Annotated in this window: 52 protein-coding genes (2 of these 52 only partly in view); 36 read left to right on the forward strand and 16 right to left on the reverse strand. The window is 63.0% G+C overall.

The features are described 5' to 3' along the window. The 4 genes in view from V1479_RS14565 to V1479_RS14580 are tightly spaced (at most 4 nt apart) and all read left to right on the forward strand, a layout consistent with a single transcriptional unit that may run on beyond the window. Positions 1-228, forward strand: partial view of a DUF2161 domain-containing phosphodiesterase gene (locus V1479_RS14565; RefSeq protein ID WP_368803544.1) — the end only. It extends 507 nt beyond the left edge of the window; only the last 228 of its 735 coding nucleotides appear in the window; the start codon falls outside the window, past its left edge; its stop codon occupies positions 226-228. Further along, the gene (locus V1479_RS14570) at positions 225-2,399 is read left to right on the forward strand and encodes an acetate--CoA ligase family protein (RefSeq protein WP_368803545.1); all 2,175 of its coding nucleotides are present in this window, start codon (positions 225-227) and stop codon (positions 2,397-2,399) included. Before V1479_RS14565 ends, V1479_RS14570 begins: the two co-directional genes overlap by 4 nt. Positions 2,400-2,403: 4 nt before the next feature. Continuing rightward, a complete protein-coding gene (locus tag V1479_RS14575) occupies positions 2,404-3,186 on the forward strand; it encodes a carnitinyl-CoA dehydratase (protein ID WP_368803546.1) in 783 nt (260 codons plus the stop codon). Continuing rightward, positions 3,187-4,128: an alpha/beta hydrolase gene (locus V1479_RS14580; RefSeq protein WP_368803547.1), complete on the forward strand. Its 942-nt coding sequence runs from the start codon at positions 3,187-3,189 to the stop codon at positions 4,126-4,128. It abuts the gene before it with no gap. Between the two features lie 3 nt (positions 4,129-4,131). Here the strand turns inward: V1479_RS14580 and V1479_RS14585 are convergent, their stop codons facing one another. The 4 genes from V1479_RS14585 to puuE all read right to left on the reverse strand — a co-directional run bounded on the left by V1479_RS14585 (position 4,132) and on the right by puuE (position 8,961). Then, positions 4,132-6,126, reverse strand: a complete 1,995-nt coding sequence (locus tag V1479_RS14585; protein ID WP_368803548.1) for a CocE/NonD family hydrolase — start codon at positions 6,124-6,126, stop codon at positions 4,132-4,134. Between the two features lie 67 nt (positions 6,127-6,193). After that, positions 6,194-6,691: an ureidoglycolate lyase gene (locus V1479_RS14590; RefSeq protein ID WP_368803550.1), complete on the reverse strand. Its 498-nt coding sequence runs from the start codon at positions 6,689-6,691 to the stop codon at positions 6,194-6,196. Further along, positions 6,688-7,515, reverse strand: a complete 828-nt coding sequence (locus V1479_RS14595) for a bifunctional allantoicase/(S)-ureidoglycine aminohydrolase (RefSeq protein ID WP_368803551.1) — start codon at positions 7,513-7,515, stop codon at positions 6,688-6,690. The genes V1479_RS14590 and V1479_RS14595 overlap by 4 nt, the downstream gene beginning before the upstream one ends. Before the next feature lie 12 nt (positions 7,516-7,527). Next, positions 7,528-8,961 (reverse strand): allantoinase PuuE, encoded by a 1,434-nt coding sequence (gene puuE, locus V1479_RS14600; RefSeq protein ID WP_368803552.1) that lies wholly within the window; start codon positions 8,959-8,961, stop codon positions 7,528-7,530. Positions 8,962-9,135: 174 nt separating this feature from the next. Between puuE and uraH the strand changes: the two genes are divergently transcribed. From uraH to xdhC, 4 genes are all read left to right on the forward strand, one after another. After that, the gene (uraH, locus tag V1479_RS14605; protein WP_368803553.1) at positions 9,136-9,501 is read left to right on the forward strand and encodes a hydroxyisourate hydrolase; all 366 of its coding nucleotides are present in this window, start codon (positions 9,136-9,138) and stop codon (positions 9,499-9,501) included. After that, complete coding sequence (xdhA, locus tag V1479_RS14610) at positions 9,501-10,973, forward strand: xanthine dehydrogenase small subunit (protein WP_368803554.1); 1,473 nt, start codon at positions 9,501-9,503, stop codon at positions 10,971-10,973. The genes uraH and xdhA overlap by 1 nt, the downstream gene beginning before the upstream one ends. Position 10,974: 1 nt before the next feature. Further along, on the forward strand, positions 10,975-13,320 hold the full coding sequence (xdhB, locus tag V1479_RS14615) for a xanthine dehydrogenase molybdopterin binding subunit (RefSeq protein ID WP_368803555.1): 2,346 nt from the start codon (positions 10,975-10,977) through the stop codon (positions 13,318-13,320). A 258-nt stretch (positions 13,321-13,578) separates the two neighbouring features. Then, a complete protein-coding gene (gene xdhC / locus V1479_RS14620; protein ID WP_368803556.1) occupies positions 13,579-14,385 on the forward strand; it encodes a xanthine dehydrogenase accessory protein XdhC in 807 nt (268 codons plus the stop codon). On the opposite strand, the gene dps is transcribed toward xdhC, so the two are convergent. Beyond that, positions 14,386-14,874: a DNA starvation/stationary phase protection protein Dps gene (dps, locus tag V1479_RS14625; RefSeq protein ID WP_368803557.1), complete on the reverse strand. Its 489-nt coding sequence runs from the start codon at positions 14,872-14,874 to the stop codon at positions 14,386-14,388. Positions 14,875-15,125: 251 nt separating this feature from the next. After that, positions 15,126-16,046 (reverse strand): LysR family transcriptional regulator, encoded by a 921-nt coding sequence (locus V1479_RS14630; protein ID WP_368803558.1) that lies wholly within the window; start codon positions 16,044-16,046, stop codon positions 15,126-15,128. 127 nt (positions 16,047-16,173) lie between these two features. Between V1479_RS14630 and V1479_RS14635 the strand changes: the two genes are divergently transcribed. From V1479_RS14635 to V1479_RS14645, 3 genes are read left to right on the forward strand one after another with little or no spacing between them, the layout of a single operon-like run. Further along, positions 16,174-17,391: a urate hydroxylase PuuD gene (locus tag V1479_RS14635; RefSeq protein ID WP_368803559.1), complete on the forward strand. Its 1,218-nt coding sequence runs from the start codon at positions 16,174-16,176 to the stop codon at positions 17,389-17,391. Then, positions 17,388-18,701, forward strand: a complete 1,314-nt coding sequence (gene guaD / locus V1479_RS14640) for a guanine deaminase (protein ID WP_368803560.1) — start codon at positions 17,388-17,390, stop codon at positions 18,699-18,701. Before V1479_RS14635 ends, guaD begins: the two co-directional genes overlap by 4 nt. Positions 18,702-18,715: 14 nt before the next feature. Beyond that, a complete protein-coding gene (locus tag V1479_RS14645; protein WP_368803561.1) occupies positions 18,716-19,987 on the forward strand; it encodes a glycerate kinase type-2 family protein in 1,272 nt (423 codons plus the stop codon). 27 nt (positions 19,988-20,014) lie between these two features. Here V1479_RS14645 and V1479_RS14650 read toward each other — a convergent pair whose 3' ends face one another. The 5 genes from V1479_RS14650 to V1479_RS14670 form a co-directional block, all read right to left on the reverse strand. Beyond that, the gene (locus V1479_RS14650; RefSeq protein ID WP_368803562.1) at positions 20,015-21,454 is read right to left on the reverse strand and encodes a UdgX family uracil-DNA binding protein; all 1,440 of its coding nucleotides are present in this window, start codon (positions 21,452-21,454) and stop codon (positions 20,015-20,017) included. A 2-nt stretch (positions 21,455-21,456) separates the two neighbouring features. After that, positions 21,457-22,692 (reverse strand): putative DNA modification/repair radical SAM protein, encoded by a 1,236-nt coding sequence (locus V1479_RS14655; protein ID WP_368803563.1) that lies wholly within the window; start codon positions 22,690-22,692, stop codon positions 21,457-21,459. Positions 22,693-22,795: 103 nt separating this feature from the next. Further along, entirely contained in the window at positions 22,796-23,770 is a 975-nt protein-coding gene (locus V1479_RS14660) for a WD40 repeat domain-containing protein (protein WP_368803564.1), read from the reverse strand. After that, a complete protein-coding gene (locus V1479_RS14665) occupies positions 23,770-24,807 on the reverse strand; it encodes a CobW family GTP-binding protein (RefSeq protein ID WP_368803565.1) in 1,038 nt (345 codons plus the stop codon). Before V1479_RS14665 ends, V1479_RS14660 begins: the two co-directional genes overlap by 1 nt. Before the next feature lie 73 nt (positions 24,808-24,880). Then, entirely contained in the window at positions 24,881-25,654 is a 774-nt protein-coding gene (locus tag V1479_RS14670) for a creatininase family protein (RefSeq protein ID WP_368803567.1), read from the reverse strand. Positions 25,655-25,752: 98 nt separating this feature from the next. On the opposite strand from V1479_RS14670, the gene V1479_RS14675 reads away from it, so the two are divergent. From V1479_RS14675 to V1479_RS14695, 5 genes are all read left to right on the forward strand, one after another. After that, on the forward strand, positions 25,753-26,229 hold the full coding sequence (locus V1479_RS14675) for a MarR family winged helix-turn-helix transcriptional regulator (RefSeq protein ID WP_173193366.1): 477 nt from the start codon (positions 25,753-25,755) through the stop codon (positions 26,227-26,229). Positions 26,230-26,331: 102 nt separating this feature from the next. Next, positions 26,332-27,273: a DMT family transporter gene (locus V1479_RS14680; RefSeq protein ID WP_368803568.1), complete on the forward strand. Its 942-nt coding sequence runs from the start codon at positions 26,332-26,334 to the stop codon at positions 27,271-27,273. A gap of 78 nt (positions 27,274-27,351) precedes the next feature. After that, positions 27,352-28,371 (forward strand): LacI family DNA-binding transcriptional regulator, encoded by a 1,020-nt coding sequence (locus tag V1479_RS14685; RefSeq protein ID WP_173193750.1) that lies wholly within the window; start codon positions 27,352-27,354, stop codon positions 28,369-28,371. 109 nt (positions 28,372-28,480) lie between these two features. Next, positions 28,481-29,458 (forward strand): 2-hydroxyacid dehydrogenase, encoded by a 978-nt coding sequence (locus V1479_RS14690; protein ID WP_368803569.1) that lies wholly within the window; start codon positions 28,481-28,483, stop codon positions 29,456-29,458. Between the two features lie 62 nt (positions 29,459-29,520). Further along, positions 29,521-29,931, forward strand: a complete 411-nt coding sequence (locus V1479_RS14695; RefSeq protein WP_368803570.1) for a hypothetical protein — start codon at positions 29,521-29,523, stop codon at positions 29,929-29,931. Positions 29,932-29,952: 21 nt separating this feature from the next. Here the strand turns inward: V1479_RS14695 and V1479_RS14700 are convergent, their stop codons facing one another. Next, on the reverse strand, positions 29,953-30,723 hold the full coding sequence (locus V1479_RS14700; RefSeq protein WP_368803571.1) for a gamma-glutamyl-gamma-aminobutyrate hydrolase family protein: 771 nt from the start codon (positions 30,721-30,723) through the stop codon (positions 29,953-29,955). Positions 30,724-31,020: 297 nt separating this feature from the next. Here V1479_RS14700 and V1479_RS14705 point away from each other — a divergent pair, with 297 nt between their 5' ends. Continuing rightward, positions 31,021-32,118 (forward strand): TRAP transporter substrate-binding protein, encoded by a 1,098-nt coding sequence (locus V1479_RS14705; RefSeq protein WP_368803572.1) that lies wholly within the window; start codon positions 31,021-31,023, stop codon positions 32,116-32,118. Positions 32,119-32,192: 74 nt separating this feature from the next. Here V1479_RS14705 and V1479_RS14710 read toward each other — a convergent pair whose 3' ends face one another. Both V1479_RS14710 and V1479_RS14715 read right to left on the reverse strand, forming a co-directional pair. Next, entirely contained in the window at positions 32,193-33,584 is a 1,392-nt protein-coding gene (locus V1479_RS14710) for a TRAP transporter large permease (RefSeq protein WP_368803573.1), read from the reverse strand. After that, positions 33,584-34,141 carry a TRAP transporter small permease subunit gene (locus tag V1479_RS14715; protein ID WP_368803574.1) on the reverse strand — a complete coding sequence of 186 codons (558 nt, stop codon included), beginning with the start codon at positions 34,139-34,141 and terminating at the stop codon, positions 33,584-33,586. The genes V1479_RS14710 and V1479_RS14715 overlap by 1 nt, the downstream gene beginning before the upstream one ends. Positions 34,142-34,525: 384 nt before the next feature. Here V1479_RS14715 and V1479_RS14720 point away from each other — a divergent pair, with 384 nt between their 5' ends. From V1479_RS14720 to V1479_RS14770, 11 genes are all read left to right on the forward strand, one after another. Further along, positions 34,526-38,005, forward strand: a complete 3,480-nt coding sequence (locus tag V1479_RS14720; protein ID WP_368803575.1) for an indolepyruvate ferredoxin oxidoreductase family protein — start codon at positions 34,526-34,528, stop codon at positions 38,003-38,005. A 106-nt stretch (positions 38,006-38,111) separates the two neighbouring features. Then, positions 38,112-40,433, forward strand: a complete 2,322-nt coding sequence (locus V1479_RS14725) for a putative bifunctional diguanylate cyclase/phosphodiesterase (protein ID WP_368803576.1) — start codon at positions 38,112-38,114, stop codon at positions 40,431-40,433. Between the two features lie 156 nt (positions 40,434-40,589). Next, a complete protein-coding gene (locus tag V1479_RS14730; protein WP_368803649.1) occupies positions 40,590-41,366 on the forward strand; it encodes an N-acyl amino acid synthase FeeM domain-containing protein in 777 nt (258 codons plus the stop codon). Positions 41,367-41,462: 96 nt separating this feature from the next. After that, complete coding sequence (locus V1479_RS14735) at positions 41,463-42,137, forward strand: Crp/Fnr family transcriptional regulator (RefSeq protein WP_368803577.1); 675 nt, start codon at positions 41,463-41,465, stop codon at positions 42,135-42,137. Between the two features lie 228 nt (positions 42,138-42,365). Further along, complete coding sequence (locus V1479_RS14740; protein WP_368803578.1) at positions 42,366-44,345, forward strand: AMP-binding protein; 1,980 nt, start codon at positions 42,366-42,368, stop codon at positions 44,343-44,345. Beyond that, positions 44,342-45,169 (forward strand): ABC transporter ATP-binding protein, encoded by an 828-nt coding sequence (locus tag V1479_RS14745; RefSeq protein ID WP_368803579.1) that lies wholly within the window; start codon positions 44,342-44,344, stop codon positions 45,167-45,169. The genes V1479_RS14740 and V1479_RS14745 overlap by 4 nt, the downstream gene beginning before the upstream one ends. Before the next feature lie 15 nt (positions 45,170-45,184). Next, on the forward strand, positions 45,185-45,328 hold the full coding sequence (locus V1479_RS14750) for a DUF3096 domain-containing protein (RefSeq protein WP_368803580.1): 144 nt from the start codon (positions 45,185-45,187) through the stop codon (positions 45,326-45,328). A 28-nt stretch (positions 45,329-45,356) separates the two neighbouring features. Continuing rightward, the gene (locus tag V1479_RS14755) at positions 45,357-46,316 is read left to right on the forward strand and encodes a branched-chain amino acid ABC transporter permease (RefSeq protein WP_173193348.1); all 960 of its coding nucleotides are present in this window, start codon (positions 45,357-45,359) and stop codon (positions 46,314-46,316) included. A 12-nt stretch (positions 46,317-46,328) separates the two neighbouring features. Beyond that, positions 46,329-47,405, forward strand: coding sequence for a branched-chain amino acid ABC transporter permease (locus tag V1479_RS14760; protein WP_173193346.1), 1,077 nt, complete (start codon positions 46,329-46,331; stop codon positions 47,403-47,405). Between the two features lie 51 nt (positions 47,406-47,456). Next, positions 47,457-48,770 (forward strand): ABC transporter substrate-binding protein, encoded by a 1,314-nt coding sequence (locus V1479_RS14765; protein WP_368803581.1) that lies wholly within the window; start codon positions 47,457-47,459, stop codon positions 48,768-48,770. 161 nt (positions 48,771-48,931) lie between these two features. Continuing rightward, on the forward strand, positions 48,932-49,768 hold the full coding sequence (locus V1479_RS14770) for an ABC transporter ATP-binding protein (protein ID WP_368803582.1): 837 nt from the start codon (positions 48,932-48,934) through the stop codon (positions 49,766-49,768). A gap of 12 nt (positions 49,769-49,780) precedes the next feature. Here V1479_RS14770 and V1479_RS14775 read toward each other — a convergent pair whose 3' ends face one another. Both V1479_RS14775 and soxR read right to left on the reverse strand, forming a co-directional pair. Next, entirely contained in the window at positions 49,781-50,239 is a 459-nt protein-coding gene (locus V1479_RS14775) for a hypothetical protein (RefSeq protein ID WP_368803583.1), read from the reverse strand. Between the two features lie 333 nt (positions 50,240-50,572). Then, positions 50,573-51,043 carry a redox-sensitive transcriptional activator SoxR gene (gene soxR, locus V1479_RS14780; RefSeq protein WP_368803584.1) on the reverse strand — a complete coding sequence of 157 codons (471 nt, stop codon included), beginning with the start codon at positions 51,041-51,043 and terminating at the stop codon, positions 50,573-50,575. A gap of 74 nt (positions 51,044-51,117) precedes the next feature. On the opposite strand from soxR, the gene V1479_RS14785 reads away from it, so the two are divergent. From V1479_RS14785 to V1479_RS14820, 8 genes are all read left to right on the forward strand, one after another. Then, complete coding sequence (locus V1479_RS14785) at positions 51,118-51,552, forward strand: YybH family protein (protein ID WP_368803585.1); 435 nt, start codon at positions 51,118-51,120, stop codon at positions 51,550-51,552. A 3-nt stretch (positions 51,553-51,555) separates the two neighbouring features. Then, entirely contained in the window at positions 51,556-52,098 is a 543-nt protein-coding gene (locus V1479_RS14790; protein WP_368803586.1) for an NADPH-dependent FMN reductase, read from the forward strand. Continuing rightward, a complete protein-coding gene (locus V1479_RS14795) occupies positions 52,095-53,312 on the forward strand; it encodes an MFS transporter (RefSeq protein WP_368803587.1) in 1,218 nt (405 codons plus the stop codon). The genes V1479_RS14790 and V1479_RS14795 overlap by 4 nt, the downstream gene beginning before the upstream one ends. Positions 53,313-53,394: 82 nt before the next feature. Continuing rightward, a complete protein-coding gene (locus V1479_RS14800) occupies positions 53,395-53,622 on the forward strand; it encodes an aa3-type cytochrome c oxidase subunit IV (RefSeq protein WP_173193331.1) in 228 nt (75 codons plus the stop codon). Between the two features lie 90 nt (positions 53,623-53,712). Continuing rightward, positions 53,713-54,981, forward strand: coding sequence for a Re/Si-specific NAD(P)(+) transhydrogenase subunit alpha (locus V1479_RS14805; RefSeq protein WP_368803588.1), 1,269 nt, complete (start codon positions 53,713-53,715; stop codon positions 54,979-54,981). Beyond that, positions 54,981-55,403 carry an NAD(P) transhydrogenase subunit alpha part 2 gene (locus V1479_RS14810; RefSeq protein ID WP_368803589.1) on the forward strand — a complete coding sequence of 141 codons (423 nt, stop codon included), beginning with the start codon at positions 54,981-54,983 and terminating at the stop codon, positions 55,401-55,403. The genes V1479_RS14805 and V1479_RS14810 overlap by 1 nt, the downstream gene beginning before the upstream one ends. Before the next feature lie 10 nt (positions 55,404-55,413). Next, on the forward strand, positions 55,414-56,811 hold the full coding sequence (locus V1479_RS14815; RefSeq protein WP_368803590.1) for an NAD(P)(+) transhydrogenase (Re/Si-specific) subunit beta: 1,398 nt from the start codon (positions 55,414-55,416) through the stop codon (positions 56,809-56,811). Positions 56,812-57,057: 246 nt separating this feature from the next. Continuing rightward, a protein-coding gene (locus V1479_RS14820) for an extracellular solute-binding protein (RefSeq protein ID WP_173193323.1) crosses the window boundary here: on the forward strand, positions 57,058-57,671 show its 5' portion. 514 nt of this gene lie beyond the right edge of the window; the window shows 614 of its 1,128 coding nt (coding positions 1-614); the start codon lies at positions 57,058-57,060; its stop codon lies off the right edge, out of view.

Consider the following 57,671-nt stretch of genomic DNA (forward strand, 5'->3'; position numbering starts at 1 on the left):
CGCCTGGGGCCGACGAAGGCGGCGTTAGTCGCGCAGGTGACGGGCATCGTCCATGCGCGACGGCTGATGGCGGATAATCACTACGGATGGTTCGAGCGCGTCCAGACCGGGATCTATGCACTGAGCCCGAACGGAACCACCGCGCTGGACGCCTATGCGGTGGAGATCGAGCGCCTTTCCTCGAAATTGCCGGAAGCCGGACAATCGGAGGCGAAAGGGGCGGCATGACAGGGACTGGAAGACGAGACCTGTCGCGTCTTCTGCGGCCGCGTTCGATCGCAGTGGTCGGCGGCGGCTTCTTTGGCACCAATGTCGTGCGCGAGTGCCGAAAGATGGACTTTGCCGGCGCGATATGGCCGGTCCATCCTTTCAAGGACGAGGTTGGCGGCATCGCAGCCTATCGATCGATTGCCGATCTGCCGGACGCCCCCGATGCGGCCTTCATCGGCGTCAATCGCTTTCTGACGGTGGAGGTGGTGGGGGAACTCGCCAGCCGCGGCGCTGGCGGTGCGGTCTGCTTCGCGTCGGGCTTCAAGGAATCGGCGAACGACGCCGATGGCGCGCGGCTACATGTCGAGCTTCTGGATGCAGCCGGCGCCATGCCGGTGATCGGGCCCAATTGCTACGGGCTCATCAACTACGTCGACGGTGCGCCCTTGTGGCCGGACCAGCATGGCGGGTACCGGCTCGAAGAAGGCGAGCGTGGCGTCGCGATCATCACCCAGTCTTCCAACATCGCCATCAACATGACGATGCAGCGGCGCGGGCTGCCCATCGCCTATCTGATGACGGCGGGAAACCAGGCGCAGACCGGCCTGTCCGAAATTGCACTGGGCCTCATCGAGGACGACAGGGTTTCGGCGCTCGGCCTTCACATCGAAGGCTTCGATTCAGTTGCCGGTTTCGAGGAACTCGCGGCCCGAGCGCGCGAACTCAGCAAGCCCATCGTGGCGATGAAGGTGGGCCGGTCGGAACAGGCAAGGGCGGCGACGGTGTCACACACGGCATCTCTTGCGGGGTCGGATGCCGCGTCCGAGGCCTTTCTGAAACGGCTCGGGGTCGCGCGGGTCGACACGATCCCGTCCTTCCTGGAAACACTGAAACTTCTGCATGCGGCAGGTCCGCTTGCCGGTCCCCGCCTCTCGTCCATGAGTTGCTCGGGCGGCGAAGCCTCGGTCATGGCAGATGCCGCACATGGCCGTGCCATCTCGTTTCCGCCGTTGTCGGCTGCGCATAAAGATGCAGTCGGCTCCACGCTGGGGCCGCTGGTGGCGATCGCCAATCCGCTCGACTATCACACCTTCATCTGGAACGACGAACCCGCGATGTCGGCGGCATTCACCGCTTTCGTGGCCGGTGGATTCGATCTCAACATGCTGGTTCTCGACTTTCCGCGCGGCGACCGCTGCTCGGACACGGACTGGTGGCCGACGGTCAACGCATTCGAGGCGGCGCTGAAGGCCAACGGCGCAACGGGCGCCATCGTTGCCTCGTTGCCGGAAAACCTGCCGGAAGACTACTGCGCAGGGCTGCTCGCGCGCGGCATCGTTCCGCTTTGTGGCATCGCCGAAGCGCTGGACGCGGCGGAGGCTGCCGCGTTCATCGGGGAGGCATGGCGGCGGCCTGCGCCTTCGCCTGTTGGGGGTGGGCGATTGCACATCGACATACCTGCGCCCGCGACCACGCAGGCCATTTGTCATACTCACCGGGCGAGGGTTGGCAGTGTTGAACCGAAGGTTGCGTCGTCTCAGTTGGTAACGCCTGCCGGATCACAGCCAGACGAAGCCGCTGCCAAGGCGATGCTTGCCGCGCGAGGACTGCCGGTGCCGGCAGGGCGGGTGGCCACGATGGTGCAGGATGCCGCCGCGGCCGCCGAAGAAATAGGCTATCCGGTTGCGGTGAAGGCTCTAGGGCTTGCGCACAAGAGCGAACATGGCGCGGTGCGGCTCAACCTGAACGACTCCGGCTCGGTGCAGACGGTTGCAGCCGATCTGCTCCGTCATTCAGGCCAGGTCTATGTCGAGCGTATGATTGCCGGCGGTGTCGGCGAGCTGATCGTCGGCGTAACGCGTGACCCGCTTTTCGGTCCGGTGATGACCGTGGGTACTGGCGGATTGTTGGTGGAGTTGCTGAAGGATTCGGTGACGCTGCTGCTGCCGGCCTCGCGCTTGGAGATCGAGCAGGCGCTGCGCGGCCTGAAACTTTTCCCGTTGCTCGACGGCTATCGCGGGCGGCCGAAGGCGGATTTGGGCGCGGCCGTGGATGCGATCGTCGGGATCGCTGCATTCGTGATCGACAATGCTGCGAATATCGAGGAACTGGAAATCAACCCGCTGATCGTATGCGTCGAGGGTGAAGGCGCGTGGATCGCCGACGCTTTGCTGGTGACAAGGGAGTAGATCAATGAGCGATGTGGTGAAGACCCGCCGGGACGGCGCGATCCTTGAGGTTACGCTGGATCGGCCCAAGGCGAACGCGATCGATCTGGCCACCAGCCGGTTGATGGGCGAGACCTTCAAGGCTTTTCGCGATGATCCCGCGCTGCGTGTCGCGATCGTCAAGACCGCTGGCGACAAGTTCTTCTCGGCGGGATGGGACCTCAAGGCCGCGGCATCAGGCGATGCGGTGGACGGCGACTACGGCGTGGGTGGGTTCGGCGGCCTGCAGGAACTGCGCGACCTCAACAAGCCGGTGATCGCCTGCGTGCACGGTATGGCTGTCGGCGGCGGCTTCGAATTGGCCCTGGGGTGCGACCTGATCTACGCGTCGGAAACGTCGTCCTTTGCCCTTCCCGAAATCCGCGCCGGCACGCTTGCGGACGCGGCTACCGTGAAGCTGCCAAAGCGCATTCCCTATCACGTGGCCATGGACCTGTTGCTGACCGGGCGGTGGATGGATGTGCTCGAAGCGCATCGATGGGGGCTGGTCAACGAGGTCCATCCGGCCGACCAGCTTGAGGAACGCGTTTGGGATGTGGCGCGGCTGCTTGCTTCCGGTCCGCCGCTGGTGTTTGCCTCGATCAAGGAGGTGGCGAGGGCCGCCGAGGCGCTGACGTTCCAGGATGCCATGAACCGCATCACCAAGCGCCAGTTCCGCACTGTCGACGAACTCTACGATTCGGAGGACGGAATGGAAGGTTTCCGCGCCTTCGCGGAAAAGCGCGAACCCGTCTGGAAGGGAAGGTAAGTGGCTGCCTACGACAAGCTGATAGATGCGGAAACGCGCGCGTTCATCGAACGAACGAACAGCTTCTATCCGCCGGATACGATCGACTACGGCATTGCAGAACAGCGCGCCATCTACGACCGGATGTGCAGGGCGTTCTTCACCGGCTATCCCGACGGCGTCAGCGCCGAGACCACGGGCATCGAGGCTGAAGGGCGCACGATTCCGGTGCGGATCTACAATCGGAGCGAGCCGGACGATGCGGCGGTCGTGCTCTACTTCCACGGCGGCGGCTTCATCCTCGGTGGACTGGAGAGCCATGACGACGTTTGCGCCGAGTTGTGCGAACGAACAGGCTATTCCGTGGTGTCGGTCGACTATCGTCTATCGCCGGAATATGTGCATCCGGCAGCATTCGAGGACGCGGTGGCGGCGTTCGGGTGGGTGTCGGCAAGGTTCGACCGGCCCGTCGTGCTGGCTGGTGATTCCGCCGGCGGCAATCTTGCAGCCGCCGTGGCCCATGCAAGCAGGCGAGGCCCGAGCCGGCCTGTCGGTCAGGTGCTGATCTATCCGGGGCTTGGCGGCGACCCGACGCAAGGGTCCTATGTCGGCCATGCCGACGCGCCGATGCTGAGTGCGCGCGACGTCGCCTTCTATTCCAGGAAAAGGGCGGCGGGACGGGACGTCTCGGCCGATCCCAGTTTCGCGCCTTTGGCCGATAGCGATTTTTCCGATCTGCCACCGACGGTCTCCATCACCGCGCAATGCGATCCGCTGTCTTCCGATGGCGAGAGCTATCGCGATCGTATCCTTGCGGCGGGTGGCAAGGCGGCCTGGTCGGAAGAGGCCGGCCTGGTTCATGGCTACCTGCGGGCGCGCCACAGCGTCACGCGCGCGAAGGAGAGCTTTGGCCGCATCGTCGAGGCAGTGAGGGCGCTCGGCAAAGGCGAGTGGCCTTACTGAGTTTCAGACGAGATTTCGCGGAATGGTTTCGTCGAAATCACGTTCGAAAACCAGCTTGTCCACCTCATAAGCCTCGATGCGTGCTGTCAGCCGGAAGGTCTCGGCTGTCGACGTCATGGTGGTGAAGGTTTCGGTTCGGACCGACCAGTCGTCGCGCGCATAGGTCTGCGTCCAGTGCGTCTTGCCATGTGCCGAAAGTGGATCGTCCGGTCGAATGGTCCAACGTTCGCGAGCGACCTCGCCGTGCATCAAGCCGTGGTCGAGGTCGCGGGCTTCGCCGAAATCGTCGTGGATGACGAGGCTGACGGCGCTGGTGTCCGGATCGCGCTCGATGGTTCGGCTGTTTGACGATTTTCGCAGTGTCTCGATGCGCCAGGGGGAGGCGCCTTCGGGTTTCTCGAAAGTCCATTCCGGCTCGCTGCCCGACTGACGGGTCGGGAGCTCGAGCGTTGCATCGTGCAGCGTCAATGTGACGGGTTCCGGCGCTGGCCAGACGAGCGGCCAGTAGGCCGACGACACGGCCACCCGAAGCGTGTGCCCGGCCGGTACGCGGTAGGCGATGTCGTCGAGCTTCAGGGCGACAGTCATCTCCTCGCCGGGCACGACGGGCTCGGGAAACTCGTGCCCATTGCGGTGGGTGAGGTTGAGCACGCCATAGGTCATGCGCGTCGAGGCTCCGTCGGGATGCACGTCGCAAAGCCTGACCGCGACCATCGCCGCTCGCCGGTCTGCGGAAAGCCTCAGCGTGACGACGGGTGTTCCGACGATCTCCGTATCTTCGGTGATCTTTGCGTCCAGGCAGAAGGATTTCGCGTCGTCCTCGCGCTGGTCGCCCGGCAGTTCCGGACCAAGCCAGATGGCGCAATATTCGCCGCCTGAAAGGCCGGTATCCTGTGGCGAGGCGATGGCGGTGGGGAGCGGGGCTTGTGGGTGCAGTTCGACACCGGCACGGAACGACCGTTTGTCCAATGACGCGGACGGCCAGGTCTGTTCCGCAATCCAGCGGCCAGGCCTTTCCTCGTACCAATCGCGCGGCGGCACGGAGTCCATCATGTAAAGCCGCATGGCAGGATCGTTCTCGACGCCCGTGTGGATGTTCTTCAGCCAGCGATCCCACCAGCGCAGCGCTTCCTGCAGGAAGCCGATCGCGGGCGCCGGGACCGCGAAATGCGGATATTTGTGGATCCACGGACCGACGATGCCTTTCGCGGGCGCATTGCGAATGCCGGAAACCAGTCGCGAGACGGCATTCTTGTAGGCGTCACCCCAGCCGCCGACCGCCAGTGTCGCGGCGCGGATCGCGGAGAAATCCTCGCAGACCGATCCGCGTTTCCAGTAGGCGTCGCGGGTCTGATGTCTGAGCCAGATCGCAGACAGGAAGGGTTCGTTCTCCAGCCGGTCGAGCCACATCGCGCGCCAGCGGTCGCCGACAAGCGCGGGGTCCGGCGGGCGTGACGAGTAGGAGAGCATGGTCGCGCCCCAGCCCATGTTCTCGTTGAGGAGCAGGCCCCCCTTGTAGTGGATATCGTCGGCGTAGCGGTCGTCGGTCGAGCACAGTGTGATGATCGCCTTCAGCGCGGGCGGCTGTTTTGCCGCCACCTGCAGTGCGTTGAAGCCGCCCCATGAGATGCCCATCATGCCGACATTGCCATTGCACCAGGGCTGTGCGGCGGCCCATGCGATCACGTCGCAGGCGTCCTGAAGCTCCTGCTCGGTATATTCGTCCGCCATCAGGCCTTCGGAATCGCCGTTGCCGCGCATGTCGACGCGGATACAAGCATAGCCGTGGCCGGCCAAATAGGGATGCGTGAGGCTGTCGCGCGCGGTCGTGCCGTCGCGCTTGCGATAGGGCAGGTGCTCGAGGATGACCGGCACGGGATCGTCCTCGGCATCCTCCGGCATCCAGACGCGCGCCGACAGGCGGCAGCCATCCGGCATGACGATGCCGAGATCGGGTTGCTCGACGACGTTGCGTGGGAAGGTGGTGACGGTTTTCATGCAGGCATGACGCACGGAAACGAACAGAAGTTCAATGCTTCAGCACGCCAGGACAAAGTCGTCCACGTCATTCCGCGAGACGGATCTCCCACGGCTCGTCGAAAAAGTGCTCATCGAGATTGGTGCCATCACCGCCTCGGTCGACCACCAGGAAATCCTGGCTTTCGCCGATCGGTGTCAGAATGCCGTGCCACAGGTTGCGGGGATAGTTCACGCCCTGTCCTGGCCGGGTGACGAAGGCCTGCGGCTCGGCCGGTCCTTCGGGACCGTCGTGGCAGACGACGACCAGAAACGGGGCAGGCGACAAAGGCATGAAGGCTTGGCTGCCGAAGGGGTGGCGTTCGACCATCGTCAGTTTCAGCGGAAACTCGTAGGGCTGGCCGCGAAAGATCGAGAGCTGGACGCTGGCGTTGGGGCCTTCTGCCTGGGCTCGGGCAAGCCCGTGATAGCGTTCGCACTTGCCGTTGTTGATGGGGAAGTGGTTGTCCCAGTCGGTGTCGAGCACGTCGCCGAATTCGGCGAAGGCGTCGCGCGTGAGGGGGCGGGCGGTGACGATGCGGCTCATCGGAATGCCAGTTTCGCGTGTCGGTTGACGTCCTTGTAGAGCAGGTAGCGGAACTTGCCCGGACCGCCAGCATAACACGCCTGCGGGCAGAAGGCGCGCAGCCACATATAGTCGCCCGCCTCGACCTCGACCCAGTCCTGATTGAGCTTGTAGACGGCCTTGCCCTCCAGCACGTACAGGCCATGCTCCATCACATGCGTTTCCTCGAACGGGATGAGCCCGCCGGGTTCGAAGGTGACGATGGTGACGTGCATGTCGTGACGCAGGTCCGACGGGTCGACGAAACGGGTCGTCGCCCAGGTTCCGTTTGTGTCCGGCATCGGCGCTGGCGCGATGTCGCTCTCGTTGAGAAACAGCGGATCGGGCACGTCGAGACCGTCGACGAAGTCGTAGGCCTTCCTTATCCAGTGGAAGCGGGCGGTCTCGCTGCCTTCATTCCTCAGGGTCCAGCCGCTGGCGGGCGGCAGATAGGCATAGCCACCGGGCGTGAGGACGTGCGTCTGCCCGTCCAGCATCACCGTGATTTCTCCCTCAGCGACAAACAGAACGCCTTCGGCGTCAGCCTCCGGTTCGGGGCGATCGCTGCCGCCGCCGGGCGCGACCTCCATGATGTATTGCGAGAACGTCTCGGCGAAGCCAGACAGCGGGCGAGACAATATCCAGACGCGCGTTTCGTCCCAGAAAGGCAGGCAGCTTGTGACGATGTCGCTCATCACGCCTTTTGGGATGACGGCATAGGCATCGGTGAAGACCGCGCGGCCGGTGTGCAGTTGCGTTTGCGGGGGCAAGCCCCCATGCGGCGCGTAATAGGTGCGGCCTGTCATCTGGCGTTGTCCTCAGGCGGGCAGGAGATCGTCGAGCCGCAGGCGAGCGATGCGCTCGACCTGACGGCACGCTGTCGCGAATTCTGTCTCGCGGTCGTTTTCGATGCGGGTGCGGAAGGCGTCCAGGATTGTCGCCTTGGTGTTGTCCTTAACGGCGATGATGAAGGGAAAGCCGAATTTCTGCGTATAGGCCGTGTTGAGATGCGTGAAGGTCTCGCGCTCCGCATCGGTCAGCGCATCGAGCCCGGCAGAGGCCTGCTCGGCTGAGGATTCCGCCGTCAGGCGTCGGGCCTGGGCGAGCTTTCCGGCAAGGTCCGGGTGAGCGGTCAGCACGGCCAGCCGCTCGTTCTCGCTTGCGGAGCGGAACACGCGCGCCAGCGCGTTATGCAGGCCGCCGGCCGAATCGTGCGCCGGCCCGAGCTCCAGCTCGTAGGCTCGTTCGGCGATCCAGGGCGAGTGCTCGAAGATGCCGCCGAAGCGCTGCACGAACTCGTCTCGGCCCATGCGGCTGGGCCGAAATGCCTGCGGCGCGTATGGATGATGCGCGCGCCAGTGGGCGGCGATCTCGCCGCGTGTCGGCAGCCAGACCTTGTCGTGGTTTTTGACGTAGTCGATGAAGCGCTTGAGGGCTGCTGCGCGGCCGGGGCGTCCGACGAGCCGGCAATGCAGGCCTATACTCATCATGCCGCCGCCCCCGCTGCCGCCTTCCTCATAGAGCGTATCGAAGGCGTCTTTCAAATACGCATAGAACTGGTCGCCCGAGTTGAACCCTTGTGCGGTGGCGAAGCGCATGTCGTTGGCGTCGAGCGTGTACGGGATGACGAGCTGCGGGGGGATGGCATTGCCGTGGCCGTCATGGTCGAGCCAGTAGGGCAGGTCATCGTCATAGGTGTCGGAAATCCAGTCGAAGCCGCCTTCGGCAGCGGCCAGCCGCACCGAATTGACCGACGTGCGGCCGAGATACAGGCCGCGTGGACGCTCGCCGACCACTTCCGTGTGCAGCCGGATCGCTTCCTCCAGATCGGCCCGCTCGGCGGCCTCGTCATGGTCGCGGTAGTCGATCCAGCGCAGGCCATGGCTGGCGATTTCCCAGCCGGCTTCCTGCATGGCGGCGACCTGATCGGGCGAGCGCGCCAGCGCTGTCGCTACCCCGTATACTGTGACCGGCACCTCTGCCTGCGTGAACATGCGATGGAGCCGCCAGAAGCCGGCGCGCGCGCCGTATTCGTAGATCGATTCCATATTCCAATGGCGTTTGCCCGGCCATGGCGCGGCACCGACGACCTCGGACAGGAACGCCTCGGATGCGGCGTCGCCATGGAGGATGCAGTTTTCGCCGCCTTCCTCGTAGTTGACGACGAACTGAACCGCGACATGCGCGCCGCCGGGCCATCGGGGGTCGGGTGCGTTGCGCCCGTATCCGCGCATGTCTCTGGGATAACGCATTCGGTCTCTGCCTTCCGTTTCTGCCGAGGATAATTGAAAAAGGGGATGCTATTCCCCTTCGAAAATTTGAAAGAGTTTTTTGTAGCGCTCCGGCTCGGACTATCCCCTATGATGCAATAGGCTGTCGAGGTTTGGACGAAAACGACGGCCGGTCAACGGCAAAGAGGAGGCACGATGGCTGACAATGCCGGCGGGAAACTGACCACGCATGTGCTGGATACCGCCTCTGGCCGGCCGGCAGCGGGATTGAAGATCGCGCTCTACCGCGTGAACGGGAATTCACACCGCAAGGTGAAAGAGGTCCTGACCAACGCCGACGGACGCTGCGATGCGCCGCTGCTGCAGGGTGCGGACTTCAAGACCGGTCAGTACGAGTTGATCTTCTTCGCGGGCGACTATCTGCGTGCTGCCGGCGTGGAGCTGCCCGATCCCGCTTTCCTCGACCAGGTGCCGATCCGCTTCGGCATGGCCGAGGAGGTGCATTACCACGTGCCGCTGCTCGTCTCGCCCTACGGCTACTCGACCTACAGGGGGAGCTGATGACGAATATTCGCCGCGAGATCCGCTTACTGCTCAATGGCGACGAGGTTGCGCTGGCTGATGTGCGGCCGGACGAAACACTGCTGGACTTACTGCGGCTGCGGCGTTCGCTGCGCGGCAGCAAGGAGGGTTGCGCGGAAGGTGATTGCGGCGCCTGCACCGTGCTGGTCGGCAGGGTTTCTAATGGTGAACTGATCTACGAAGGCGTGAATGCCTGCATCCGTTTTGTCGGCTCGCTAGACGGTTGTCATGTCGTGACCATCGAACATCTGAAGCGGCCGGACGGCTCGCTGCATCCCGTGCAGCAGGCAATGGTGGACTTCCACGGCTCGCAATGCGGGTTCTGCACGCCTGGCTTCGTCATGTCGCTCTACGCACTGTGGATGCGCTCGCCGGAACCGTCTGACCGGGAGATAGAGACGGCCCTGCAAGGCAATCTCTGCCGTTGTACGGGCTATGAGGCGATCACCCGCGCCGCGCGCGCCGTTTCCTCATACGGCCGGGTGACCGAGGACGCTCTTGCCCGCGAGCGCGACAACATCCGCGCGCGGCTGGCGGCGATGCACGATAGAAAGCGGGTCGAGATCGGCGAAGGCGAGGACAGGTTGGTGGTGCCGGCCTCGGTCGACGATCTGGCGGAGGTGCTTGCTGCCGAGCCGACGGCAACCATCGTTGCCGGCTCGACGGATGTCGGGCTTTGGGTCACGAAATTCATGCGCGACATCGCGCCCGTCGTCTTCACCGGCGGGCTTGAGGGATTGCAGCAGATTGGCGAGATGAATGGCACGATCACGATCGGTGCCGGGGTCAGCTATACGGCTGCGCGCGACTTCCTCGCCTGGCGCATCCCCGCGCTTGGGCCGCTGATCGATCGCATCGGCGGCGATCAGGTGCGCAACATGGGCACGATCGGCGGCAACATTGCCAACGGTTCGCCGATCGGCGATACGCCGCCGCCACTGATTGCGCTGGGTGCGACGCTGACGCTGCGCAGGGGTGCGGAGCGGCGGACGCTGCCGCTCGAGGACTTCTTCATCGATTACGGAAAACAGGACCGGCAGCCGGGCGAGTTCGTCGAGGCGGTCCATGTGCCCATTCCCGCCCCGAAGGCGCATTTCGCAGCCTACAAGATCACCAAGCGGCGCGACGAGGACATTACCGCCGTGCTTGGCGCATTCCATCTGCATGTGACGGACGGAAAGGTCTCGTCGGTGCGCATCGCCTATGGCGGCATGGCCGCGACGCCGAAACGCGCGCGCGCGGTCGAGGCGGCGCTGCTCGGCAGGCCGTGGAACGCTGAAACCGTCGAAGCGGCGCTGCCGGCCTTCGATGAGGATTTCCAGCCGATCAGCGACATGCGCGCGTCGGCGACCTATCGCATGCTTGCGGCCAAAAACCTGCTTCGGCGGTTCCTTGTCGAGACCAGCGGCACCGGCAAGCCTTTCACCGTTAAGCGGTACGAGGAGGCGTGATATGAATCGCCATGCACTCCCTGATCTCACGGCGAAAGCGATCTCCGGCGGCGTCGCCACCGATCGGCGCCACGATTCCGCGCACAAGCATGTCACCGGCGAAGCGGTCTACATAGACGATATGCCGGAACCCGCCGGGACGCTTCATGGCTGCCTTGGCCTGTCGACGGTGGCCCATGGGGCTATCGTCGCCATGGACCTTGCAGCGGTGCGAGCCGCACCCGGGGTGGTCGACGTGCTGACCGCGGGCGACATACCTGGCGTGAACGACATCTCTCCCAGCGGCAGGCACGACGAGCCGGTGCTTGCGGAGGGCAAGGTCCAGTTTCTGGGCCAGCCGGTCTTCGCGGTGATCGCCGAGACGCGCGAACAGGCCCGGCGCGCCTGCAAGCTTGCGAAGATCGACTATGACGAGCTGCCCGCCGTTTTAGACGTTGAAGGGCTCGACCCGCTCTCCGACCGCCTTGTGGCGCCGGGGCTCACGCTCAAGCGCGGCAATGCGGCCGAAGCCATTTCGAAAGCGCCGCGCAGCATCAGCGGCAAGATGCGCGTCGGCGGGCAGGACCATTTCTATCTCGAAGGGCATATCGCGCTTGCGGTGCCGGGAGAGGACCGGGACGTGACCGTCCATTCCTCGACCCAGCATCCAAGCGAGGTGCAGCACATGGTCGCTCACGCTCTGGGCGTGCCAAGTCATGCAGTAACCGTCGAGGTGCGGCGTATGGGCGGCGGCTTCGGCGGCAAGGAAACGCAGTCGAACCAGTTCGCGGCGATCGCCGCGGTGGCGGCCAAGAAACTCGTCCGGGCAGTCAAGATCCGGCCCGACCGCGACGACGACATGACCGCGACGGGCAAGCGTCATGACTTTCTGATCGATTACGAGGTCGGCTTCGACGACGAGGGCAACATCCTTGGCGTCGACTATGTTTACGCCGCGCGCTGCGGTTTCTCGTCCGACCTGTCAGGCCCGGTGACCGACCGCGCTCTGTTTCACTGCGACAACGCCTATTTCTACCCGGCGGTAAAAGCCGTTTCAGCGCCGCTCTACACCAACACCGTTTCCAATACCGCGTTTCGCGGGTTCGGTGGGCCGCAGGGCATGGTTGGCGCAGAGCGCGTCATCGACGAGGTTGCCTTTGCGCTGGGCAAGGACCCGCTGGAGATCCGCAAGCGCAACTTCTACGGCGTGTCGGAGCGCAACGTCACGCCCTATCACCAGACGGTCGAGGACAATGTTGTCCAAAGGATCGTCGAGGAGCTGGAAACAGCATGTGACTATGCCGGCCGCCGGCGGGAGATCGCCGCGTTCAACGCAAACAGCGGCATCGTCAAGCGCGGCATTGCGCTGACGCCGGTCAAGTTCGGCATTTCGTTCACCGCCACCCATTTCAACCAGGCAGGCGCGCTGGTGCATGTCTATACCGACGGTTCGGTGCACCTGAACCATGGCGGCACCGAGATGGGGCAGGGGCTCTACGTCAAGGTCGCGCAGGTGGTGGCCGAGACATTCCAGATCGACATCGAGCAGGTAAAGATCACCGCGACGACGACCGGCAAGGTACCCAACACGTCGGCGACGGCTGCGTCGTCGGGCTCCGATCTCAACGGCATGGCGGCGCAGAACGCCGCGCAGCAGATCAAGGACCGGCTTGTCGCCTTTGCCGCGGAGAAATACGAGGTACCTGTCGAGCAGGTGGTGTTCCTGCCTAATAGGGTGCGCGTGGGCAACCAGGAAATCCCGTTCGGGGATCTCGTCAAGCAGGCCTATATGGCGCGGGTGCAGCTTTCGGCCGCCGGCTTCTACAAGACGCCGAAAATCCATTGGGACCGTGAAAAGGGCGAGGGACATCCGTTCTATTACTTCGCCTATGGCGCGGCCTGTTCGGAAGTCTCCGTCGATACGCTGACCGGCGAATATGTCGTGGAGCGTACCGACATCCTGCATGAGACCGGCCGCTCGCTGAACCGGGCGATCGACCTCGGCCAGGTCGAGGGCGCGTTCATACAGGGCATGGGCTGGCTGACGACGGAAGAGCTCGTCTGGGACGAGAAGGGCCGACTGCGCACACATGCACCGTCGACCTACAAGATACCGCTCGCTTCCGACCGCCCGAAGATTTTCAACGTCGCGCTGGCCGACTGGTCGGAGAACGCCGAGCCGACAATCCACAAATCCAAAGCGGTCGGCGAGCCGCCATTCATGCTGGGCATGTCCGTGCTGCATGCGCTGTCGGACGCAGTCGCCAGCGTTGCCGGTCATCGCGTCTGCCCGAGGCTCGATGCGCCTGCCACACCTGAGCGTGTGCTGATGGCGGTCGAACGGCTCAGGGCGGCGGCAGGAACCTGACGGTTTTGCGTTGGCCCCGTTCGACCGTGTAGTTTTGAGCGAGTTTCGAACTTTGGGAGCGCTCGTGCTCTACGTTGCCCCCCTCTGTCCTGCCGGACATCTCCCCCACGAGGGGGGAGATCGGCAGCTTCACGCCCATCGCGCCTTCTGCAACGCCGGCGATTGGCGAAAGCCATGCGGTCGGTCGATCTCCCCCCTCGTGGGGGAGATGTCCGGCAGGACAGAGGGGGGCGCGAAGGATCGCCGTGCTGTCCGCAGATGAGTTCCCAAGGACACCGCCTCCGCACGTTCCTGGGTATCTCGCCTGCCGTCGTACTGGTCGAAGTGCGCGAGGCCGCCGGCTCGACCCCGCGCGAGGCCGGGGCCTGGATGCTCGTTTCCACCGATGCGATCTTCGGCACGATCGGCGGCGGGCAGCTCGAGTTCATGGCGATCGACAGGGCGAGGCAGATGATCGCGGATGCCGCCTCCGCCGATCTCCTCGACGTGCCGCTGGGGCCGGAGATCGGCCAGTGCTGCGGTGGGCGGGTGAAAATCGATCTGACGCTGGCCGATGAAGCCCTGCGCGCGGAAATGGCCGAAAGAATCGCCCGCGCCGATGCGTTGCGACCGCATGTGTATCTGTTCGGAGGAGGGCATGTCGGCCGCGCGCTTGCAGAAGCGCTGGCGCTTCTGCCGCTCAAGGTGACCGTGGTGGAAACCCGTGCCGATGCGGTCGGGGACTTGCCGGAAAGCGTGGACGTGGAACTGACCGCAGTACCGGAAGACGCCGTTCGCGCGGCCCCGGCTGGCTCTGCCTTCATCGTGCTGACCCACGACCACGCGCTCGACTTCCTCATCGTTGCCGAAGCACTGGCGCGCGGCGATACGGCCTATGTCGGCATGATCGGATCGAAGACGAAGCGAGCGACGTTCAGAAGCTGGTATCTCAAAGACGCAGGCGGCAGCGAGGAAGCTGCCGCCCGACTGGTCTGCCCAATCGGCGGGGCGGACGTCAAGGACAAGAGGCCGGCCGTCATCGCCGCGCTGGCGGCGGCTGAGGTCATGCGCGGCCTCGCCGTATAGCTATTCCTTTTCCTGCACGTGTGCCTCAAGGAACCAAAGGTTCTTGTCGAGGTCCCGGGAGAATGCCGTGAAGATGTCCGCGGTATCCGCATCGCCGGCCTCTTCCGTCTCGTCGATGGCGGCGCGCACCGAATTCGCAACCGCGCCGTAACGCTCGATGAGCGCGGCAAGGTGGTCCTTGGTTTTCGAAATCTCGGTCGGGTAGGGCTCCAGAGTGGTCTTTTCCGCCACCGTCTGGCTGGTCCCATGCGCCATGCCGCCGAGCTGGACAGCGCGCTCGGCTATGGTGTCGACGTGGCCGTCGATGGACGCGCGGAAACCGTCCAGCATCTCGTGAATGGCGATGAACTGCGGACCCTTGAGATTCCAGTGCGCCTGCTTGGTGAGAAGCGCGAGGTCGATGGCGTCGGCGAGCCTTGCGTTGAGTATCTCGATCGCAACTTTCTTTGCGTTGGATTTGAGGTCGTTGAGGGTCTTGTGGTTCGCCACGGCGCCGCTCCTTCGGTTCTGGCACAAAATCGAAATCGTCCTCCACAACGCGTCAACCGCTACGCGGTTGCGTTGCCGTATGGGTGAAGAATCGGACGATCACGGAACCGTTAGGTGCCCAAAGCTGTTGTTGCAGGACGAAAACAAGGGAGAACCGTCATGCACAGCATCATCTATATCGTTGGCCTCGTGGTTATCGTCATCGCCATCCTGTCGTTCTTCGGCATGGGCTGAGTCCGGCGGGTTCAGATTCAGCGACCAGCCAGCATGTCGCGGATCATCCGCTGACAGCGCTCGGCCATGAAATCGAGCAGGAGCCTTACCTTCGGGTCCTGAAATTTGCGATGCGGATAGACTGCCGCAAGCTGGACGGGCGGCGGCGGCGTATCCGGCAAAATGACCTTGAGGCGTCCATCGCGCAGAAAAGGCTCGATGTCGAAGCGCGGCTTGTTGATGATGCCCCGACCGGCCAGCGCCCAGCCGGTGATGACGTCGCCATCATCAGAATCAAACGGACCGTGGACTTCGAACTTGCGCGGTCCGTCTAGGGTCTTGAGCGTCCACACATATTCCTTGGCGCCGGGAAAACGCAGGAGCAGGCAATCATGCCTGCCGTTGACAAGTTCCTGGGGTGATTTGGGTTCGCCACGCGCCTCCAGATAGGAGGGGGCCGCGGCCAGAACCCTTTCGCAATCCATAACACCGCGCATACGCAGGCTCGAATCCTCGATGAGCCCGAGCCTGAACGCAACGTCGATCCCCTCCTTCATGATGTCGACATTGTGGTCCGACAGGCGCAGCCGCACCTCGATATCGGGATACCGGTCATGAAATTCGGGAATGCCCGAGGCGATTAGTCTGCGCCCGAGACCCAGCGGCGCGGTGATGCGGATCGTGCCACGCGGCTGACCGGACAGCGCGCTGACGGCGGCCTCGGCCTCAGCGACGGCGTCCAGGATTTTTCGCGCCCCTTGGTAGAAAACGCGACCGTGCTCCGTCGGTGTGAGTTGACGGGTCGTGCGGTTGAAGAGCCGCACCCGCAGGTGCTTTTCCAGCTCCTTGATGCGGTTGGAGGCAACGGCAGGCGAGAGCCGCATGTCGCGGCCGGCCGCCGACAGATTGCCCAGTTCCACCACCCTGACGAAGACGGCTACATTGTCGAGATAGGCCAAAGGGCGTCCTCATGATTGCGATTGCAGCATTATTTTCCAGTTTTTTTTGAAAGTCATCGTGCAACTCTCCCCTTCCTGTTTGAACCAGACGCCGTAAGGTTGTGTGTCGGAATGCGAGGGGAAGGGCATGTACGAATTCGCGATCTTCTGGGACTGGCTGAGCTTTGGCGTGCGCTGGCTGCATGTCGTGACCGCCATCGCCTGGATCGGCTCGTCCTTCTACTTCATCGCGCTCGACCTGGGTCTGGTGCGCCGCGACGGCATGCCTGAGGGTGCTCACGGCGAGGAATGGCAGGTGCACGGCGGCGGCTTCTACCATATCCAGAAATATCTGGTGGCGCCGGCCCGGATGCCCGAACACCTGACCTGGTTCAAATGGGAATCCTACGCCACCTGGCTGTCGGGCTTCGCGCTGCTGGCGATCGTCTATTACGCCGGCGCCGACCTCTACCTGATCGATCGCAACGTGCTCGACGTGTCGCAACCTGTCGCGATCCTGATCTCGCTCGCCTCTCTGGCGCTGGGCTGGGTGATCTACGATCTATTGTGCCGGTCGCGCCTTTCCGACAACGATACGCTCCTGATGCTGGTGCTGTTTCCCATCCTGGTCGCGATGGCATGGGGTTACACGCAGCTTTTCACCGGCCGTGCCGCCTTCCTGCATCTCGGCGCGTTCACTGCGACGATCATGTCGGCGAACGTCTTCCTCATCATCATTCCCAACCAGAAGATCGTGGTCGCGGACCTTATCGCCGGGCGCAAGCCCGATCCGAAATATGGCAAGATCGCCAAGACCCGGTCGCTGCACAACAACTACCTGACGCTGCCGGTCGTGTTCCTGATGCTGTCAAACCACTATCCGCTGGCTTTCGCCACGGAGTTCAACTGGGTGATCGCAGCGCTGATCTTCATCATCGGCGTGCTGATCCGGCACTATTTCAACACCATGCATGCGCGAAAGGGAAAGCCGCACTGGACCTGGGCGGCGGCGGGTATCCTCTTCATCGCCATCATGTGGCTCTCGACCGTGCCGAAGGTGCTGACCGGCGAGGCGCGCGTGTCGTCAACCGCCGAGACGCTGATGGCTTCGGCACACTTTCCCGCCGTGCGCGACACGGTGATGGGACGCTGCGCGATGTGCCACACGGCCGAGCCGGCCTGGGAGGGTCTGACCTTCGCGCCAAAAGGCGTGACGCTCGATGCCGATGTGCAGATCGCCGAGCATGCGCGCGAGATTTACCTGCAGGCCGGGCGCAGCCACGCCATGCCGCCCGGCAACGTCTCCGCCATGACAGCCGATGAGCGGGCGTTGCTTGTGGCTTGGTTCGAGGAGGCTCGGCGGTGACCGCGCGGCTGCTGCGCGGGCGCGTTCTCTCCTTCCGTGCGAAGCCGGAGAGTGTCGATGACCGCGCCGCCTATGTCTTCGAGGAAGACGGCGGCATTTTCATCCGCGACGGCAGGATCGAGGCGGTCGGCGATTTCTCGCTCATCTCGGCCGAGGCGCGGGATGCCGAAATCATCGACCATCGCCCGCATATCCTGATGCCGGGTTTCATCGATGCGCACGCGCATTTCCCGCAGATGCAGATCATCGGCAGCTACGGCGCCGAACTGCTCGACTGGCTGAACACCTACACGTTTCCGGAAGAAACGAAGTTTTCCGACACGCAGCACGGACGACGCATCGCGCGCCTGTTTCTCGATGAGATGGTGCGGCACGGCACGACGACGGTCGCGGCCTACTGCTCCGTGCACAAGGAGAGCGCGGAGGCATTCTTCGCCGAGGCGCTGTCTCGCGACATGCTGGCGATCGGCGGCAAGGTTATGATGGACCGCAACGCGCCCGAGGGGCTGCGCGACACGCCGCAGGCAGGTTACGACGATACCAAGGCGCTGATTGCGGAGTGGCACGGCAAGGGGCGCCTGCACTACGCGATCACGCCCCGCTTCGCCATCACGTCCTCGCCGGAGCAGATGGAAATGGCCGGTGCCCTGGCGCGCGAGCGTCGGGACCTGCACATTCAGACGCATCTCTCGGAGAACCATGCCGAGATCGCCTTCACGCAGGAACTCTATCCGGCGGCGGAGGACTACACGGACATCTATGCGCAATACGGGTTGCTGGGGCCGAAGACGCTTCTCGGCCACTGCATCCATCTTTCCGAGCGTGAGGCCGACCTGCTGTCCGATACCGGTTCGGTGGCCGTGTTCTGTCCGACCTCCAATCTCTTTCTTGGCTCTGGCCTGTTCGACTGGCAGCGCTATTCGAAGCGGTCCAAACCCTTGCGGATCGCGGCGGCCACCGATGTGGGCGGCGGCACGAACTACTCCATGCTGCGCACCATGGACGAAGGCTACAAGGTCATCGCGCTGCAGGGCGAGAAGATGAACCCGCTCGCCGCCTTCTGGCAGATCACGTTCGGCAACGCGAAGGCGCTGTCGATCGAGGACCGGGTGGGCACACTGGATCCCGGTACGGACGCCGACATCGTCGTGCTCGACGCGAGGGCAACGCCCGGCATGGCTCTGCGTATGGAAACGGTGGAAACGCTGGCAGAAGAACTGTTCCTGCTGCAGACATTGGGCGACGATCGCGCGATACGCGAGGTGTATGTCGCAGGGCGGGCAGCGAAGAGCAGCATCGCCGACAGATAGAACGGGAATCCGGAATGACGGAAGAGTTCGACCCCCGCGCCCTGTTTGGCGGGCTTTTCACAGCAGCCGTTGCGGCTGCCGACCCCGAACGTGTCATTTGTGACTTTCTTCCTAAAAAGCCTAAGGGGCGCACCGTCGTGATCGGTGCGGGAAAGGCTTCGGCGCAGATGGCCGCGGCGTTCGAGAAGGCCTGGGATGCGCCGCTCGAAGGGCTGGTTGTGACACGATACGGCTATGCGGCGCCGTGCGAGCGGATCGAGGTGATCGAGGCCGCGCATCCGGTGCCGGACGAGGCCGGGCTGGTCGCTTCGCGGCGGCTGCTTGAGTCAGTCGAGGGACTGACTTCCGACGATCTGGTTGTCGCATTGATCTCGGGCGGCGGCTCGGCGCTGCTGCCTTCGCCGCCGGATGGCATGAGCCTTGACGACGAGATCGCTGTCAACGAGGCACTGCTCGCGTCCGGGGCGCCGATCTCGGCGATGAACACGCTGCGCAAGCACCTGTCGACCATCAAGGGCGGGCGGCTGGCACTCGCGGCACATCCGGCAAAGGTCGTGTCGCTGATCGTGTCGGACATTCCCGGCGACAATCCGGCCTTTGTCGCTTCCGGCCCAACGGTGCCGGACTGCGCCGCGCGCGATGATGCGCTTGCGATCGTGCGCGACTATGGTCTCAAGCTTCCCGACGCGGCGCTGCGGCATCTGCGATCGGAGGCGGCCGAAGCGCCGTCGCCCGACGATCCGGCATTTGCCGGCAATGAGGTGCATGTGATCGCCTCAGCCGCGCGTTCGCTGGAAGCGGCCGCAGAGGAGGCCAGAAGTCGCGGCATCGAGGCAGTCATCCTTTCTGATGCGATCGAAGGCGAAGCGCGTGACGTTGCCGGCATGCACGCCGCGATCGCACGCGAGATTGCAGCGCGCGACCGACCATTCCGCAAACCGGTGCTGCTTCTGTCTGGTGGCGAGACAACGGTGACTATCAGAGGCAAGGGCGGCAAGGGCGGGCGCAACTCCGAATTCCTGCTGGCGCTGGCGCTGGCGATCGAAGGTGTCGAGGGTGTCCATGCTTTTGCCGCCGATACTGACGGGATCGACGGATCTGAAGACAATGCAGGTGCTTTCGCGGATTTCACGAGCGCGGCGCGAATCCGCGCTGCGGGAATCGATCCCAAGCAAGCTCTAGGTCTCAACGATGCATGGACGGCGTTCGACGCCGTTGGCGATCTGTTCGCGCCCGGGCCGACCGGCACCAACGTCAACGACCTACGGGCGATCCTGGTCGTCTGAGGGCGGCTTTCGGCCACCAAGCGGGGATCAACCCGCCAATTGCTTCACCTGCCGCATGTCCGCCAGAAATCTCTCGCGCTCGGCCTGCGCCTCCGCCGCCTCGCGGATGCGCAGGATGAAGGACGGGTGAATGGTCAGAAAAATGGGAAGGCCATCGTCTCGCGTGACGATCGTGCCGCGCATTTTCGTAACGGGAACGGCCTTGCCCAGAAGCGATTGAGCCGCGGTCGCGCCCATGGCGACGGCGAGGTCGGGCTTGATGAATCCCAGTTCTTGATCGAGCCACCAGCGACAGGCCTTCACCTCGCCGGCATTGGGTTTCTGGTGGATGCGGCGCTTGCCGCGCGGCTCGAACTTGAAATGCTTGACGGCGTTGGTGACGTAAAGCTTCTGCCTTTCGATGCCAGCCTCCTCGATCACCTCGTCGAACACTTTGCCGGCTGGGCCCACGAAGGGCTTGCCTGCTATGTCCTCCTGATCACCGGGTTGCTCGCCGACGAAGACGATGCGGGCGTTCTCCGGCCCTTCGCCGAAAACCGTCTGGGTCGCATCCTGCCAGAGCGGACACCGGCGGCACCCTTCGGCTTGGCGACGCAGCTCGCCGAGCGATTTTGCATTGTCTGGCGGCTCTTCGGGCGACGCGCTCCAAAGACGTTCCTGGATCTTTGCATGATGCGGAGCCGGCATGGTCGGCATCCTTTCCAACATGTCGCGGGCTGCACTTTCGGCGCCCTTGATCAAATCTGGAATGAGCGAGGCCTCCGGAAGGTTCCGCCAGTATTTCTTGGGCATCTCGGCCTGCATCGCCTTCACCTTCAGGCGGGCGGGATTGAAGATGTTGGCGAAGTAGGTTTTCCAGAGCGCGTCGGATGCGTCTTCCTTCGGCGCATCCGCTTTCGTAGCGCCTTCGCCGAACGACAGACGCTCGCCATTCCACTGGACCGACCTGTGCGGCGTGAGGATCGTCCAGTGCATACCGGCAAAACGACGGACGAAGAACGGTGCGTTGCGCTCAACGATGTAGTGGTCCGGCTCGAACCACGCGACGAACCGTTCGTCGCTGCCATCGCTCACACGGACGAAGCGCACGAAAGCGCGCATCTTGTGGATGTCGCGGCGCACCGATTTTTCCAGATCGCGCAGCGCCATGACGTCGGGCTCTGATGCGATCTTCATCAGATGCGGGGTCGTTCGCATTGCCAAGAGCAGGCGATAGAGCAGCGCGAAGCGATGCGGGTCGGAATGGCAGATGACGGCCTGCGCCTTGTCGATGAATGCGCGAGGCACATTCATGGTCGCGCCTTCCGGCGCGGCGGGCAGGGGCGTTGGGTTGGCGAAAAGGTCCTTGTCCTCGCCGGTTCGCCAGCCGATGTCGTCGGCCTTCACATCGTTCAACGCCAGTGCGCGGGCGGCGTCGCGCCAGCCGTTGAAATCGGTCTCGCCAGACAGAGTGACCGTGAAGCGCATCGTCAGAACAGGCTGAGCTGTCGTGCGGGCGGTGTCAGCCGGGCACGCAGGTTTTCCTCGTCGGGCAGCGAGCGTGGCGACCAGCCGTCGGCGACAATGAAGGGGCGCACCTTGGCGATCGATGCGCACAGGCGTCCCAGGTCTTCGATGCGAAGCCGTTGGTGGCGGCGCACGGTGAGCATCCTGTCCACCACCTTCGCGCCCAAGCCTGGTACGCGCAGCAGCAGTTCACGCGGCGCCCGGTTCACGTCGAGTGGGAACATTTGCCGGTTGGCCAGTGCCCATGCCAGCTTGGGATCGACTTCGAGGTCGAGCATGCCGTCGGCTCGACTGGCAGTAATTTCCTGACGCTCGAAGCCATAGAACCGCATCAACCAATCGGCCTGATAAAGCCGGTGCTCGCGCATCAGCGGCGGCTTCACCAGCGGCAGGACGGCCGACGAATCCGGTATCGGGCTGAACGCCGAATAGTAGACGCGGCGAAGCCGGTAGCCCGCATAGAGCCGCGCCGAGGTGGACAGGATGTCGGCATCGGTCGTGGCATCCGCGCCGACGATCATCTGCGTGGACTGACCGCCGGGCACGAAGCGGGCGCGCTTTTTCGTGCGCATCGTCGGCTCCGAGCGTTCCTCGATCCTGGAGCGCAGACGCGCCATCGAAACGCGGATTGTCTCCGGCTTCTTCTGCGGCGCGAGCTGCTGGACACCGGCGTCGGTCGGGAGTTCTACGTTGATGGAAAGCCGGTCGGCGTAGAGGCCTGCCTGCTCGACCAGATCGTCGCTTGCCTCGGGAATGGTCTTGAGATGGATGTAGCCCTGGTAAGCGTGATCGATGCGCAGGCGCCGCGCGATCTCCACCATCTCGGCCATCGTCTCGTCGGGTGAACGAATCACGCCGGAGGACAGGAAAAGTCCCTCGATATAGTTGCGCTTGTAGAAATCCAGCGTGAGATTGACGACCTCGTCGACCGTGAACCGTGCCCGCTTCACATTCGACGATGAGCGATTCACGCAATAGGCGCAGTCATAGATGCAGAAATTCGTCAGAAGGATTTTCAGCAGCGAGATGCAGCGCCCGTCCGGCGCGTAGGAATGGCAAATGCCGCTGCCTTCCGTCGAGCCGATGCCCTTCGTCTTGAGCGAATTGCGGCCCGCCGCACCGGAAGAGGCGCAGGACGCATCGTACTTGGCTGCATCGGCGAGAATGGCGAGTTTTTCGCGTGTCGAGAGCTTGGACATTCGTTCATGATATGTTCCAACGCCGCCCGCGTCTATTCACTTTGACGTAGTTGCGCAATCGCCAGCGCGTTTCACCGGCCCGATGGCCTGCTCTGTGGAGTAGTCAGCCTGCCACGTCGATGACGCCGCAGTCGCCGGTCTCGGTGCCGAAGGCGATCCGACGTCCTTCGGCATCCCACGCCATGGATGTCACCGCGCCATTGCCAGCGCGGCGCAGCAGCACTTCCTTCTGGTCGGCGACGCGGCCGGCAAGCACCATGCCGTCAGCATAGCCGATTGCCACGATCTCGTCGGTCGGGTGGAACGACACTGCCGTGACCATGGCGTCGCCGCGCGTGCCCAATTCCACCGGCGCCTTGCCGATAGGGCCGTCCTTCGTGAGGAACGGCCACACCACGGCTGCGGGCGCGCCCGAACTCGCCAGCCAGCGGCCCTTGGCGCTCCACGACAGCGACTTCACCTTGGAAGGGTAGCCTGCCATGCGCATGTGCTTGCCGTCGGCCAGCTTCCAGCCATGAAGCGCGTTCTCCTGCATGGTGGTGACGAGGAAATTGCCGTCGGGCGAGAAGGTCACGCCGGTATGAGCTCCGGCCCATTCGAGCTCCGTCGGCTTGCCGTCTGCCGCCGGAAAGTGCAGCGTCGCACCGTTGTAGCGGGCGACCGCGATGCGCATGCCCTTCGGGGCGAAGGCCAGTCCTTCGACGCTGCGCGGATGGACCAGTTCCTTGAGCTTGCCGTCAGGCAATTTCACCCATGCCGTCTTGCCGCTGGAAAAGGCAACGGCACCGCGTGGGCCGGTCGCAACGCTCGTCATCCACTTGCGACCGATTTCGGCGACCTGCTCGATCGAGCCGTCGGCGCCGATGTCGAGGACCTTGCCGTCCTCGCCGCCGGTTACAAGCCGCTTGCCATCGGCGTCGGGTGCCGCGGCCAGCAAACCGTCATGCGCTTCCACCCATTTGTGGCCGTTGTCGAGCCGGTGGACAACACCGTCTGCGAGCGCGAAATGGGGAATGCCGGCGAGCCAGCAGGCGGCGACGCAATGGCCGTCTAGGTCGAGAGGAACGACTGTGGGCATCAGGCCTGGCACGCCTCGAAAGTGCGCTTGAGGCGTTCGCCGTCGAGTTCGCGGCCGATGAAAACCAGCCGGCTCTCATGCCGTTCGTCATCCTTCCAAGCGCGCTGGTGGTCGCCTTCGAGGATCATGTGGACGCCCTGCACCACATAGCGGTCCGGGTCGTCCTTGAGCGCGATGATGCCCTTGAGCCGCAGGATGTTCGGTCCGTCCATCTGCGTGGTCTTCTCCAGCCACGGGAAGAACTTCTTCGGGTCCATTTCGCCGCCGCGCAGCGAGATCGAGGTCACGCCGACATCGTGGATCGGCGAAACGCCGTGATGGTGATGATGGCCGTGATCGTGGTCGCAATCCGGCCCGCATTCGTGATCGTGGTCATGATCGTGCGCGTCGAGAAAATGCGGGTCGTTGTCGAGCGCCCGCGACAGGTCGAACGCGCCGCGGTCGAGCACTTCGTTCAGCGCAACGCCCGAGCGCTCGGTCTTGTGGATCTTCGCCGACGGGTTGATGGCGCGCACGGCGGCCTCGACGTCGCGCAACTCGTCCTCGGTTACAAGGTCGGTCTTGTTGAGCAACACGACGTCGGCGAACGCGATCTGGTCTTCCGCCTCTTTCGAATCCTTCAGGCGCAGCGGCAAGTGCTTGGCGTCCACAAGCGCGACGACAGCGTCGAGCTTGGTCTTGGACCGCACGTCGTCGTCCATGAAGAAGGTCTGCGCGACCGGCGCGGGATCGGCGAGACCGGTCGTCTCGACCAGGATCGCATCGAAGCGGCCCGGACGGCGCATCAGGCCCTCGACGGTGCGGATCAGGTCGCCGCGCACCGTGCAGCAGATGCAGCCATTGTTCATCTCGTAGATTTCCTCGTCGGATTCCACGATCAGGTCGTTGTCGATGCCGATCTCGCCGAACTCGTTGACGATGACGGCGTAACGCTTGCCGTGATCTTCCGTCAGGATGCGGTTGAGCAGGGTCGTCTTGCCGGAGCCGAGATAGCCGGTGAGAACCGTTACCGGAATTTGGGTCTGTGTCTGCGCCATGGATGCCTCTCGCGCAAGGAATGAAGGGTCGTGGCGTCCATATAGGACGTCGGCGACCGGATTGCACCGGGGATTATGTGGGGTTCGAACCCAGCATCCGCAGGTCGAAGCGTGCGACATCCTCCAGCAATTCGATAATGCCTTTCGCGGCATGATCGAGGATCATCTCGCCCGCCTCAGCATTAGCCGCGGCGGCGTTGCCGACGACGCCATCCGGCGACAGATCGCGCATCTTCCAGCCAAAGGCGTGGGGACCATAGGCGCGAAGATGCGAAAACTCCCGCTCGTAGACTGCCTGCATCGAGGTGAAATTGCGTGCCTTGTCCATGTCGACCAGGTCGGGACGCAACGTCAGCATGACGCTGGTCTCGATGAAGCCGCCATGGATGCCGAGCGCCTTTTCTTCCGGTGAGACGATGTCGGGCGGATAGCCGAAACGCGTCCAGCTCGTCGCTACCGCCAGCATGTCGAATCGCACCCGCAGCTCGGTGGCGACGATCGTCATCAGCGAGGAGTTGCCGCCATGGGCGTTGAGCATGACGAAGCGGCGGCAGCCCTGCCGATGGCACGCCTCGCCTATGCCGATCCATCGCCTTACTGCTTCGTCGAATGTCAACGTCCGGGTGCCGGCGACATCCAGGTGTTCTATCGAATAGCCGACTGGCTCGACGGGCAGGAAGTGCACTTCCAGGCCCGCTGGCAGCAGGCTCGCGACGCGCGTGGCCACGCCCTCGGCGATGATGGTGTCGGTCTCGAAAGGCAGGTGCGGTCCATGCTGCTCGGTCGCGCCGAGCGGCAGCACGGCCACGGATCGCAGGCCGGCACGATTTGTTTCGCTGGCTGTCATGTTTCTGTTATGTGGCTATGCCATGGCTTCGTCGCGTTGAGGTCAGGCTAGCGTGTCCCGCGGCCCTCAGGCAATGCGAAAGCGAGGGGAAAACGTCGATGGCTAAACCTGGCAAGGCGGCTGCGATGGCGCAGCTTCATTCGGCGGCGCGGCTTTCGCGCACGGCGCTGGCGGCGCGTCTCCTGTCGCACGGCTTTTACGCCGGCCAGGACCAGATCATGATTGCGCTGGATCGCGAGGACGGCCAGACGCCGGGTCAACTGGCCATAAAGCTCGGCGTGCGACCACCCACGGTGACCAAAACGATCAACCGTCTCCAGACCCAAGGCTATGTGGAAAAGCGTGCTTCGGAGACCGATGCGCGCCAGGCCAATGTCTTCCTGACCGAGGAAGGACGCGGCGCCATCCGTGCCATTGAGAAAGCGGTGCGCAAGACGGAGAAGCAGGCACTCAAGGGGCTCGACAAGAAAGAGCAGAAGGCTCTGGTCAAGCTGCTCGGCCGCATCGAGGCGAACCTGTCCAACGGGGCGATCGTTGCGGAAGATCACGAGGAAGCTGACGACGCCGACGAATAAGGACGCCCGGTCGGTTTGCATTTTCATGCAGTTTTTTCTTGCGCCACAGGCCCTCTTGGTCGAAGAAGCGCATGAAGCTCCCATGATGCCCGGCCACACGCATTGACCCAGCAACAAAGCAATCCGGAGGCGGCCACGCCGACCTCGGCTATTTTGCTTGTGCTGTGTGCCTGCTTTTCATTCGCCTTTCTCGATGCAAGCGCGAAGTATCTTGTGCAGCAGGGCATGGCCGCGCCGTTTCTGGCCTGGATGCGCTTCGCCATCCACCTCGTGCTGGTGATGATCCTGTTCCGGTCATGGTCGAACCCGGCCATGTTCCGCGCGCAGAGCCTGCCAAGGCAGATCGTGCGCGGCGTGTTCCTGTTCGGTTCGACGGTGTTCAATTTCCTAGCGCTGCAGACGCTGCAGCTCGCCGAGACGATCTCGATCTACTTTTTCGCGCCGATGGTGATCACCGCGCTTGCCGGCCCTCTGCTTGGTGAATGGGCTGGCTGGCGGCGCTGGCTCGCCGTGCTGGTCGGCCTCCTCGGCGTGCTGGTGATTACGCGGCCGGGCCTGGGCACCTTCGGCACCGGCCACGTTTTCGCGCTGATGTCGATGGCAAGCTACAGCTTCTACGTCATCATGACCCGGCACATGGGGGCGACGGAGACATCGGCGAGCCTGATCTTCTATTCCGCGCTTGCGCCAACGGTGCTTATGTTCCCGTTCGTGCCGCTCTATGGGTCCATGCCGCAGGAGCCGCTGCATTGGGTGCTGCTCTTCGGGCTTGGCGCCATCGGCGCGTTTGGGCACTATTTGCTTATCCGGGCCTACAAGCAGGCGACCACCACGGCGCTTGCGCCTTATCCCTATTCGCAGATGATCTGGATGATCGCGCTAGGATACCTGGTGTTTTCGGACCTGCCCGATTGGTGGACGCTCGCCGGCGCCGGCATCATCGTGTCCAGCGGCCTCTATATCGTCCATCGCGAACACCGGCTGCGGCTTGCAAGCCGGACCGCGCCGAATAGCGAAACCCAGGAGCTGGCAAAAAAGCTTTGAAATGCCGGCCGCGGATGGCATAGGGTTCTTTAAACCGTTTAAAGACGCATCGCCGCGCCTGTCGGGAGGAGGGGTTCCCTGGCTCAGAAGATCAAGCTTTCGACGATCGCGGAAGCGTTGAACGTGTCGACCGCCACCGTATCGCTGGCACTGCGCGACAGTCCGCTGGTGGCCGATGCCACCCGGGAGCGGATCAAGGAGCACGCGCGCACGATCGGCTATATCTACAATCGCCGGGCGGCCAGCCTGCGCACGTCGCGCTCGGGCATCGTCGGCGTCGTCGTGCACGACATCATGAACCCGTTCTTCGCCGAGATCCTGCGATCGATCGAAAGCGAGCTTGATCGCAGCCGGCAGACCTTCCTGCTTTCGAACCATTACGACCAGCTTGAGAAGCAGCGGACCTTCATCGATACGCTGCTGCAACTGGGTGCGGACGGTGTCATCATGTCGCCGGCGATTGGCACGCCTGCCGCCGATATCCAGCTTGCCGAGGCGAACGGTTTGCCTGCGGTGCTGATCGCTCGGTCGGTCGAGGACGCCGACGTGCCCGTCTTCCGCGGCGACGACGCCTACGGCATCGGTCTTGCGACCAACCACCTGATCTCGCTGGGGCATCGCCGCATCGCTATGATCGGCGGCACCGACCAGACGTCGACCGGCCGCGATCGCTATCGCGGTTATGTCATGGCCATGGAGGCCGCCGGGCTCCCGGTCGAGACGCGCTGGCGCATTCCCGGCCCTCGTACCAAGCAGGCAGGCTTCGAGGCGTCGCAGCAATTTTTGGCGCTCAAGGACAAACCCACGGCGGCAGTGTGCTGGAACGACCTGGTGGCCATCGGCCTGATGAATGGCATCGCGCGCGCCGGGTTGGTGCCGGGCGTCGACGTCTCGGTTACCGGCTACGACGATCTGGAGGAAGCCGCCATCGCCACGCCGGCCCTAACCACCGTCTGGAACGGGCAGCGCGAGGTCGGGCGTCGCGCGGCCCGGACGCTGCTCGACCGGCTCAATGGTGTCGAGGTGCATGGCGGGCAGGAGTTGATCCGGCCGGAACTGCATGTGCGACAGTCGACCGGCAAGCCGGTGGAGCGCTGACCCCAGAAAGTGCTGCCGGTTGGCCGGTTCGTGAGGGCTTGCCTGACCTCCGGCCACTGCCTACGCTGACAACCGATCCACAATCATGATGCAAGAGGGAGCCATAACCTTGGCAGCGACCGACGACGTAACAATCCTCATCCCCGGCAAGCTCCATCCGCATGCGGTCGGACGCATATCGGAGGCGTTCAACGTCGTCACAGCGGAGCGTGCCGATCCGACATTGCTGAGCGATGACGAACGGGCCAGGATCAGGGGCGCGGCCGTGATGACGCGCGTTGACGCAGCCTTCATCGATGCCCTGCCCAATCTCGAGATAGTCGCCAGCTTCGGCGTCGGCTATGACCATGTCGATGCCAAGCATGCGGGCTCCGCCGGCGTCATGGTGACCAACACGCCCGACGTGCTGACGGAGGAGGTTGCCGACACCGCGCTCGGCCTGCTTCTCAACACGGTGCGCGAATTGCCGAAGGCTGAGGCATGGCTTCGCGCCGGCAAGTGGGTGAAGGACGGGAACTATCCGCTGACGCGCGGTACGCTGCGCGGGCGCTCGGTCGGCATTTTCGGCCTTGGCCGGATCGGGCAGGCGATAGCTCGGCGGATCGAGGCGTTCGGTCTTCCGATTAGCTACCACAATCGCCGCCCTGTCGAGGGGGTGGATTACACCTACTATCCGACGCTGGTCGACCTGGCGCGCAACGTCGATACGCTTGTTTCCATCGCACCGGGCGGCGCGTCGACCGAAAAGGCGATCAACGCTGAAGTTCTGGCTGCGCTCGGGAGCAATGGCGTTTTCGTGAATATCGGGCGTGGCTCTACCGTCGACGAGGATGCGCTGGCCAAGGCGCTCGCGGACGGAACCATCATGGCCGCCGGTCTCGACGTGTTCGCTGACGAACCGAACGTTCCGGAAGGTCTGCTCAAGGCCGAGAACGCTTCTCTGCTGCCGCATGTCGGCTCAGCGACCGTTCATACCAGGCAGGCGATGGCGGATCTCGTCGCCGACAATCTGTTCGCCTGGTTCGAGCGCGGCGAGGTGATGACGCCGGTCGCGGAAACCCGCGACGTTCCGTTGCCGACACGCTGATCTTAAAGCTTCGTTAACCATGAATGCCGATCTTTCTGTCCTTGCAGGGCAGAGGGATTCCGATGAGCATGACGAAAACCGGCGCGATCCTGTTGATGGCGCTGGGCATCCTGGCGCCAGGGTCCAAGGCCGCGCCTGTCGCGCCGGACATGGACGCCATTACGGGCAGCATTTCCGCCAGGAGCGAGGTTCGCTTCCGCCTTTATGCGGGCGGCGTTGACGACGCCTGCGTGCTTATCGCTGTCGAGGTTCCTGATTTGGAAGACAGGCGGCCGCTGCGCTTTGGTGCGCAATGCCTGGACCTTGGCGGCGACCTGAATGCTGCGCGCTGGTGGCAGGACCGCGATGATGGGTCCATTGCCTTCATGAAGGATGATGGCGGGGTGGTTGCCGAATTTGCCGTAGCAGACGGCGCGGCCTTCGTTTCCTACGCACCGCGCCAGCCGATCATGACGCTGCTCGCGGTGGACTGAGGCCGCAACGCCGGCAGAATTCTATTCCGCTGCAAGCCGCCCCGAAGGATCGGCGGCATGAAGCCGGACTGCGTCGCCGAAAGCGCGGAAGATACGCGCGGAGTTGTCGTCGCTCCTGGCCCAGTATTCCGGATGCCACTGCACGCCGACAGCAAAGGCACGTGCTCCGACGACCGAGACCGCCTCGACCGTTCCGTCCTCTGCCACGGCCTCGACCTGAAGCCGTTCGCCCAGCCGCCCAACTGCCTGACGGTGAACTGAGTTCACCATGATCTCGCCGGCTCCAAACACACCGGCAAGGCAGGTACCCGGCTTGATCGATACCGGCTGGCGGATGGCGAAGCGCTCATCCTGATTGTCGCTCGTGGGCGCGCGGTGATCGAGCATGCCGTCCTGATCCTGGATTTCCGTGGCCAGCGTGCCGCCGAGCGCGACGTTGAGCTCCTGGATGCCCCGGCAGATGGCGAGTAGCGGCACACCGCGCTCGATCGCGAGCCGGATGAGCGGCAGCGTGGTTGCATCGCGTGCCTCGTCATACGGCCCGTTCGCTTCGCTGGCGTCGCCGCCATAGAGCGACGGATGCACATTCGATTTCGAGCCTGTGACCATGACGCCATGCACGGACGACAGAAGCTCGTCCAGATCGAGCCGGTCGCCAAAGGACGGAATCATCATCGGAAGAACGCCCGCCGCTGACAGCGCTGCCTCCAGATATTGCTGGGGAGCTGCATGCCAGGTGTAGTTTTCGAACTGGCGAACGTCGGTTGATACGGCAATTAGCGGTTGGCGCATGGTTGGTTCCGGTTGCCGGAAAGCCGGCTTCTCAAGCTGGAAACTGTCACATACATCTAGCTCCGTTCGTGCGGATTTCCAAGCGTCGCCGACGCCTCGAGCGTACTGCCCGAAAACGTGCAGACGAGCCCGTTGCACAACCGCAAGGCAATCGAACGCCGTTGTTTCGCGCTGCTGGACTTGGCAGTTTGCCCGTGTATTTATACGCGCCGGCTTCGGGGGAGGGCGCACATCATGTGCGATCCGGTTCCGAGTTCCGTATCTTCAAAGATCCGTTCCATATTGGGAGGTTACTTCATGGATCGTCGTTCATTCATCAAGAAGGCCGGCTTTGCCGGAGCCGGCGCTGTCGCCGCTTCCACGCTTGCCGCGCCGGCCATTGCGCAGGGCAATCAGACGTGGCGCATGGTTACTACCTGGCCGAAGAATTTTCCTGGCCTCGGCGTCGGCGCCCAGCGTCTCGGCGACCGTATCACCGCGGCGTCCGGCGGCCGGCTGACCATCCAGGTCTTCGCCGCCGGCGAGATGGTGCCGCCGCTGCAGGCGCTTGACGCAGTTATCGAAGGCTCGGCCGAAATGAGCCATGGTGCTGCCTATTACTGGCAGAACAAGAGCACGGCCCTGTCGTTCTTCACCGGCGTCCCCTACGGCATGACCTCGCGCGAGCTCACCGCCTGGGTCCGCTACATGGGCGGCCAGGAGATATGGGACGAGATCTACGACCAGTTCGGCGTGCAGGGCTTCCTGTCGGGCGATACGGGTACGCAGGCCGGCGGCTGGTTCCGCAACGAGCTTACCGGCGTCGACTCGGTCAAGGGCCTTCGCTTCCGTACGCCGGGCCTCGGTGGCCAGGTCTGGGAGAAGCTTGGCGCATCTGTGACCAACATGGCTGCCGGTGAGATCTTCCAGGCGCTGCAGACCGGTACGCTCGACGCGGCCGAGTTCGTCGGCCCCTACAACGACCTCGCGCTCGGCTTCTACCAGGTCTGCAAGAACTACTACTTCCCGAGCTTCGTGGAGCCGGGTCTGGCGACCGAACTCGTCGTGGACAAGGCCAAGTATCAGGAACTCCCGTCCGACCTGCAGGCAATCATCCGTGACTGTTCGCAGGCGGAATACGACGCGGTTGCCGCCGACTTTGCGGCCAACGATCCGCGCGCGCTGCAGACGCTGGTTAACGACCACGGCGTGCAGGTGCGTCAGTTCCCCGAAGAGATCCTCGAGGCCGGCGCCAATGCGGCCAAGGAGATCATGCAGGGCCTGCTGGATTCCAGCGATGCGCTGACGAAGAAGACCGCCGAGAGCTTCGTCTCTTCGCTCAACATCGTTCGCGAGAAGACGCAGGGTACAGACTCGCTCTTCATCCAGGCTCGCGAGAAGTACTTCAAGATCTAAGCCGTCAACGTATCGGCAAAAAAAGGCCCGGGAGCGATCCCGGGCCTTTTTTGCTGGGCCGTGTGAATGCCGTCCTAGCTGTAAAGCAGGCGCGGCAGCCAAGTCGCGATACCGGGTACCAGGAACATCAGCGCCAGCGCCACGACCTGAAGCAGCACGAAGGGAATGGCGCCGCGGTAGATCATGCCCGTGGTCACGTTGTCGGGTGCAACCCCACGCAGGTAGAACAGGGCGAAGCCGAAAGGCGGTGTCAGGAAGCTCGTCTGCAGGTTCATGCCCACCAGAACGCCGAGCCAGACAGGGTCGACACCGAGGTCGAGGAGGATAGGGGCGGTAATCGGGATCACGATGAAGATGATCTCGAACGTGTCCAGGATGAAGCCGAGCAGGAACATGATCGCCATGACGACGATGACCGCGCCGACAACGCCGCCCGGCAGGTTGGCCAGAAACTCGTGAACCAGATTGTCTCCGCCCATCAGGCGGAAGACGATCGAGAACACCGATGCGCCGAAGAGGATGATGAACACCATCGAGGTGATGGTCGCGGTCGCGATCGCGGCTTCGCGCAATACGCGGAACGACAGCCGCCAGCGCAGGGCGGCCAGAACCATGGCGCCCACGGCGCCGACCGATGCAGCTTCGGTGGGGGTCGCGATGCCGCCGAGGATCGAGCCGAGCACCGCCGCTATGAGCGCGAGCGGCGGAACGAGCGCTACGACGACTTCCCGCGCCAGGTGCTGCTTTTCTTCAGGCGCAACCGGGGTCGCCGGGCAGGACTCCGGTGAGAAAATCGCCTTGAAGACCATCCATAGAAGGTAGAGGCCGACCAGCAAGAGGCCCGGCAGGATGGCGCCGGCAAACAGGTCGCCGACAGAGACCGGCGTCGGGGCAAAATTGCCCTTGGCCATCTGCACCTGGGCGTTGATGCCGGCGAGCATGTCGCCCATGAAGATGAGCACGGTGGACGGCGGGATGATCTGCCCCAGCGTTCCCGAGGCGCAAATGACGCCGCAGGCGAGCTTGGGGTCGTAGCCGGCGCGAAGCATGGCCGGCAGGGAGATGAGACCCATGGTGACAACGGTCGCGCCAACCACGCCGGTCGAAGCCGCCAGAAGCGCGCCGACGATGATGACCGACATGCCCAGCCCGCCGCGCATGTTGCCGAACAGCTTGCCCATGGTGAGCAGAAGCTGCTCCGCAATCTTGGAGCGCTCCAGCATCACGCCCATGAAGATGAACAGCGGAACGGCGACCAGCACCTCGTTGGTCATGAAGCCGATATAACGATTGGCCAGTGCGCCGAAGTTCGATGGGTCGAAGACGCCGAACCACATGCCGACAAGGCCGAACATCAGAGACACGCCGGCAAGCGTGAACGCCACCGGGAAACCGAGCATCAGGAAGCCGATGATTCCAAAGAACATCAGGCCGGCGAAGATCTCGCCGAGAAGGACGAGATCCATCAATGGTTCTCCTGCTGGGTTTCGTAGCGGTAGTCGGCGGGAAGGAGATGATCGTTGCGCGTCAGAACCAGAATAGAGCGCAAGGCCATGGAGATGCCCTGTATCGCGATCACGAAGGCGAAGACCAGGATGAAGCTCTTGAGGATGAAGAGGCCCGGCATGCCGCCGACATTTGCCGAACCTTCATAAAGCCGCCAGGAACGGGCGACGAAGTTCCAGCCATAGGCATAGACGATCCAGGCGAACGGCATCAGGAAGAACACCACGCCGATGAGATCGATCAGCGCTTTTCGTTCGGGACCGGCTGGGCGGTAGAAGATGTCCACGCGAACATGGTCGTTGCGCAGCAAGGCAAAGCCGGCAACGGCCGTGAACATGGCGCCGTTGAGCCAGACATAGAGGTCCTGCATCCACAGATGTGTTGTGGCGAGTGCATAACGCTGGACGACAACGGTGAAGCAGACCAGCACGATGGCAAGCGACAGCCACGAGAAGACGTTGCCGACCACTCGATTTATCGCGTTGATGATCTGGACGATGGCAGCAAGGACTTTCATGGGTTCCGTCTCCGAACCTCGATCCCGTAATGAAGAACATGGTGGTGGCGCAGCACGCGGCGTGCCATCGCAGGCTCCCTTGTGGCACGTCCGGCGGCGATGCCGGAAATGCGTTCCCCTAGACGTTTTTCGTTCTTTTTGACAAGCCTGCGACTACCGTCAGGACACGCGGGCTGGCCATTTTGTCCCGGCGCATTAGCAGGTTGGCGGAGGCTTGGAAAGCAATGTGCCGGGCTTTTCTGTGAAGAGCAGGGTCGGCAAGCGCACTTCCGCTGGCTCAGGCGATTTCGTTTGACGGAGGCTGTTCGGGCAGAAACACTGAAGTGACGGCACGCCACGCTCCGCACTCCGATGCGAGGGCGGCTACCCACGAGGAGGATGTTGATGACGCTGCACGAAGTCGCGCTCGACGACAAATTCGACCTTTCCAAAGAGCGCATCTTCATATCAGGCGCGCAGGCGGTAATCCGCATGCTGATGATGCAGCGCGAGCGGGACCGGCGCGCCGGTCTTTCGACGGCCGGCTTCATCTCGGGTTATCGCGGCTCTCCGCTGGGAGGGCTCGACCAGCAGCTCTGGCGCGCAAAGCAACAGCTCCAGGAATCGGACATCGTGTTCCAGCCGGGCCTGAACGAGGAACTGGCGGCGACTGCGTGCTGGGGCACGCAGCAGACCGAGCTTCTTGGCGAAGGCAAACATGACGGCGTGTTCGCCCTCTGGTACGGCAAGGGGCCGGGCGTCGACCGGACGGGCGACGTGTTCCGGCATGCCAATCTCGCCGGCTCCTCGAAGCATGGCGGTGTGCTGGCGCTGATGGGCGACGACCATACGGCGGAATCGTCGACCAATGCCCACGCGACCGAATTCGCGTTCGTCGATGCCATGGTGCCAATCTTCAATCCGGCGGGTGTGCAGGAGCTGATCGACTACGGCCTCTACGGCTATGCGCTGTCGCGGTTCGCCGGCACCTGGTCGGCGATCAAATGCGTCAAGGACAATATCGAATCGACTGCTTCCGTAGACGTATCGCTCGACCGGCTGAACATCATCTTGCCGGAGATCGACATGCCGGCGGGCGGGCTCAATATTCGCCACGAGCTCGACCAGTTCGCGCAGGAGAGCCGGCTGCACGACTACAAGCGCGCGGCGGCAAGCGCTTTCATTCACGCCAACGGGCTCAACCGTATCGTCTATTCGGGCGGCAAGAACCCGAAGATCGGCATCCTCACCATCGGCAAGAGCTATCTGGACGTCAGGCAGGCGCTCGATGACATTGGCATCGGCGAAGCCGAGGCGAACCGCCTTGGCGTGCGCCTGTTCAAGGTGGCCTGCCCCTGGCCGCTGGACTACGCGCATATCGCGGAATTTGCCCACGGTCTCGAAACGATCGTCGTGGTCGAGGAAAAGCGCTCGCTTCTGGAAACGCAGCTTCGCGAGGACCTATACGACACGGCCAATCGCCCTACCATCGTCGGCAAGAAGGACGAGCGCGGCACCACTCTGTTCCAGGCCGCCGGTGCGCTCGACCCCAACGACATCGCCATCGCGCTGGGCGAGCGCATTCTCAAGACGATCGGCCATTCCGAGGAGATCGCCGCCAAGGTCAGCCGGTTGCGGCAGTTCCAGGCGATGCTGGCCGAAACGAAGGATGTGGCCAGCCGCACGCCCTATTTCTGCTCCGGTTGCCCGCACAATTCGTCGACGAAAGTGCCGGAAGGCTCGATGGCCGCAGCCGGCATCGGCTGCCATTTCATGGCGCTCTGGATGGACCGCTCTACCGTAGGCTTCACGGCCATGGGCGGCGAGGGCGCGCAATGGGTGGGGCAGGCGCCGTTCTCGAAGCGCGGACACATGTTCCAGAACCTTGGCGATGGCACCTACAATCACTCGGGGTCGCTCGCCCTGCGCTTCGCGGTCGCCAGCAACGCCAATGTCACCTACAAGATCCTCTACAACGATGCCGTCGCGATGACGGGCGGGCAACCGCATGAGGGCAATCTTTCGGCGGACATGATCGCCAACCAGGTGCGCGCCGAAGGCGTCGACCGCATTGCCATCGTTACCGACGAGCCGGAAAAATATGCCGGCCGCGCGCAGTTTCCGACCGGCGCAACGATTCATCATCGCGATGATCTCGACGCCGTGCAGCGCGAGCTGCGCGATGTGAAAGGTGTTTCGGTGCTGCTTTACGATCAGACCTGCGCGGCGGAAAAGCGGCGCCGGCGCAAGCGGGGCACGTTTCCGGACCCGGACAAGCGCGTCATCATCAACGAGCTTGTCTGTGAAGGTTGCGGCGATTGCGGTGTCGCTTCCAACTGCGTTTCGGTGCAGCCGGTGGAAACGGAGTTCGGCCGCAAGCGGCGGATCGATCAGTCGTCGTGCAACAAGGATTTTTCCTGCGTCAACGGGTTCTGTCCGTCGTTCGTGACCGTGCATGGCGCGAAGATCCGTAGGGCGGAAGGCGTTGCTGGAAGGGCAAACCCGCTAGACGGTGTCCCCGAGCCGGCACTGTTCACGCTCGGGAAACAGGGGTGGTCTTCGATCATCGACGGTATCGGCGGTACCGGCGTCGTGACCGTAGGGGCGGTGCTCGGCATGGCCGCGCACCTGGAGGGCAAGGGCTGCGGCATGATCGACATGGCGGGACTGGCGCAGAAGGGCGGTGCCGTTTTTTCGCATGTGCGCATCGCCAATGCGCCGGAAGACATTCAGGCCATTCGCGTTTCTGCCGGCAAGGCCGATCTCGTGCTGGGCTGCGATCTGGTCGTTTCCGGCTCCAAAAAGGTTCTGGCGTCCGTGCGCGAAGGCGAGACGATCTTCGTGGCCAACACGGCCGAAGTGATGCCGGGCGACTTTGCCCGATCCGCCGACTTTTCCCTGCCGACCGAACGCGTCAAGAAGGCGATCCGTACCGCTGCCGGTGAAGACAAGGCGCATTTCTTCGACGCTACCAACACCGCGTCCGTGCTTTTCGGCAATTCGCTCGGCGCCAACATGTTCATGCTCGGCTTCGCATATCAGCATGGCGGTTTGCCGCTGTCGGCGGAGGCGGTCGAGAAGGCGATCGAACTCAACGGCCAGGCGGTCGCAATGAATATCGATGCTTTTCGCTGGGGTCGCCGGGCGGCGCACGATCCGGAGTTCGTCAGGGGCCTGGTCGCGTCGTCCCGGAACGCAGCGACCGGGCGGCAGTTGTCCGAGACCCTGGACGAGATCGTCGAACGCCGTGTCGCATTCCTCACCGAGTATCAGAACGCCGCCTACGCAGCGCGTTATTTCGGCGCGGTGCAGGCCATGCGTGAGGCGGAGGAGCGCGCGGTGCCGGGCTCGATCGCCGTCAGCGAGGCCGTTGCGCGCAACCTGTTCAAGTTGATGGCGATCAAGGACGAATACGAAGTCGCGCGGCTTTACACCGATGGCGCGTTCCAGAGGCAGCTTGCGGGCCAGTTCCAGACCTGGGACCGGCTCGAATTTCATCTCGCACCGCCAATTCTTGGACGAAAGGATGCCGATGGGAGGCCGAAGAAGTCGAGCTTCGGACCTTGGATGATGAAAGGCTTTTCCGTTCTCGCGCGCCTGAAGGGCCTGCGCGGCACGGCTCTTGATGTCTTCGGATACACTGGCGAGCGCCGGATGGAACGCCGTCTGCTGAACGAATATGAAGGCGATCTGGAAACGATCAGACAGGCAATGGCGCCGGGCCGGATCGATGCGGCTGCGGCGCTTGCATCGGTGCCGGCCATCATCCGCGGTTACGGTCATGTGAAGCAGGCAAATGCCGACAAGGCTGCCAGTGAACGACAGCGGTTGATCGCTAGACTGAAGACACCCACGTCGGCGGAGGCGCTGAAGGCGGCAGAGTAGTACGATCGCGGCGGCATTTGGCGAAATGCTTGAAGCAGCAGGCCCCGGGTAAGCGCTTTGCCGTATAAGTCTTTCTTAATGCGCGCGTGTCATGAAGAAACACTGCATGACACACGAGATAAACCGAGTGAAGCCCGACCAGGTACCCGGAGACGTGTACGTTCAGTTCGTGCGCTCGTTGTACGACAACGTGCACATGCTTCTGATCGGTGCGTTCTGTCATGCCGTCGTTTCGGGCATGTCCTACCTCAAGACGGGTCACGGCATCTTTTTGTGGATGGCGCTTCTGCTGGCGTCGGTCGGTGTCTGGCGCTATTTCAGCATGCGCCGCGTGGTCAAGCATGCTGTCATCCGCGACTACCAAAGCGCCAAACGCTGTGAGCGCGAATACATCATCCAGGGCAGCATCCAGGGACTTACGCTCGGCAGCTTCTGCTTCATCGCGATTTATCTCTATCCGGATCCCTATGCCGAACTGTCGGCCACGGCCGTCACGATGGGGTCGATGGTCACGGTGGCGGGCCGCAATTACGGCTCGCCGCGGATGGTGGCGATCTTCTCGCTGACCTTCGTGCTTCCGATCGCCGTCGGGCTGCTGATGCGCGCGGATCCGTTCAATGCCGTGCTCGGCCTGCTAATCATTCCGTTCTTTTTCATCATTTCCGGTACCGCGAAGGGCGTGCGGGAAGTGTTGTTCTCCGCCGTCATCGGCCACAGGCGCGCGGACCAAATCGCCCAGCGCTTCGACCGGGCGCTCAACACGATGTCGTCTGGACTGATCATGCTCAGCCCCGAAGGCAAGGTCGTGGTGGCCAATGCGGAAGCCGCCAGCCTGATGGGCGTGCGTAAGCCCGAGAGGCTCCTGGGGCGAACGTTGCGCGGCCTGCTCATGCGCGGCGTGGCGGCGGGCGTGCTGAGCCTCAAGGATTCGCGCTATGCAGAAACGCAGCTCACGCGCGCCTTGCGTGAGGGCAAGGATCGCAAGGTGCTTCTGCGACTGACCGACAGCCGCTACTTCGAATTTTCCGCTCGGGAAGGGTATGACGAACTCGGCGTCATCACTTTCGACGAAGTGACCGCCCGGATCGAGGCCGAAGAGCGCATCCGTTTTATGGCGCGATACGACAGCCTCACCGGACTGCCGAACCGCGCCTATTTCCACGAAGTCGTCTCCGAAGCGGTCGCTGCAGGAAGCCAGGATCGGAAGGTCGCGCTCGCGGTGTTCGATCTAGACGACTTCAAGAGCGTCAACGATACGCTGGGCCATCCGGTCGGCGACGGGCTCATCTATGCGGTTGCCGAGCGCCTGAACCGCTTCGCCGGCGACGATGTCCGGGTCAGCCGCTTCGGTGGCGACGAATTCATGATCTTCTTCAACGACGTTCAGGAGCCAGAGGCGTTCCCGGCACTGCTCGACGAGATATTTTCCAGCCTGAACGGCGATGTGGATGTCGCCGGTCATGCATTACGGATCCAGACAAGTGCCGGCGCGGTTCTGGCCGCGGCCAGGGACGCCGATGTGGATGCAATGATCGTGAAGGCGGATCTGGCGCTCTACAAGGCCAAGGAAAACGGCAAGAACGGATGGCGGCTGTTCGAGGCAGCCATGGATCAGGCGTTCCGCAACCGGCAGGTGATGAAGGCGGATCTGCGCCATGCCGTGGAAACCAGAGGGCTGCGGGTCGTCTATCAGCCAATCGTTTCGATGGAAACGATGCGGATCGCGAGCTGCGAAGCCTTGTGCCGGTGGGACCACCCCGAGATCGGTCCGATCTCGCCCGCGGTTTTCATCCCGCTGGCGGAGGAGATGGGCATCGTCTCCGATATCAGCACCTTCATGCTCGAAGCGGCCACCCTGGAGTGTTCCAGGTGGCCCGACCCGATCAGCGTTTCGGTGAACCTCTCGGCAAAGGATTTCCGCAATGACAGTGTCATTGCCAAAGTGCGCCATGCGCTGGAGAAATCCGGCCTGGCACCGCACCGCCTCGAGATCGAGGTCACCGAAACCGCGCTGCTGGACGACAAGTCGCAGACCGGCACCTATATCGAACAACTGAAGGCGCTGGGTGTGCGTATCGCGCTTGACGATTTCGGCACGGGCTATTCCAGCCTAAGCTATCTGCACACGCTTCCACTCGACAAGGTGAAGATCGATCGCTCCTTCCTTATCGACGTGACCCGCAACCAGCGCTCGCTCGAACTGCTGAAGGGCGTGGTGAACCTGTCACGTCCGCTGGGTCTTGCCGTCACGATCGAAGGGGTCGAGACCTTCGATCAACTGAAGGTGCTGGCTTTGGAAGTGAAGCCCGATCTCGTCCAGGGTTTCCTCTTCGGTTCGGCCTTGACGGCGTCGGGCATCGAAACGATGTCAACAACCACCTGGCCGTTCGCCAGCCAAATCAACGCCGTATCCGCCTCCGGGCGCTAAGCGAACCTTCCTCATTCAATCAACGCGGTAGTGAAGTTAACCCTTTCTTAAGGTTAACTTTCGGTAAACGGGGAGGTTCGGATTTTCGCCTTTACTCACCTCTAGGTTAATGTACCGTTAATTTGGTCGAGTAACGTGACCATTTGCGGGGATATGATGGTGTCACGAGTACCGCTTTCGAATGCGGCGGAGGGTGCGGCCTCTGTTGCGTCGGCGGAAGAATCCAGCTTTTCAAGAAGCGTATCCGCACTGCTTGAGCACATCGAATACCGGCGCTGTGAAAGCGGCGAAGACATCGAGGCGATCTATCGCCTGCGTTACGATGCCTATCTCGCAAGCGGGATGATAACGGGCTCATCGACGCGCATCGTCGAGGACGAGTTCGACGATCTGGCCAACTCCTATCGCTTCGGCATCTTCATCGACGGTGAACTGGCGAGCACGATCCGTGTCCACCACGTCCACCCGCAGATGCCGGTTTCTCCGAGCGTGCAGGTCTTCGGCGATGAACTTAGACCGCGACTGGCCGCGGGCGAGACGTTCATCGATCCAAGCCGCTTTGCCGCGGACAGCGAATTTTCCCGCGCGTTCAAGGCACTGCCCTACGTGACCCTGCGCTTGGCTGTGGCGGCCTGCTCGTACTTCGATGTCGACTATTGCCTGACTGCAATCAAGGAAGAGCATACGGGTTTCTATCGCCGCATATTCGGCTCCGAGCAGACGATGCCTTCGCGGACGTATCCGGGTCTCGTCTGCCCCGTTTACCTGTTCCAGTCGAAATGCTCGGAGAACATGGCGAAGACCATCGAGCGCTTTCCCTTCTTCAAGTCGACCCCGTTCGAACAGAGGATGCTGTTTGCCCGGCCGCCTAAGGGCGAACTCGCCCCGCTGACCATCCTGCCGACCGCGAAATATATGAAGCGCGCCGCCTGACCGGTTCCGGTCCGTTTTTCTTGTCTTTCGGGGAAGGGGCGTTCATAAGCCGTCGCAGATACGGGCGATAGGCGAACTGCCCGCATTCGAGGACATATGAACGCAAGGGAAGACATCGTTCGCGCGGCGATTTGGGCCGGCGAACTGACGGACGACGAGATCGAGCGCGTTCGGCGCGGGGTCGTCGAACGGCAGTTCGCAAAGGGCAGCTATGTCTGCCATCGCGGCGACCGGCTCGATCACTGGACCGGGGTCGTCAGCGGGCTGGTGAAGATCAGCGCCATCTCCCGGGACGGAAAGGCCATGACCTTTGCCGGCGCGACCGACGGAAGCTGGTTTGGCGAGGGATCGGTTCTTAAGGACGAACCACGCAAATACGATGTCGTGGCAATCCGCGACACGCGCATGCTGATGGTGCAGCGCGCCACCTTCATGTGGCTTTACGAGAACAGCAAGGGCTTCAACCGCTATCTGGTCCGCGCGCTCAACGAGCGCATGGGACAGTTTCTCGCGACGATCGAATACGACCGCATTCTCGGGCCTAAGGCGCGCGTGGCGCGCAACCTGTCATGGTTCTTCAACCGCGTTCTGTACCCCAGGGCGGGACCGGCCGTTGAGATCAGCCAGGAGGAACTCGGCCTGCTGGTCGGCGTCTCACGCCAGGTGGTCAACCGCTGCCTGCAGGAGCTTCAGGACGAGGGGCTCCTTAGGGTCGAGCACGGCCGGATCACTCCGATCAACATTCAGGCGCTCACGATATACGACGCGTAAACGCGTCGCGCGGCCACGTCCCACACAATGTTTAAGTGATTTTTGGAAGGGCGAGCTCACACGAGCGCCCAGTCAAAAAGACAATGTGCCGGTCTGTCTGTCAAGGGCATTGTTGCCTGCCGGGGCGATTCGTGAAAACTTCCGACCAAGAAGAGGATTTCCGACAGGCGGGAGGTGCCTGTCGGGCATAAGGGGCGGTTGAACGCTTCTGACGGGAGGAATTGGGTTTTGGCGAAAGCTGCGACCTCGCTTGATACGTTTCCGAAGTATCTGCTGCTCAATGCGGACCGTTTCCGTGAACGCCCTGCCATGCGCCACAAGGATCACGGCATCTGGCAGAGCTGGACCTGGGCGCAGCAGCTTGACGAGGTGCGGGCGTTTGCCGTCGGCCTCGAGGCGATCGGCTTTGCCCGCGGCGACAGGGTCGCCGTGGTCGGGGCGAACCGGCCGCGGCTCTACTGGACCTTTGTCGCGGTTCAATCTCTGGGAGGGGTACCTGTACCGGTCTATGCCGACGCGGTGGCCGAGGAGATGGCCTACGTTCTGGATCATGCCGGCGTGCGCTTCGCGGTGGTCCAGGACCAGGAGCAGGTCGACAAGATCCAGTCCTTCAAGGACAAGATTCCCGCGCTGTCCGAGGTGATCTACGACGAGCCTCGCGGTCTGCTCGATTACCCGCCCGAGGGGCTCCACAGCTTCGCCGACGTTCAGGCAAAGGGACGCGCCGTGCTGGCCGCGGAGCCCGAGCGCGCCCGACGCTGGGAGGAGGACATCCGCAAGGGCAGCGGCGACGATATATCCGTCATGCTCTACACATCTGGAACCACCGGTCGCTCCAAGGGCGTGATGATCAAGGCGGCGGGCGCGGTGCAGGCGGCGTCGGACACAGTCGCCTTCGACCGGATCACCGAGCACGACAGTGTGCTGGCCTACCTGCCGCTGGCATGGGTGGGCGACCACTATCTGAATTACGCGCAAGGTTACGTGGCCGGCTTCTGCATGAACTGTCCGGAAAGCCCGCAGACCGTTCCGCAGGACTTGCGGGAAATCGCGCCATCGTTCTATTTCGCGCCGCCGCGGGTGTTCGAGGGGCTGCTGACCAGCGTGACGATCCGCATGGAGGATGCAGGGCGCTTCAAGAAGTGGATGTTCCGGCACTTCATCGAGGTTGCCCGCAAGCACGGCGAGGCCATCCTGGAAAAGCGCCCGGTGCCGCTTTCCGGCCGGTTGGCCTACGCACTCGGCAACGTGCTGCTCTACGCGCCGCTGCGCAACGTGCTCGGCATGTCCAACATCACGGTTGCCTATACGGCTGGCGAGGCGATCGGCGGCGACCTGTTTTCGTTCTTCCGCTCGCTTGGGATCAACCTCAAGCAGCTCTACGGCCAGACCGAGGCCTTCCTCTACGTGACGGCCCAGCAGGACGGTCAGGTACGAGCCGACACGGTGGGGCCTGCCACGCCAAACGTCGACATCCGCATTTCGGAAAGCGGCGAAGTGCTGTTCCGCTCGCCCGGCCAGTTCTCCGGCTATTACAAGGAGGATGAGAAGACCGCGGAGGTGCTGACACCGGACGGCTTCATCAAGACCGGTGATGCCGGCTTCTTCGACAAGGACGGTCAGCTCAAGATCATCGACCGCGCCAAGGACGTAGGCCGGCTGAACGACGGTTCGCTGTTCGCGCCGAAATATATCGAGAACATGTTGAAGTTCTTCCCGAACATCAAGGAAGCGGTGGCGTTCGGCAACGACCGCGATTTTGCGACCGCTTTCATCAACATCGATCTTCAGGCCGTCGGCGACTGGGCGGAGCGCAACAACATCGCCTATGCGTCCTATCAGGAACTCGCGGGGCACCCACAGGTCTACGAGATGATCGCGCGCAACGTCGACGAGACGAACCGGCGGCTTTCCAAAGAGCCGATGATGGCCGGTGCGCAGATCAAGCGCTTCCTCATCCTGCACAAGGAACTCGACGCCGACGATGGAGAACTGACGCGAACGCAGAAGGTGAGGCGGGCCTTCGTCGACGAACGCTACCGCGAACTTATCGCCGCCTTCTATGACGGCTCGACCGAGAAGTATGTGGAGACGGAAGTCACCTATGAGGACGGTCGCAAGGGCAAGATCAGGGCGACTGTGAAGATCGCCGATGCCACGATGCATGGGTCGCCCCGGCCGCAGGCGGTGAGGGAGGCAGCAGAATGAACGCCCACACCGCCGGAACCCAGTTCATAGCTGCAGACGATGACGGTGTCGCCAAGGGCGATACCCTGCTGGAGGTCAAGAACGTTTCCTTGTCGTTCGGCGGCGTGAAGGCGATCACCAACATCTCCTTCGACGTGAAGAAAGGCGAGATACGGGCGATCATTGGACCCAACGGTGCGGGCAAGACGTCGATGCTGAACGTCATCAACGGCTTCTACACGCCGCAGGAAGGCACCATCACCTTCCGCGGCCAACAGCGCCGGGCGATGAAGCCGCACCACGCCGTGCGCCAGGGCATTGCCCGCACCTTCCAGAACGTCGCGCTTTTCAAGGGTATGACGACGCTGGACAACATCATGGCCGGCCGCTCTGTCCACATGAAGCGCAACATCGGCTGGCAGATGCTGTGGCACGGTCCGGCGCTGGCCGAGGAGATCGAGCATCGCGAGAAGGTCGAGGAGATCATCGACTTCCTTGAGATCGAGCACATCCGTCGCACCCCCGTCGGCAAGCTGCCATACGGATTGCAGAAGCGCGTGGAACTTGGCCGCGCGCTGGCCATGGAGCCCTCCCTGCTGTTGCTCGACGAGCCGATGGCGGGCATGAACCTCGAGGAAAAAGAGGACATGAGCCGGTTCATCATCGACGTGAACCAGCAGCGCGGCACGACGATCGCCCTGATCGAGCATGACATGGGCGTGGTCATGGACCTTTCCGACCGTGTGGTCGTTCTGGACTACGGCAAGAAGATTGCCGACGGAGCGCCAGACGAGGTGAAGAACGACCAGTCGGTCATCGATGCCTATCTCGGCGTAGCCCATTGATGGAAAGGAAACCCGATGGAAAACCTGCCGCTTACGCCGCTGATCTCACTGATCGCGGGCGTCGTCATCCTGATCGTGCCGCGACTGCTCAATTACATCGTCGCGATCTACCTCATCATCATCGGCCTAGTGGGCCTGTTTCCGCAGCTGACGCCGTGACGGGCGGCGCATAGGGGGAAGCCGGAGAATGGAATTTCTGCACTCGATCCTGATCAAGCCCTTCGCGGATATGGCGACCGCGCCCGATTTCCTGCTGCAGGTGCTTTGGGAAGGAACCGTCTCCGGCACCCTCTATGCGCTGATCGCGCTTGGGTTCGTGCTCATCTTCAAGTCGTCGCGCATCTTCAACTTCGCGCAGGGCATCATGGTGGTGTTCGCCGCACTTACCCTTGTCGGCCTGCACGAGAACGGCGTGCCGGCCCTGCTCGCGGTGCCGATAACGCTTGCGGTCATGTATGTGCTGGCAATGAGCATCGAGCGCGTCGTGCTGCGCCCACTGGTGAACCAGCCCGACATCATTCTGTTCATGGCGACGATCGGCATCACGCTGTTCCTGATAGGCTTCGGCGAAATCATCTTCGGTGGTGAAAACAAGCGGATGATCACCGAGGAACTGATGATCCCGACCGGCAGCTTCGAGTTCGAGCCGTTCGGTGGTTTCCTGCTCATCGAGCAGAAGGATGTCACGGCGGTGGTCGGCGCGGTGATCCTCGTGCTGGCGCTGCTGATGTTCCTCAACAAGTCGAAGATGGGGCGCGCGATCCGCGCGCTCGGCGACGATCACCAGGCCGCGCTGTCGGTCGGCATCTCGCTGTCGACCATCTGGGTGCTGGTCTGGTTCATCGCAGGCGTCGTGGCGCTGGTGACCGGCATTGCGTGGGGCGCGCGCGCCGGCGTGTCCTTCGCGCTGGAGGTAATCGCCTACAAGGCGCTGCCGGTGCTGATGCTTGGCGGGCTGGAATCCGTCTCGGGTGCCATTATCGGCGGACTGCTCATCGGCATCCTCGAAAAGCTGTTCGAGATCTATTGGGGACAGCCGCTGCTGGGTGGCAACACCGAGACCTGGTTCGCGTACGTGTTCGCGCTGTTCGTGCTGCTTTTCCGGCCGCAGGGCCTGTTCGGCGAAAAGATCATCGAGCGCGTGTAAGGAAATTTCGTCATGCTTTATCGCGTCGCCGGACAATACAAGACCAGCTACAAGGCCGATTTCGCCCTCTTCCCCGTGCGGCAGGATGCGTGGCTACTCGCCTTCATTCTGGTTCTGGCATTCGTCGTCTTCCCGATGACGGCCAGCGAGTTCGTTTTCCGCACGCTGCTGATCCCGGTGCTGATCTATTCGCTGGCGGCGCTAGGGCTCAACATCCTGACGGGTTATGCAGGGCAGCTCTCGCTGGGGACCGGCGCCTTCATGGGCGTCGGCGCCTATGCCTGCTACAAGCTGATGACGATCTTCCCCGGTCTCAACCTTCTTGCGGCGGTGTTGATGTCGGGGTTCGTCTCGGCGGCGATCGGCGTCGCCTTCGGCCTGCCGTCACTGCGGATCAAGGGGTTCTACCTGGCGATCGCGACGCTTGCCGCGCAGTTCTTCCTTGTATGGTTGTTCCAGAAGTGGGGCTGGCTCTACAACTATTCGGCCTCCGGAGCCATTCAGGTGCCCAATATCAGCATATTGGGCTTCACCTTCGCGGGACCGACCGCGCCGGCCATCAACCAGTATTTCTTCGTCCTGTGCACGGTGACGCTGATAACGTTCGTCGCGATCAACCTCACGCGGGGCCGCATCGGGCGGCAATGGAAGGCCGTGCGCGACATGGACATCGCGGCTGAACTGGTGGGCATCAACCTGATGAAGGCGAAGCTGCTCGCGTTCTTCGTGTCGTCCTACATCATCGGCGTGGCGGGCGCGCTGTTCGTCTTTCTCTGGCGTGGCGCGGCCGAGGCGAACCTGTTCGACATACCGCTGTCTTTCCGTGTCCTGTTCATCGCCATCATCGGCGGCCTTGGCTCTATCCTCGGCAACTATCTCGGGGCGATCCTGATCGTGGCATTGCCGGTTATCATCAGTGGCGTGCCGGCTGCTTTGGGCCTGCCGCTCACACCGGCCACGGTCGATCACCTTAACATCATGATCATCGGCGCTCTCATCATCCTGTTCCTGATCCTGGAGCCGCACGGCCTTGCGCGGCTATGGGCGGTGGCGCGGGAAAAACTCATCATATGGCCGTTCCCGCACTGAGCGGGTTCGAAGTGGAGGAAATCCGGGCAACCGGGTTCGAAGGAGGAGAGAATGAAGAAACTGATCGCAAACGTACTGCTTTCGGCCACGATATTGGCAGGGCTTTCCCTGTCGGCCGTGGCTCAGGATACGCTTAAACTGCCGAACATGTCGTACCGCACGGGACCGTTCGCGGCGACCGGCACGCCGCACCAGAACGGTCAGCTCGACTACATGACCATGCTCAACGAGCGCGATGGCGGCATCAACGGCGTCAAGATCGCGTTCGACGAGTGCGAAACCGGCTACAATACGGAAAAGGGCGTCGAGTGCTACGAACGCCTGAAGTCCGAGGGTGCCCTTGTCACCCAGCCCTGGTCGACGGGTATCACGCTGCAGGTGCTGCCGCGCACGAATGTCGACAAGATCCCGATGTTCGGTCCGAGCTACGGCTTCTCTGCCATGCAGGACGGCAAGACCTTCAAATGGGCCTTCAATGCGCCGACGTCCTACTGGGACGGCGCCTCGATGATCATGACGGCGCTCGGTGATGGTGACGTCGCCAATCTGAACGGCAAGAAGATCGCGTTCCTGCACCTCGACCATCCCTACGGCAAGGAGCCGATTCCGTTGTTCGAGAAGCTGGCGGCGGAACACGGCTTCACCTTCCTGCCGATTCCCGTCGGCCTGACGGAGATGCAGAACCAGTCGGCGCAGTGGCTGCAGATCCGCCGCGAACGTCCCGACTACGTCATCATGTGGGGCTGGGGCGCGATGAATGCCGGCGCCGTTACCGAAGCGGTCAAGACGCGCTATCCGATGGATCAGTTCGTCAGCGTCTGGTGGGGCGCGCACAACCCGGACCTCAAGCTCGTTGGAGCCGACGGCAAGGGCTATAGGGCGCTGAGCTGGAATTTCACCGATTCCGAGGCGCCGGTCATGCAGGACATCAAGAAGCACGTCGTGGATGCCGGAAAATCGCAGATCGACCAGGCCGGCGGCGAGTTCGACAGCATGGCCTATCAGCGTGGTGTGCTGATGTCGGTCATTCTGGCGGAAGCGGTCCGCGTGGCGCAGGACCATGCCGGCACGCCGAACATCAATCAGGAACAGGTCCGCTGGGGGCTCGAAAACCTGAACATGGATGAAGCTCGCCTCGCCGAACTCGGTGTCGAGGGCATGATGGGACCGCTCAAGACCACCTGCGCCAACCATACCGGCAATGCCGGCGCATGGATGGTTCAGTGGGACGGCGAGAAGTTCGAGAAGGTTTCCGAACTGCTATCAGCCGACCGGGCGCTCATCGACCCGCTGGTCGAGGAAGAAGCGGCGAAATATGCGGCTGCCAACGCGCCATGGCCGACCAACGAAGAGTGCTCGATGTAGCATCAGCCTTCCTCTCCCCGTCCGCGGGGAGAGGGTGCCGGCAGACAGGCGAGGGGCTGCGCCGGCACCCCTTAATCAACCCCGAAGGAACCACCCCTCGCGCGGTCCTTCGGAATTGCCTGGCTTAGCCGGGCAAGCGAACGATCCGCGCCGGAGCTTTCATGACCGCGTCTCACGCTTCTGAACCGCAACCTGCCGATACCATCCTTGCGGTCAACAACATCGAGGTGATCTACGATCACGTCATCCTGGTGCTGAAGGGTGTGTCGCTGAGCGTTCCGCGCGGCGGCATCACGGCGCTGCTCGGTGCAAACGGTGCGGGCAAGACCACCACGCTGAAAGCCATCTCCAACCTGCTGCGAGCGGAGCGTGGCGAGGTGACGAAGGGCAATATCGTCTTCGAGGGCGAGCAGGTTCAGGCATTGTCGCCCAACGAACTGGTACGACGCGGCTGCATCCAGGTGATGGAAGGCCGGCATTGCTTCGGCCACCTGTCGATCGAGGACAATTTGCTGACCGGCGCGTTCACGAGACGAGACGGTAATGCCGCGATCCGCGAGGATCTCGACCTCGTCTACCAGTATTTCCCGCGACTGAAGGTCCGGCGTCAGAGCCAGGCGGGGTACACCTCAGGCGGCGAGCAGCAAATGACCGCCATCGGACGCGCGCTCATGAGCCGCCCGAAGATGATCCTGCTCGACGAACCGTCGATGGGGCTGGCACCCCAGCTCGTCGAGGAAATCTTCGAGATCGTGAAAAAGCTCAACGAGGAGCAGGGCGTTTCCTTCCTGCTTGCCGAGCAGAACACGAACATCGCACTTCGCTATGCGAAATACGGATACATTCTGGAGTCCGGCCGCATCGTGCTCGATGGAGAGGCTCAGGCGCTTCGCGAGAACGAGGACGTGAAGGAGTTCTATCTCGGCGTCGGCGGCGAAGGCCGGCGGTCGTTCAAGGACGTCAAGCATTACAAGCGGCGCAAGCGCTGGCTCGCCTAAGCGTTCCGTCCACTACCAGCTATAACGATAGCGTGCGCTGACGCGCCCGGCGCGGTTCCGTGTGCCCGGATTCTCGACACTGGCGACAAGCCGGATCGATTTGCGCAGTTCCTGTTCGAGAGCAATACTGGTCTGCCAGCTTTCGCCGTCCGTGCGCGAAGCGCGTGCCGTAACCGCGGTCCGTGTCGCCGGCGAAGAAAGCTTCACGCTCTGACTGGCCCGCAGCCGCGTGTTGCGGTTGCTGGCGGCTTCCTTAAAAACGCTTACATTCTGCCGGAGTTCGGTATCCAGTGTGTGCAACCGGCGGGTGACGCTATTGTCCAGCGAGACGCTGCGCTTGCCGGAACGACCGTCGATGCGGGCTTTCAGATGCGTTGCCCGTTTTACCCGCGGCTTGCTTTGTTCGGCGAGCCTAAGGTCTGCCCAAAGCGATACAGGATCGCCGAAGACTGCCGGGTCCGGGCCGCGCATCCTCACATCGGCGCCGACGCTGGCCTCGGGGACATGCGGTAGGGAACTACCCACCCGCGCCGAATAGGATGTATCGGACTGCTTCGAAAATTCCCAGATCAGCGGACGATCGCCCGCGTCTGCGGTCAGTGAGAGGGACGGCCACATAAGGCATGCGAGGATTGCCGCCGCGAGATGGGTACGGATTTTCATCGGAATAATTGGTACTGGCGATAACGGATTGTTTCATTCGGTTACAATCACGTAAATTAGCAGGCACCCGCATGCCAATCACGATTGTGCGGCGCGGCAAATCTTCCATCGCCTGTTGCATTTCGCCCACGGTGGTGCCGCTCAGTCTTCGAGCAGCCGCGCGCCCGGACCCTCGTGGCCGAGTTCGTCGTAGGGATTGCGCAACGGGCACTCGCGCACCGAAAGGCAACCGCAGCCGATGCAGCCGGTGAGGCGGTCGCGCAACTGCGTCAGTTTCAGGATGCGTTCGTTGAGTTCTTCGCGCCAGCCCTCCGACAGGCGCTTCCAGTCGTCCACCGTCGGTGTTCGCTCGTTGGGCAAGGCGGCCAGCGCCTGCTTGATGGAAGCCAGCGGTATGCCGGTGCGCTGGGCGATCTTGATGACGGCGACACGGCGCAACACCTCGCGCGGGTAGCGTCGCTGGTTGCCCTGGCTCCGCCAGCTTCGAATAAGCCCCTGCCTCTCGTAGAAATGCAGCGCCGACACCGCCACGCCGCTGCGTGCTGCCACCTCGCCGACGCTCAAATCGCGCGGAAAGGGGCGGGGCTTCGGTGTTTTTTCCTCGGTCGGCATATTTGTGATTGACCTCAACTATTGTTGAGGTTGTAGCAGAGAGGCCGTTCCATTGCAAACCAAGGAGAGAGACGATGGCGACGGCAATCCAGAAATATGTCCACGAGCCCAGCCTGGAGCTTAAGGCCGCAGCGCATGCGCTGGTGAATGCGATGCAGGAGGCCTTCAACGCAAAGGACGCGACGGCGCTGGCGCATAATCTTGCCAACGACGCGTCGTGGACAAACGCGCTCGGGGTGCGGGTGCGAGGCCGGCAGGAAATCGAAAAGCTGGCGCGCGCCATGATGACGCGCAACCGGAGCAATTTTGCGCGCTATGAGATCATTGACGTGGTGCCCGTGCGCACCGATGTCGGCGTGGTCAATCTATTACAGGTGCCGACGGATGCCAGCGGCCGCGAGCTGCCCGAGCCAGGCGCGACGCCGATCTACGTCATCGCTCGCGAAGCAGACGGTTGGAAGATCGTCGCCGGCCAGAACACGCTGATCCTCAGCCCGGAAGGAGCCTGACCGATGACGGAGAGGACAAAACTCGCGATCATCTACGGCAGCACGCGTGAGGGCAGGCTGTGCGATGCCGTGGTTGCCTGGGCCGCAAAGCAGATCGAGGCCGATGGACGCTACGATATCATCAGGATCGATCCGGCCAGGGCCGAGACATATGACGCGGTCGGCAAGCAGCTCAGCGCTGCCGATGCGTTTCTGGTGGTGACGCCGGAATACAACCATTCATTTCCGGCGCCGCTGAAGGCGCTGGTCGATTCCTACGGCGTGGAGTGGCACGCAAAGCCTGTCGCTTTCGTCTCATATGGCGGCATTTCCGGCGGTCTGCGGGCCGTGGAGCATCTGCGCGGCGTCTTTGCCGAGCTTCACACCGTGGGCATTCGCGACACAGTCAGTTTCGCGGGCGCATGGAAACGCTTTGGCCCCGACGGAATGCTGCGGGAGCCAGCGGATGCCGAGCGCTCGATGGCAACGCTGCTTTCGCGCCTTCACTGGTGGGCGGAGGCGCTGTCCAAGGCCCGCAACGAAATGCAGTTCGGAGAGGCGGCATGAACGCGATCAGCAAGATTGGGAACGTGGCGGCGGCAGCGGTTCCTGCACCTTCCGCGCCCGGCCGGGCGGCTCAGGCCACGTTGGTGCTGGTAGGTTCGCTCGTGGTGATGGCGACTGCGGTCGTCGCACCCGCACTGCCCGCAATCGAGGCGCATTTCGCCGGGCAGCCCGGCGCGGCCTATCTCGTGCGGCTGATCGTAACGCTGCCGGCTCTTGTAATCGCGATAGCCGCACCGCTCGCCGGCTACGTTCTCGACAGGCTCGAACGGTGGCCTGTCGTATTCTGGTCGCTTGTCGCCTTCGTCGTCTTCGGTGCTGCCGGCTCGACCGCCGACAGTCTCGAGGTGTTGCTCGCGACCCGCGCCGGGCTCGGCCTGTCGGTGGCGTTCCTCATGGCGGGATTTACGTCGCTGATCGGCGACATGTTCGAGCCGCAGGCGCGGGGCGCGATCATGAGCCGACAGGTCGGCGCAAACTCGATGGTCGCACTCAGCATGATCCTCATGGCCGGGGTGTTTGCCGAGATGGATTGGCGTGGTGCATTCCTGATCTACCTTGCTGCCGCGCCGCTGGTGCTGGCCTTCTGGCTGTTCGTTCCAAACCGTCCCCGCTTGGATACGCAGGCGGCCGGCGCCATGCCGGGCAGTGAGCCGGCCAACATGAGCGTCGTGATGGCCGTCTACGCGCTCGCGCTGCTTTGCCCGCTCCTCTACATGATCCTGCCCACCCAGTCGCCCTTCCTGATCGCGGAGGCTTACAACGGCACGCCGACGACGATCGCGCTGGCCTTCGGCGCCTCGACGCTGGGCGTCCTGCCGGGATCGCTCGCGTTCGGACGCCTGCGGCAGCGGCTGTCGCCCTGGGTGCTGTTCGGCACCGGCTTCGCGATCATGGGGCTCGGTATGCTGCTGCAGGGGATTGCGCCCAACCTCGGGCTGCTCGTGGCCGCGATGGTCTTCTCCGGCGTCGGCTTCGGTCTGGTGATGCCGAACCTGAGCACCACATTGCTGGCGGCTGCACCGGCGCATTTGAGAGGGCGGCTATCGGGAGGCCTGGTGTCGAGCATCTTTCTCGGCCAGTTTCTGTCGCCGGTGGCAAGCCAGCCCGTCGTCGACGCCTATGGCTATCCGCCGACCTTTCTGCTGGGCGGGCTGCTGCTTTGCCTCGTTGCTGTTGTCGCTTTCGTCAGCGCGGTGGCGTGGCGGTCCGCATAGGGTGCCGCGACATTCCTCCCATTGCCCTCGAGCGCTGATTTAGGTATCAGCGCTCGATAGCATTTCCGGAGGGATTCCTGCGATGGCAGACAACACACCGACCGGTCCGGTCGAAATGGGCGCCGAGATGGACTATTCCGAGCACGAGAAGACTTATTCTCTGTTCCTCGGCATCACGAAATACGTGTCGCTCCTCACGGTCGCGCTTCTCATCGCGATGGCATTCGGCTTCTTCACGAGCGCCGGCTTCTTCTCAGCCACGATCCTCTTTATCCTGATCAGCGCCGTCGGCGCATTCCTGCTGCGCTAGTCGCGCAACAGCTGTCGGGGGTTGCTTTCGGCAGTTCCGCGGGGGACTGTCGCGTGTCGGGGATGAGGTTCCAACCGAAAGGATTTGCCGGTGGGACAGACGATATTCGTGCCGAAAGAGGTTGACGCAACGGAAGCGAGGGTTGCGGCATCGCCGGATACAGTGAAACGGCTGTCCGGGCTAGGCTTTAGCGTCGTCGTCGAAAAGGACGCCGGGGCAGGCTCGCGCATACCCGATGCCGATTTCGTTGCTGCCGGTGGTTCCATCGGCAAGTCTTCGGATGCGGGCAAGGCCGACGTGGTGCTCAAGGTGCGCCGACCGACTGAGGCTGAGCTGAAGAGCTACAAATCGGGCGCGGTCGTGCTCGCTTCGATGGACCCCTATGGCAACGATGCGGCTGTCGCGGCGATGGCCAAAGCCGGTATCTCCGCTTTTGCCATGGAATTCATGCCACGCATCACGCGTGCGCAATCGATGGACGTGTTGTCCTCGCAGGCGAACCTCGCCGGCTATCAGGCCGTCATCGACGCGGCTGCGGAATATGACCGCGCGCTGCCGATGATGATGACCGCTGCCGGCACGGTGCCCGCTGCCAAGATCTTCGTCATGGGCGTTGGTGTGGCCGGTTTGCAGGCGATCGCGACTGCGAGGCGTCTCGGTGGCGTGGTGACGGCGACCGACGTGCGGCCAGCCGCCAAGGAGCAGGTCGCATCGCTTGGCGCGAAGTTCCTCGCCGTCGAGGACGACGAGTTCAAGGCTGCGGAGACCGCCGGCGGCTACGCCAAGGAAATGTCGAAGGAATATCAGGCCAAGCAGGCCGCGTTGACCGCCGACCACATCGCTAAGCAGGACATCGTCATCACCACTGCGCTGATCCCCGGCCGTCCCGCGCCGAAGCTGATCTCGGCGGCGATGGTTGCCTCGATGAAGCCGGGTTCCGTGATCGTCGACCTTGCGGTCGAGCGCGGTGGCAACGTCGAGGGCTCAGTGCCGGGCAAGGTCGTCACGACCGCCAACGGCGTCAAGATCATCGGTCATTTGAACGTGCCCGGCCGTGTCGCAGCATCGTCGTCGCTGCTCTACGCCAAGAACCTCTTCGCTTTCCTCGAGACGATGATCGACAAGGAAAAGAAGGCGGTGGTCGTCAACCCAGATGACGAACTGGTCAAGGCAACGCTGCTGACGCATGGCGGCAAGGTGGTGCACTCGAACTTCGCCAAGGCGGAAGCGGCAGGGGCCGAAGCGCCTGCCACGGCAGCAGCGCCAGCGAAAAAGGCAGCAGCGCCCAAGAAGGCTGCTGCGCCCCGCAAGGCTCCAGCCCGCAAACCCGCGGCACCCAAAACCAAGGGAGGTGCGTGATGGAACAGAACGGTACTCTGGAACGCGCCATCGAGCAGCTCGAGCAGGCTGCCGCCGCCGTGCGCCTGGCCTTTCAGGACGAGAAGGCAGCGCAGGCAGCCGACGCGATCGCAGCCGGCGCCCACGCGGCAACCGGCGTCGACCCCTTCATCTTCCGCTTCGCGATCTTCGTGCTGGCGATCTTCGTCGGCTACTACGTCGTCTGGTCGGTGACGCCGGCGCTGCACACGCCGCTGATGGCCGTAACCAACGCGATCTCCTCCGTCATCATCGTGGGCGCGCTGCTGGCCGTCGGCATTTCGGTTTCGGGCGCGGCGATGGGCTTCGGCTTCATCGCCGTCATCCTTGCGTCGGTGAACATCTTCGGCGGCTTCCTCGTCACCCAGCGCATGCTGGCGATGTACAAGAAAAAAGAGAAGTGAGGCCTGACAGATGAGCGAAAATCTCGCCTCCTTCCTCTACCTCATCTCCGGTGTGCTGTTCATCATGGCGCTGCGCGGCCTGTCGCACCCGACGACGAGCCGCCAGGGCAATGTCTACGGCATGATCGGCATGACCATTGCCGTGCTCACGACGCTGGCGCTTGCGATTCCGTCGCCATCCGGGTTCGCGCTGATCCTCGCCGGTCTTGCGATCGGCGGCGGCGCCGGCGCGGTGATCGCACGCCGCATTCCCATGACCTCGATGCCGCAGCTCGTTGCTGCCTTTCACTCGCTGGTCGGTCTCGCGGCGGTTCTCGTCGCGGCTGCCGCCGTTTATGCGCCGGAAAGCTTCGGTATCGGCATGGTCGGAGCTATCCACACGCAGGCCATCATCGAGATGAGCTTGGGCGTTGCCATCGGCGCCGTCACCTTCACCGGCTCGGTCATCGCCTTCCTGAAGCTTGACGGCCGTATGTCGGGCAAGCCGATCCTCCTGCCCATGCGCCACGTGATCAACGCCGCTATCGGCATCGCGCTGGTGGTGCTGGTCATCATGATGGTGACCACGCAGTCGACGACGGTGTTCTGGCTGATCGTGCTTCTGTCGCTGCTGCTCGGCATACTGCTGATCATCCCGATCGGCGGGGCCGACATGCCGGTCGTCGTGTCGATGCTGAATTCCTATTCGGGCTGGGCCGCCGCAGCTCTCGGCTTCACGCTCGGCAATCTCGCGCTCATCATCACCGGCGCGCTGGTCGGCTCCTCGGGCGCGATCCTTAGCTACATCATGTGCAAGGGCATGAACCGCTCGTTCATCTCCGTCATCCTCGGCGGTTTCGGCGGCGAGACGGCCGCGGCAGCCGACGACGGCATCGAACGCACGGTGAAGCAGGGTTCGGCCGATGACGCCGCCTATCTGATGATGAACGCGCAGAAAGTCATCATCGTGCCGGGGTACGGCATGGCGGTTGCGCAGGCCCAGCACGCGCTGCGTGAGATGGCCGACAAGCTCAAGGCCGCCGGCGTCGAGGTGAAATACGCGATTCATCCGGTCGCTGGTCGCATGCCTGGCCACATGAACGTGCTGCTGGCCGAAGCCAATGTGCCCTATGACGAGGTGTTCGAGCTGGAGGACATCAACTCCGAGTTCGCCCAGGCCGATGTCGCCTATGTCATCGGCGCCAACGACGTGACCAACCCGTCGGCGCGCGACGACAAGTCGAGCCCGATCTATGGCATGCCGATCCTCGACGTGGACAAGGCGCGCACGTGCCTGTTCGTCAAGCGCTCGCTGGGGTCCGGCTACGCCGGCATCGACAACACGCTGTTCTACAAGGACGGCACGATGATGCTGCTGGGCGATGCCAAGAAGATGACCGAAGAGATCGTCAAGGCGATGGACCACTAGGCCCACGTTGCTTTGTGAATATGAAAAACCCGGCGGAAGCGCCGGGTTTTTTGTCACTTCCCAATCCAATTTGCCGCATCGGCTCTTTGCTAGGCCGGAAACTCGTCGCTGAAGATACCGCGGCATCCCATTAGCCGGCTGGCCGGTGCGGCCCTTAGCCTATCGAGTCAATTGCAGGATCGTCATCGAACTGTATCATAGCGAAAATAAACGCGTGCAATACGCAACCTGACAGGGAGAACTTTCATGGCAATGTTCCAAAGACGCACGCTACTCAAGGGCGCCGCAAGCGTGGCGGGGCTTTCGCTCGCAGCCCCCTTCGTGTCCCGCAAGGGCTTCGCGCAAGGGTCATCCGGCTCGGTCAACGTCTTTGCCTGGGCAGGCTACCTCAACGACGAGATGCTGGCCGCGTTCGAGAAGTCCACCGGCATCAAGGCCAACTACACGCCCTACGGCACCAATGACGAGCTGCTGAACCAGCTCCGCGCCAACAACGGCGCCGGCTTCGACATCATCTGGCCGACGGTTGACCGCGTTCCGAACTATGTCGAATTCGAGCTGATCCAGCCGCTCGACGAGGCGAAAATCGAAGTCGCAAAGTGCCTGCCGAGCGCCTGGGAGAACTCCGCCAAGTTCGGCGCGGTGGTCGACGGCAAGCGTTATCAGGTGCCGACCGACTGGGGCACGGAGGCGCTCGCCTTCGACAAGGAACAGGCTCCGCTGGAATACGGCACCGCATCCTACGGCGACATCTGGAAAGAAGAGATGGCAGGCAAGGCCACCGTGCGTGGCCATTCCAGCCTCGTCGGCCTCGGTCTCTGGCTCGAAGCGGAAGGCAAGCTGCCGCGCCCGCTGCTCGA

Source organism: Neoaquamicrobium sediminum, assembly GCF_040970315.1.
GTDB classification, from domain to species: Bacteria; Pseudomonadota; Alphaproteobacteria; order Rhizobiales; family Rhizobiaceae; genus Aerobium; species Aerobium sediminum.

Bases quoted from the DNA above. Each gene is read 5' to 3' on its own strand.
- V1479_RS14655 (WP_368803563.1), bottom strand. From the start codon at position 22,692: ATGTCCAAGCTCTCGACACGCGAAAAACTCGCCATTCTCGCCGATGCA.
- V1479_RS14570 (WP_368803545.1), top strand. From the start codon at position 225: ATGACAGGGACTGGAAGACGAGACCTGTCGCGTCTTCTGCGGCCGCGT.
- V1479_RS14675 (WP_173193366.1), top strand. From the start codon at position 25,753: ATGGCTAAACCTGGCAAGGCGGCTGCGATGGCGCAGCTTCATTCGGCG.
- V1479_RS14755 (WP_173193348.1), top strand. From the start codon at position 45,357: ATGGAATTTCTGCACTCGATCCTGATCAAGCCCTTCGCGGATATGGCG.
- V1479_RS14670 (WP_368803567.1), bottom strand. From the start codon at position 25,654: ATGACAGCCAGCGAAACAAATCGTGCCGGCCTGCGATCCGTGGCCGTG.
- xdhB (WP_368803555.1), top strand. From the start codon at position 10,975: ATGAATCGCCATGCACTCCCTGATCTCACGGCGAAAGCGATCTCCGGC.
- V1479_RS14595 (WP_368803551.1), bottom strand. From the start codon at position 7,515: ATGACAGGCCGCACCTATTACGCGCCGCATGGGGGCTTGCCCCCGCAA.
- V1479_RS14785 (WP_368803585.1), top strand. From the start codon at position 51,118: ATGGCGACGGCAATCCAGAAATATGTCCACGAGCCCAGCCTGGAGCTT.
- V1479_RS14745 (WP_368803579.1), top strand. From the start codon at position 44,342: ATGAACGCCCACACCGCCGGAACCCAGTTCATAGCTGCAGACGATGAC.
- xdhC (WP_368803556.1), top strand. From the start codon at position 13,579: ATGAGTTCCCAAGGACACCGCCTCCGCACGTTCCTGGGTATCTCGCCT.
- V1479_RS14700 (WP_368803571.1), bottom strand. From the start codon at position 30,723: ATGCGCCAACCGCTAATTGCCGTATCAACCGACGTTCGCCAGTTCGAA.
- V1479_RS14660 (WP_368803564.1), bottom strand. From the start codon at position 23,770: ATGCCCACAGTCGTTCCTCTCGACCTAGACGGCCATTGCGTCGCCGCC.
- V1479_RS14695 (WP_368803570.1), top strand. From the start codon at position 29,521: ATGAGCATGACGAAAACCGGCGCGATCCTGTTGATGGCGCTGGGCATC.
- V1479_RS14715 (WP_368803574.1), bottom strand. From the start codon at position 34,141: ATGAAAGTCCTTGCTGCCATCGTCCAGATCATCAACGCGATAAATCGA.
- V1479_RS14725 (WP_368803576.1), top strand. From the start codon at position 38,112: ATGACACACGAGATAAACCGAGTGAAGCCCGACCAGGTACCCGGAGAC.
- V1479_RS14585 (WP_368803548.1), bottom strand. From the start codon at position 6,126: ATGAAAACCGTCACCACCTTCCCACGCAACGTCGTCGAGCAACCCGAT.
- V1479_RS14645 (WP_368803561.1), top strand. From the start codon at position 18,716: ATGACGGAAGAGTTCGACCCCCGCGCCCTGTTTGGCGGGCTTTTCACA.
- V1479_RS14710 (WP_368803573.1), bottom strand. From the start codon at position 33,584: ATGGATCTCGTCCTTCTCGGCGAGATCTTCGCCGGCCTGATGTTCTTT.
- V1479_RS14815 (WP_368803590.1), top strand. From the start codon at position 55,414: ATGAGCGAAAATCTCGCCTCCTTCCTCTACCTCATCTCCGGTGTGCTG.
- V1479_RS14750 (WP_368803580.1), top strand. From the start codon at position 45,185: ATGGAAAACCTGCCGCTTACGCCGCTGATCTCACTGATCGCGGGCGTC.
- V1479_RS14795 (WP_368803587.1), top strand. From the start codon at position 52,095: ATGAACGCGATCAGCAAGATTGGGAACGTGGCGGCGGCAGCGGTTCCT.
- V1479_RS14765 (WP_368803581.1), top strand. From the start codon at position 47,457: ATGAAGAAACTGATCGCAAACGTACTGCTTTCGGCCACGATATTGGCA.
- V1479_RS14635 (WP_368803559.1), top strand. From the start codon at position 16,174: ATGTACGAATTCGCGATCTTCTGGGACTGGCTGAGCTTTGGCGTGCGC.
- V1479_RS14590 (WP_368803550.1), bottom strand. From the start codon at position 6,691: ATGAGCCGCATCGTCACCGCCCGCCCCCTCACGCGCGACGCCTTCGCC.
- uraH (WP_368803553.1), top strand. From the start codon at position 9,136: ATGGCTGACAATGCCGGCGGGAAACTGACCACGCATGTGCTGGATACC.
- V1479_RS14760 (WP_173193346.1), top strand. From the start codon at position 46,329: ATGCTTTATCGCGTCGCCGGACAATACAAGACCAGCTACAAGGCCGAT.
- V1479_RS14705 (WP_368803572.1), top strand. From the start codon at position 31,021: ATGGATCGTCGTTCATTCATCAAGAAGGCCGGCTTTGCCGGAGCCGGC.
- puuE (WP_368803552.1), bottom strand. From the start codon at position 8,961: ATGCGTTATCCCAGAGACATGCGCGGATACGGGCGCAACGCACCCGAC.
- V1479_RS14810 (WP_368803589.1), top strand. From the start codon at position 54,981: ATGGAACAGAACGGTACTCTGGAACGCGCCATCGAGCAGCTCGAGCAG.
- V1479_RS14650 (WP_368803562.1), bottom strand. From the start codon at position 21,454: ATGCGCTTCACGGTCACTCTGTCTGGCGAGACCGATTTCAACGGCTGG.
- V1479_RS14665 (WP_368803565.1), bottom strand. From the start codon at position 24,807: ATGGCGCAGACACAGACCCAAATTCCGGTAACGGTTCTCACCGGCTAT.
- xdhA (WP_368803554.1), top strand. From the start codon at position 9,501: ATGACGAATATTCGCCGCGAGATCCGCTTACTGCTCAATGGCGACGAG.
- V1479_RS14775 (WP_368803583.1), bottom strand. From the start codon at position 50,239: ATGCGCGGCCCGGACCCGGCAGTCTTCGGCGATCCTGTATCGCTTTGG.
- soxR (WP_368803584.1), bottom strand. From the start codon at position 51,043: ATGCCGACCGAGGAAAAAACACCGAAGCCCCGCCCCTTTCCGCGCGAT.
- V1479_RS14770 (WP_368803582.1), top strand. From the start codon at position 48,932: ATGACCGCGTCTCACGCTTCTGAACCGCAACCTGCCGATACCATCCTT.
- V1479_RS14575 (WP_368803546.1), top strand. From the start codon at position 2,404: ATGAGCGATGTGGTGAAGACCCGCCGGGACGGCGCGATCCTTGAGGTT.
- V1479_RS14720 (WP_368803575.1), top strand. From the start codon at position 34,526: ATGACGCTGCACGAAGTCGCGCTCGACGACAAATTCGACCTTTCCAAA.
- V1479_RS14735 (WP_368803577.1), top strand. From the start codon at position 41,463: ATGAACGCAAGGGAAGACATCGTTCGCGCGGCGATTTGGGCCGGCGAA.
- V1479_RS14730 (WP_368803649.1), top strand. From the start codon at position 40,590: ATGGTGTCACGAGTACCGCTTTCGAATGCGGCGGAGGGTGCGGCCTCT.
- V1479_RS14800 (WP_173193331.1), top strand. From the start codon at position 53,395: ATGGCAGACAACACACCGACCGGTCCGGTCGAAATGGGCGCCGAGATG.
- V1479_RS14790 (WP_368803586.1), top strand. From the start codon at position 51,556: ATGACGGAGAGGACAAAACTCGCGATCATCTACGGCAGCACGCGTGAG.